51 protein-coding genes, 1 tRNA gene and 1 pseudogene (1 of these 53 running past the window's edge) are annotated in these 57,671 nt (G+C 60.3%); 14 read left to right on the top strand and 39 right to left on the bottom strand.

The features are described 5' to 3' along the window. Positions 1 to 143 carry the beginning of a disulfide bond formation protein B gene (locus C515_RS0108480; RefSeq protein ID WP_051304783.1) on the bottom strand. Its footprint begins 352 nt before the window's first position, so only the first 143 of its 495 coding nucleotides appear in the window; it begins with the start codon at positions 141 to 143; its stop codon lies beyond the left edge, outside the window. 165 nt (positions 144 to 308) lie between these two features. Here C515_RS0108480 and guaB point away from each other — a divergent pair, with 165 nt between their 5' ends. Next, positions 309 to 1,778, top strand: a complete 1,470-nt coding sequence (gene guaB / locus C515_RS0108475; RefSeq protein WP_028455166.1) for an IMP dehydrogenase — start codon at positions 309 to 311, stop codon at positions 1,776 to 1,778. An 83-nt stretch (positions 1,779 to 1,861) separates the two neighbouring features. Here guaB and C515_RS0108470 read toward each other — a convergent pair whose 3' ends face one another. After that, on the bottom strand, positions 1,862 to 2,059 hold the full coding sequence (locus C515_RS0108470; RefSeq protein WP_028455165.1) for a hypothetical protein: 198 nt from the start codon (positions 2,057 to 2,059) through the stop codon (positions 1,862 to 1,864). A 350-nt stretch (positions 2,060 to 2,409) separates the two neighbouring features. Between C515_RS0108470 and hemH the strand changes: the two genes are divergently transcribed. The 3 genes from hemH (at position 2,410) to C515_RS0108450 (ending at position 5,675) form a co-directional block, all read left to right on the top strand. Next, positions 2,410 to 3,516, top strand: coding sequence for a ferrochelatase (gene hemH, locus C515_RS0108460; protein WP_028455163.1), 1,107 nt, complete (start codon positions 2,410 to 2,412; stop codon positions 3,514 to 3,516). 67 nt (positions 3,517 to 3,583) lie between these two features. Then, entirely contained in the window at positions 3,584 to 4,282 is a 699-nt protein-coding gene (locus C515_RS0108455; protein WP_028455162.1) for a response regulator transcription factor, read from the top strand. After that, entirely contained in the window at positions 4,269 to 5,675 is a 1,407-nt protein-coding gene (locus C515_RS0108450) for a sensor histidine kinase (RefSeq protein ID WP_028455161.1), read from the top strand. Before C515_RS0108455 ends, C515_RS0108450 begins: the two co-directional genes overlap by 14 nt. A gap of 130 nt (positions 5,676 to 5,805) precedes the next feature. On the opposite strand, the gene purU is transcribed toward C515_RS0108450, so the two are convergent. Then, on the bottom strand, positions 5,806 to 6,657 hold the full coding sequence (gene purU / locus C515_RS0108445; protein WP_028455160.1) for a formyltetrahydrofolate deformylase: 852 nt from the start codon (positions 6,655 to 6,657) through the stop codon (positions 5,806 to 5,808). Between the two features lie 164 nt (positions 6,658 to 6,821). On the opposite strand from purU, the gene C515_RS0108435 reads away from it, so the two are divergent. Beyond that, positions 6,822 to 7,286 carry a tRNA (cytidine(34)-2'-O)-methyltransferase gene (locus tag C515_RS0108435; protein WP_028455159.1) on the top strand — a complete coding sequence of 155 codons (465 nt, stop codon included), beginning with the start codon at positions 6,822 to 6,824 and terminating at the stop codon, positions 7,284 to 7,286. A 72-nt stretch (positions 7,287 to 7,358) separates the two neighbouring features. On the opposite strand, the gene C515_RS0108430 is transcribed toward C515_RS0108435, so the two are convergent. Both C515_RS0108430 and purT read right to left on the bottom strand, forming a co-directional pair. Next, positions 7,359 to 7,754 (bottom strand): group II truncated hemoglobin, encoded by a 396-nt coding sequence (locus C515_RS0108430; protein WP_028455158.1) that lies wholly within the window; start codon positions 7,752 to 7,754, stop codon positions 7,359 to 7,361. Beyond that, complete coding sequence (gene purT / locus C515_RS0108425) at positions 7,747 to 8,958, bottom strand: formate-dependent phosphoribosylglycinamide formyltransferase (protein WP_028455157.1); 1,212 nt, start codon at positions 8,956 to 8,958, stop codon at positions 7,747 to 7,749. The genes C515_RS0108430 and purT overlap by 8 nt, the downstream gene beginning before the upstream one ends. Before the next feature lie 114 nt (positions 8,959 to 9,072). Between purT and C515_RS0108420 the strand changes: the two genes are divergently transcribed. Both C515_RS0108420 and trpS read left to right on the top strand, forming a co-directional pair. Next, entirely contained in the window at positions 9,073 to 10,704 is a 1,632-nt protein-coding gene (locus C515_RS0108420; protein ID WP_028455156.1) for a methyl-accepting chemotaxis protein, read from the top strand. Between the two features lie 296 nt (positions 10,705 to 11,000). Then, positions 11,001 to 12,008, top strand: a complete 1,008-nt coding sequence (trpS, locus tag C515_RS0108415; protein ID WP_028455155.1) for a tryptophan--tRNA ligase — start codon at positions 11,001 to 11,003, stop codon at positions 12,006 to 12,008. Positions 12,009 to 12,073: 65 nt separating this feature from the next. Here the strand turns inward: trpS and tcdA are convergent, their stop codons facing one another. After that, positions 12,074 to 12,862, bottom strand: coding sequence for a tRNA cyclic N6-threonylcarbamoyladenosine(37) synthase TcdA (tcdA, locus tag C515_RS0108410; RefSeq protein WP_028455154.1), 789 nt, complete (start codon positions 12,860 to 12,862; stop codon positions 12,074 to 12,076). 104 nt (positions 12,863 to 12,966) lie between these two features. After that, complete coding sequence (gene phaR / locus C515_RS0108405) at positions 12,967 to 13,605, bottom strand: polyhydroxyalkanoate synthesis repressor PhaR (RefSeq protein ID WP_028455153.1); 639 nt, start codon at positions 13,603 to 13,605, stop codon at positions 12,967 to 12,969. 224 nt (positions 13,606 to 13,829) lie between these two features. Here phaR and C515_RS0108400 point away from each other — a divergent pair, with 224 nt between their 5' ends. Beyond that, positions 13,830 to 14,402 carry a phasin family protein gene (locus C515_RS0108400; RefSeq protein WP_028455152.1) on the top strand — a complete coding sequence of 191 codons (573 nt, stop codon included), beginning with the start codon at positions 13,830 to 13,832 and terminating at the stop codon, positions 14,400 to 14,402. A 114-nt stretch (positions 14,403 to 14,516) separates the two neighbouring features. Here the strand turns inward: C515_RS0108400 and C515_RS0108395 are convergent, their stop codons facing one another. Both C515_RS0108395 and C515_RS0108390 read right to left on the bottom strand, forming a co-directional pair. After that, a complete protein-coding gene (locus tag C515_RS0108395) occupies positions 14,517 to 15,821 on the bottom strand; it encodes a hemolysin family protein (protein ID WP_028455151.1) in 1,305 nt (434 codons plus the stop codon). Between the two features lie 152 nt (positions 15,822 to 15,973). Continuing rightward, positions 15,974 to 18,223 carry a glycosyl hydrolase family 18 protein gene (locus C515_RS0108390; RefSeq protein ID WP_158380797.1) on the bottom strand — a complete coding sequence of 750 codons (2,250 nt, stop codon included), beginning with the start codon at positions 18,221 to 18,223 and terminating at the stop codon, positions 15,974 to 15,976. A 659-nt stretch (positions 18,224 to 18,882) separates the two neighbouring features. Between C515_RS0108390 and ettA the strand changes: the two genes are divergently transcribed. Then, positions 18,883 to 20,550, top strand: a complete 1,668-nt coding sequence (gene ettA, locus C515_RS0108385; RefSeq protein WP_028455149.1) for an energy-dependent translational throttle protein EttA — start codon at positions 18,883 to 18,885, stop codon at positions 20,548 to 20,550. Positions 20,551 to 20,649: 99 nt separating this feature from the next. Here ettA and C515_RS0108380 read toward each other — a convergent pair whose 3' ends face one another. The 19 genes from C515_RS0108380 to argS form a co-directional block, all read right to left on the bottom strand. After that, positions 20,650 to 21,504 (bottom strand): CheR family methyltransferase, encoded by an 855-nt coding sequence (locus C515_RS0108380; protein WP_043648764.1) that lies wholly within the window; start codon positions 21,502 to 21,504, stop codon positions 20,650 to 20,652. An 87-nt stretch (positions 21,505 to 21,591) separates the two neighbouring features. Beyond that, positions 21,592 to 23,154, bottom strand: coding sequence for a 4-hydroxy-3-polyprenylbenzoate decarboxylase (ubiD, locus tag C515_RS20300; protein ID WP_051304782.1), 1,563 nt, complete (start codon positions 23,152 to 23,154; stop codon positions 21,592 to 21,594). A gap of 102 nt (positions 23,155 to 23,256) precedes the next feature. Further along, complete coding sequence (locus tag C515_RS0108370) at positions 23,257 to 24,165, bottom strand: D-hexose-6-phosphate mutarotase (RefSeq protein ID WP_028455147.1); 909 nt, start codon at positions 24,163 to 24,165, stop codon at positions 23,257 to 23,259. Between the two features lie 116 nt (positions 24,166 to 24,281). Then, positions 24,282 to 24,356: transfer RNA gene (locus C515_RS0108365), tRNA-Arg, on the bottom strand. 81 nt (positions 24,357 to 24,437) lie between these two features. Then, the gene (gene fliJ, locus C515_RS0108360) at positions 24,438 to 24,866 is read right to left on the bottom strand and encodes a flagellar export protein FliJ (RefSeq protein ID WP_028455146.1); all 429 of its coding nucleotides are present in this window, start codon (positions 24,864 to 24,866) and stop codon (positions 24,438 to 24,440) included. 4 nt (positions 24,867 to 24,870) lie between these two features. Further along, positions 24,871 to 26,271 carry a flagellar protein export ATPase FliI gene (gene fliI / locus C515_RS0108355; protein WP_028455145.1) on the bottom strand — a complete coding sequence of 467 codons (1,401 nt, stop codon included), beginning with the start codon at positions 26,269 to 26,271 and terminating at the stop codon, positions 24,871 to 24,873. Further along, positions 26,264 to 27,073 carry a FliH/SctL family protein gene (locus C515_RS0108350; RefSeq protein ID WP_028455144.1) on the bottom strand — a complete coding sequence of 270 codons (810 nt, stop codon included), beginning with the start codon at positions 27,071 to 27,073 and terminating at the stop codon, positions 26,264 to 26,266. Before C515_RS0108350 ends, fliI begins: the two co-directional genes overlap by 8 nt. A gap of 3 nt (positions 27,074 to 27,076) precedes the next feature. Further along, entirely contained in the window at positions 27,077 to 28,084 is a 1,008-nt protein-coding gene (gene fliG, locus C515_RS0108345) for a flagellar motor switch protein FliG (RefSeq protein ID WP_245575007.1), read from the bottom strand. Positions 28,085 to 28,098: 14 nt separating this feature from the next. Next, entirely contained in the window at positions 28,099 to 29,772 is a 1,674-nt protein-coding gene (gene fliF / locus C515_RS0108340; protein WP_051304781.1) for a flagellar basal-body MS-ring/collar protein FliF, read from the bottom strand. Between the two features lie 81 nt (positions 29,773 to 29,853). Continuing rightward, positions 29,854 to 30,177 (bottom strand): flagellar hook-basal body complex protein FliE, encoded by a 324-nt coding sequence (fliE, locus tag C515_RS0108335; RefSeq protein WP_028455141.1) that lies wholly within the window; start codon positions 30,175 to 30,177, stop codon positions 29,854 to 29,856. A 73-nt stretch (positions 30,178 to 30,250) separates the two neighbouring features. Beyond that, positions 30,251 to 31,585 carry a sigma-54-dependent transcriptional regulator gene (locus tag C515_RS0108330; RefSeq protein WP_028455140.1) on the bottom strand — a complete coding sequence of 445 codons (1,335 nt, stop codon included), beginning with the start codon at positions 31,583 to 31,585 and terminating at the stop codon, positions 30,251 to 30,253. Positions 31,586 to 31,638: 53 nt separating this feature from the next. Next, the gene (locus C515_RS0108325) at positions 31,639 to 32,721 is read right to left on the bottom strand and encodes a protein-glutamate methylesterase/protein-glutamine glutaminase (protein ID WP_028455139.1); all 1,083 of its coding nucleotides are present in this window, start codon (positions 32,719 to 32,721) and stop codon (positions 31,639 to 31,641) included. Positions 32,722 to 32,739: 18 nt separating this feature from the next. Then, complete coding sequence (gene cheD / locus C515_RS0108320; RefSeq protein WP_028455138.1) at positions 32,740 to 33,351, bottom strand: chemoreceptor glutamine deamidase CheD; 612 nt, start codon at positions 33,349 to 33,351, stop codon at positions 32,740 to 32,742. After that, complete coding sequence (locus C515_RS20295) at positions 33,348 to 34,205, bottom strand: CheR family methyltransferase (protein WP_043648785.1); 858 nt, start codon at positions 34,203 to 34,205, stop codon at positions 33,348 to 33,350. Before C515_RS20295 ends, cheD begins: the two co-directional genes overlap by 4 nt. A gap of 23 nt (positions 34,206 to 34,228) precedes the next feature. Beyond that, entirely contained in the window at positions 34,229 to 36,985 is a 2,757-nt protein-coding gene (locus C515_RS24915; RefSeq protein WP_051304780.1) for a methyl-accepting chemotaxis protein, read from the bottom strand. 25 nt (positions 36,986 to 37,010) lie between these two features. Beyond that, complete coding sequence (locus C515_RS0108305) at positions 37,011 to 37,484, bottom strand: chemotaxis protein CheW (RefSeq protein WP_028455137.1); 474 nt, start codon at positions 37,482 to 37,484, stop codon at positions 37,011 to 37,013. Between the two features lie 25 nt (positions 37,485 to 37,509). After that, on the bottom strand, positions 37,510 to 39,663 hold the full coding sequence (locus C515_RS20285; RefSeq protein ID WP_051304779.1) for a chemotaxis protein CheW: 2,154 nt from the start codon (positions 39,661 to 39,663) through the stop codon (positions 37,510 to 37,512). A gap of 28 nt (positions 39,664 to 39,691) precedes the next feature. Beyond that, entirely contained in the window at positions 39,692 to 40,057 is a 366-nt protein-coding gene (locus tag C515_RS0108295; RefSeq protein WP_028455136.1) for a response regulator, read from the bottom strand. Between the two features lie 264 nt (positions 40,058 to 40,321). Then, positions 40,322 to 42,040 carry an arginine--tRNA ligase gene (gene argS, locus C515_RS0108290; protein WP_028455135.1) on the bottom strand — a complete coding sequence of 573 codons (1,719 nt, stop codon included), beginning with the start codon at positions 42,038 to 42,040 and terminating at the stop codon, positions 40,322 to 40,324. 561 nt (positions 42,041 to 42,601) lie between these two features. Here argS and C515_RS0108285 point away from each other — a divergent pair. Continuing rightward, positions 42,602 to 42,805, top strand: coding sequence for a cold-shock protein (locus C515_RS0108285; protein ID WP_028455134.1), 204 nt, complete (start codon positions 42,602 to 42,604; stop codon positions 42,803 to 42,805). A gap of 137 nt (positions 42,806 to 42,942) precedes the next feature. Then, positions 42,943 to 43,101, top strand: a complete 159-nt coding sequence (locus tag C515_RS24020; protein ID WP_158380796.1) for a hypothetical protein — start codon at positions 42,943 to 42,945, stop codon at positions 43,099 to 43,101. A gap of 36 nt (positions 43,102 to 43,137) precedes the next feature. Here C515_RS24020 and def read toward each other — a convergent pair whose 3' ends face one another. Continuing rightward, positions 43,138 to 43,659 carry a peptide deformylase gene (gene def, locus C515_RS0108275; protein ID WP_028455133.1) on the bottom strand — a complete coding sequence of 174 codons (522 nt, stop codon included), beginning with the start codon at positions 43,657 to 43,659 and terminating at the stop codon, positions 43,138 to 43,140. A 1-nt stretch (position 43,660) separates the two neighbouring features. After that, positions 43,661 to 45,019 (bottom strand): prephenate-dependent tRNA uridine(34) hydroxylase TrhP, encoded by a 1,359-nt coding sequence (trhP, locus tag C515_RS0108270; protein WP_028455132.1) that lies wholly within the window; start codon positions 45,017 to 45,019, stop codon positions 43,661 to 43,663. Between the two features lie 227 nt (positions 45,020 to 45,246). Between trhP and C515_RS20280 the strand changes: the two genes are divergently transcribed. Then, positions 45,247 to 46,023 (top strand): substrate-binding periplasmic protein, encoded by a 777-nt coding sequence (locus tag C515_RS20280; RefSeq protein ID WP_051304778.1) that lies wholly within the window; start codon positions 45,247 to 45,249, stop codon positions 46,021 to 46,023. A gap of 66 nt (positions 46,024 to 46,089) precedes the next feature. Here C515_RS20280 and C515_RS0108260 read toward each other — a convergent pair whose 3' ends face one another. Beyond that, complete coding sequence (locus C515_RS0108260; RefSeq protein WP_028455131.1) at positions 46,090 to 47,847, bottom strand: DUF6056 family protein; 1,758 nt, start codon at positions 47,845 to 47,847, stop codon at positions 46,090 to 46,092. 457 nt (positions 47,848 to 48,304) lie between these two features. Continuing rightward, a complete protein-coding gene (locus C515_RS22480) occupies positions 48,305 to 48,946 on the bottom strand; it encodes a YbaY family lipoprotein (protein ID WP_051304777.1) in 642 nt (213 codons plus the stop codon). Positions 48,947 to 49,396: 450 nt separating this feature from the next. Between C515_RS22480 and C515_RS23035 the strand changes: the two genes are divergently transcribed. Continuing rightward, entirely contained in the window at positions 49,397 to 50,605 is a 1,209-nt protein-coding gene (locus tag C515_RS23035) for a tyrosine-type recombinase/integrase (RefSeq protein ID WP_081686833.1), read from the top strand. Positions 50,606 to 50,974: 369 nt separating this feature from the next. On the opposite strand, the pseudogene C515_RS23030 reads toward C515_RS23035, so the two are convergent. Next, positions 50,975 to 51,298, bottom strand: a pseudogene (locus C515_RS23030) (transposase); the annotation flags it as partial. 266 nt (positions 51,299 to 51,564) lie between these two features. Next, positions 51,565 to 52,683, bottom strand: coding sequence for a nickel/cobalt efflux protein RcnA (locus tag C515_RS0108245; protein ID WP_028455129.1), 1,119 nt, complete (start codon positions 52,681 to 52,683; stop codon positions 51,565 to 51,567). 96 nt (positions 52,684 to 52,779) lie between these two features. On the opposite strand from C515_RS0108245, the gene C515_RS0108240 reads away from it, so the two are divergent. After that, a complete protein-coding gene (locus tag C515_RS0108240) occupies positions 52,780 to 53,049 on the top strand; it encodes a metal/formaldehyde-sensitive transcriptional repressor (RefSeq protein WP_028455128.1) in 270 nt (89 codons plus the stop codon). Between the two features lie 44 nt (positions 53,050 to 53,093). On the opposite strand, the gene C515_RS0108235 is transcribed toward C515_RS0108240, so the two are convergent. From C515_RS0108235 to C515_RS0108215, 5 genes are all read right to left on the bottom strand, one after another. Continuing rightward, entirely contained in the window at positions 53,094 to 55,505 is a 2,412-nt protein-coding gene (locus C515_RS0108235) for a heavy metal translocating P-type ATPase (RefSeq protein WP_211234016.1), read from the bottom strand. A 3-nt stretch (positions 55,506 to 55,508) separates the two neighbouring features. Beyond that, entirely contained in the window at positions 55,509 to 56,171 is a 663-nt protein-coding gene (locus C515_RS0108230; RefSeq protein WP_028455126.1) for a methyltransferase family protein, read from the bottom strand. Then, positions 56,168 to 56,440 carry a DUF2933 domain-containing protein gene (locus tag C515_RS0108225; RefSeq protein WP_028455125.1) on the bottom strand — a complete coding sequence of 91 codons (273 nt, stop codon included), beginning with the start codon at positions 56,438 to 56,440 and terminating at the stop codon, positions 56,168 to 56,170. Before C515_RS0108225 ends, C515_RS0108230 begins: the two co-directional genes overlap by 4 nt. A 24-nt stretch (positions 56,441 to 56,464) precedes the next feature. Further along, entirely contained in the window at positions 56,465 to 56,905 is a 441-nt protein-coding gene (locus C515_RS23510; protein ID WP_051304776.1) for a hypothetical protein, read from the bottom strand. 104 nt (positions 56,906 to 57,009) lie between these two features. Beyond that, entirely contained in the window at positions 57,010 to 57,543 is a 534-nt protein-coding gene (locus C515_RS0108215) for an efflux RND transporter permease subunit (protein WP_028455123.1), read from the bottom strand. Positions 57,544 to 57,671 lie beyond the last annotated feature (128 nt).

Below are 57,671 nucleotides of genomic sequence, written 5' to 3'. Positions count from 1 at the left end.
AGGCCACAGGCAATGATGGCGATGCGCTGGAAGATGCACAGCGGGCACGGATCCTTGAATTCGTAATACTGCTGATAAAGGGCGAAGCCGATTGCCGCCGCACAAAAAAGCACCACAGCCAGAAACCCCAGACGCCACCGCATTGCCATTGCTCCCCGAGACAAAAACCACGCGCCAATGCGGCGCAAACGGCGATTCTAGCAGCCTGCACGGCAAAGACCCACAACGGCCAGACGGCAAAAGATATGCTATATGCGCAAACGGAGCGTTTCTGTATAATGCGGCTTTGCGTCCAAGGATTCTGCTCCATGCGTGTTGTCCAGAAAGCCCTCACCTTCGACGACGTCCTGCTCGTCCCCGCTCATTCCAACATTCTCCCGCGCGACGTCAACCTTTCCACCCAGCTGACGCGCGACATCCGCATCAACCTCCCGCTGATTTCCGCCGCGATGGATACCGTCACCGAAGCGCGTCTGGCCATTGCCATCGCGCAGGAAGGCGGCATGGGCATCGTGCACAAGAACATGAATGCCAAGGCGCAGGCCTTCGAGGTTTCCAAGGTCAAGCGCTACGAATCCGGCATCGTCAAGGATCCGGTCACCATCGCGCCGAACATGCTGGTGCGCGATGTGCTGCAACTGACGCGTCAGCACAAGATTTCCGGCCTGCCGGTGATCGACGCCAGCGGCACCGTGGCCGGCATCGTCACCAACCGTGACCTGCGCTTCGAATCGCGCCTGGATGAATCGGTCGCCAACATCATGACCCCGCGCGAACGCCTGGTCACCGTGCGCGAAGGTGCCAGCATCGACGAGGCTCGCCGCCTGATGCACGAGAACCGCCTCGAGCGCGTGCTGGTCGTCGACGACGCCTTCCGCCTGAAGGGCCTGATTACCGTCAAGGACATCATCAAGACCAGCGAACACCCGAATGCCGCCAAGGACGACCAGGGCCGCCTGCGTTGCGGCGCAGCCGTCGGCGTGGGCGCAGGTACCGAAGAGCGCGTCGAGCTGCTGGCCGAAGCCGGCGTTGACGTGATCGTCGTTGACACCGCGCACGGCCACAGCCAGGGCGTGCTGGATCGCGTGAACTGGGTCAAGAAGAACTTCCCGCAGGTGCAGGTGATTGGCGGCAATATCGCCACCGCCGCCGCCGCGCTGGCGCTGGTTGATGCCGGCGCCGACGGCGTCAAGGTCGGCATCGGCCCCGGCTCCATCTGCACCACGCGCATCGTGGCCGGCGTCGGCGTTCCGCAAATCACCGCGGTCGCCAACGTCGCCAAGGCTCTGGCCGACACCGGCGTGCCGCTGATTGCCGATGGCGGCATCCGCTATTCCGGCGACATCGCCAAGGCACTCGCCGCCGGCGCACATTGCGTGATGCTGGGCGGCCTCTTTGCCGGCACCGAAGAAGCGCCGGGCGAGGTCGAGCTCTACCAGGGCCGCAGCTACAAGAGCTATCGCGGCATGGGTTCGCTGGGCGCCATGGCCGGCGCCAACGGCTCGTCCGACCGCTACTTCCAGGACAAGACCGCCGATGCGGACAAGCTGGTTCCGGAAGGCATCGAAGGCCGCGTTGCCTACAAGGGCCCGATGACCGCCATCGTGCACCAGCTGGTCGGCGGTATCCGCTCTTCCATGGGCTACCTCGGCTGCGCGACCATTGCCGACATGCACGCCAGGGCCGAATTTGTCGAAATTACCTCGGCCGGCATCCGCGAGTCGCATGTGCACGATGTGCAGATCACCAAGGAAGCGCCGAACTACCGGATGGAATGATCCACAGTCTCTGGACAAACCACCGCACAGCAAAAAGCCGAAGCAAATACTTCGGCTTTTTGCTGTGCGGTGCCGGTGGAAGGCTACTGCGCGGCGTAGTTGCGCAACTTGGCAACCTGCCGCCCGAACAGACCCCGGCGGATTTGCTCCAGCTGCAAGTACAGGCGCAAGCGATAAGCCGTCTGGTACAGCACCGAGTGCGGCTTAGCGGACTCCAGCATCACATCGGTCTGCATCTCGATCTGCACCAGCTCCTGATCACTCAACTGTTTGGGATTCATGGGAATACCTCCGTTTAATCGATACAGGCCAAGCGGAACTTATTGCATGAATTTATTGCATGAATGCTATCCAAGACCAGCAGGGAAAACCCATACATTCCGACACCCGGCAAACGCACATCGTAAGAATCTCAGCCAAAATGCAGCAATTTGTCAGCCCCAACACATACATGCATGGCCATCAAGCCAGAAAGCACATGCAGATTGAGCCACGTGACAATACCCTCCAGCCGATTCAACACTCCGGGCACTCCGTCAGCCAGACAAACGGCTGAGACAGCCGGAATGGCCTACTCCAGAACCGGCAGCCTTGTTATCATCGTGCCCCCGCCATCAGGACGACGATGACCATGCCGCGCTTTCTTGCCGAACCCGCCTTTCGCCACGATCAGGCAGCCGCCATTGGCGTATTGCTGGTCAATCTTGGCACGCCAACTGCGCCAACCGCCAAGGCAATCCGCCCCTGGCTGAAGGAGTTCCTTTCCGATCCGCGCGTGGTCGAGCTACCCCGTCTGCTCTGGCTGCCCATCCTTCATGGCTTCATCCTGCCCTTTCGCCCGGGGAAAACGGCGGCCAAATACGCCGCCATCTGGCAAAAGGATGGCTCGCCACTGGCGATCTGGACCGAAAAGCAGGCCAAGCTGGTCAAGGGCTGGCTGGGTGAGCGGCATGGCCAGCAACTGCGGGTGCGCCATGCGATGCGTTATGGCCAGCCGGGCATCAGGGAAGGCGTTGCCGCGCTGAAAGCCGAGGGGTGCGACCGCATCCTGATCGTACCGCTTTATCCGCAGTATTCCGCCAGCACCAGCGCAACCGTGATTGATGAGGCAGCCCGGACGTTTGCGCAGCTGCGCAATCAGCCCGGCTTGCGCACCGTGCGCAGCTTTCATGACCACCCCGGCTACATCGACGCACTGGCCAGCCGGGTACGCGGGCACTGGCAAAGCAACGGGCGCGGCGACTACCTGCTGATGAGCTTTCATGGTGTGCCACGCTACACGCTGGACAAGGGCGACCCCTATTTCTGCCATTGCCACAAGACGGCGAGGCTGCTCGCCGAGGCACTGGGGCTGAACAAGGAGCAATGGGGGCTGTCCTTTCAGTCACGCTTTGGCAAGGCTGAATGGCTAAAGCCCTACACGACGGATACGCTGCATGAACTGGGCAAGCGCGGCGCGGGCGTACTGGATGTCATCTGCCCGGGATTTGTCGCCGATTGCCTGGAAACGCTCGAAGAAATCGCCCTGGAAGGCAAGCAGGATTATCTGGCGGCAGGCGGGCGGGAATACCGTTACATTCCCTGCCTGAACGACCAGGCCGAGTGGATTGCCGCACTGAGCGGCCTTGTCGAATCGCAGCTTTCAGGCTGGCTGACAAACGGCAAAGATCACGAGATTACAAAAGAGCTTTCAGAACAGAGACTTTTGCGCGCGCGTGCCTTGGGTGCAAAAAATTGAGCTTGGGCTAAGCAGAAATTAACGCTACACTCAGCGGTAAGTTTAGACTTACAAATGGAGTTCCCGCATGGCTACCCGCCTCTTTCTTGCAGAAGACGACCTGATCCTCGCCGATGCGCTGAAAACCAGCCTGTCCCAAGCCGATTTCCAGGTAGATTGCGTCAACGATGGTGCGCTGGCAATGCAGATTTTGCTGCATAACGATTACGATGTCGTGGTACTGGACATCGGTCTGCCCAATATGGACGGCCTGTCCGTACTGCGCCACGTACGTCAGCACAAGCCTTCCATGCCCATACTGCTGCTCACCGCGCTGGATGGCCTGGAAGACCGCGTTGCCGGCCTGGATGCCGGTGCTGACGACTATCTGCCCAAGCCTTTTGAATTCGCCGAGCTGGAAGCCCGCTTGCGCGCCCTGCTGCGCCGCAGCCAGATCCTGCCGCAGTCGGTGCAGCAACTCGGCAATCTGCGCCTGGATCGCGCCGGCCAGCGTGCCTGGTGCAATGACAATCCGCTCGACCTTTCCGCTCGCGAACTGACGGTACTCGAAATTCTGATGTCCAACATCGACCGCGTGGTCACCAAGGAACAGATCGTCAGCGAACTCGGCAATGAAAACGCCGAGGTTGGCCTCAATGCCATCGAAGTGTATGTCCATCGCCTGCGCAAGAAGCTGGAACCGTGCGGCGTGGTGATCCGTACGATCCGCGGCTTGGGCTACCTGCTGGAAAAACAGCAACCCGGCGCGACGGATGCAGCACAATAACAGTACCTTGCGGCAGCAACTGCTTCGGTGGTTGCTGCTGCCCCAGCTGGTATTCTGGCTGGTGGGCGCCGCCCTGTCCTATCTGGTTGCCCTGCATTACACGCACACCATCATTGATGATCACCTGTTGCGCGCCAACCAGTCCTTGCTGAGGATTCTGGGCAACAGTCCGGTCACTGCCATCCCCGACCTGCCTGTTGCTGTCCGCACGCTGCTGGATGCTGACAGCGAAGGCTCGCTGTTTTACACGATACGCACGCCCGATGCACAGATTGTCAGTGGCAACAAGGCCTTGCCACTGCCGCAAAGGGAGCCCGCCAGCAATGCGCTGACGCCCCGACTTTACGACGCCCTGCTGGACGGACACACACTGCGCATTGCCGCGGTGCAGATTCCCATGCCTCCAGGCAGCAAATACCCGGTCTTGCTAGTGCAAACAGCGCAGAAGAACGAAGCGCGCGAAGCCTTGTCCCGGCAAATCATTCTCTCGATTGCCCTGCCGCTGGCGTTTCTGATCCTGGCCACGGCCTTCCTGGTCTGGTGGGGAATCGGGATCGGCCTGCGCCCGCTGGCGCAGCTGCAGGCTGTGGTAGCACAGCGCAAGCCGCAAGACCTGTCCCCCATCACGCTGAACCGCGCGCCTTCCGAAGTGGCCCTGCTGGTTGAAGCAGTCAACCAGCTGCTTTACACCACCGACGCCAGCATTGCCAGACAGCGCCGCTTTATTGCCGATGCAGCACACCAGCTGCGCACGCCGCTGGCCGGACTGAAATCCCAGACCGAACTGGCCATGCGCGAAACCTCACCGGAAACCCTGCGCGAACGGCTAAGCATGGTACACACCAGCGCCACCCGCAGCATTCACTTGGTCAACCAGCTGCTGACGCTCGCCCGTTCCGAGCCGGGCAGCCAGACCGGCATTCCCAAGGTGCATATGGACCTGGCGCGCATGCTGCGGGACATCACGGCCGAAGCCGTGCCGCGCGCCCTGGCCGCCGGCGTTGACCTCGGCTGTGAAATCCAGGTGCCCGATGCACACATCGAAGGCAACTCGGCGCTGTTGCGCGAGCTTTTCATCAACCTGGTCGACAACGCCATCAAATACATCCCGCGCAACGGCTGCATAACCGTGCGCCTCGCGGCCGACGCCACCCACTACCGCATTGCCGTCGAAGACGATGGTCCTGGCATTCCCGATGCCGACAAGGAGCGCGTGTTCGAACGCTTTTACCGGCGCGAGCAAACAGGCAACGGCTGTGGGCTGGGCATGGCCATCGTCAGGGAAATCGCCGAGCGCCATGGCGGCAGTGTCGAACTGCTGGATGCCAAGCCGCACGGTCTGATCGTGCTGGTGAGCCTGCCGCATGGCAAGGATCTGGATCACGAAGATTGAGAAGCGGCTTAGCGACCGGACCTTTGGCTAGCCCCCTTTCCCACGCACCACTCAGCGCCTGCCGCGCGCCGGGGCGTAAAAAAACCGCAGCCCAGGCTGCGGTTTTTTTTGCACTTGGATTGCCTCTGCTTCAGGCAAAAATCACCGTCTTGTTGGAATACACCAGGACGCGGTTTTCCAGATGCCAGCGCACGGCGCGCGACAGGACGATGCGCTCCAGATCACGCCCCTTGCGGATCAGCGATTCGACGTCTTCACGATGGCTGATGCGAATCACATCCTGTTCGATGATCGGGCCGTCATCGAGCACCTCGGTGACATAGTGGCTGGTTGCACCGATCAGCTTCACGCCGCGTGCAAAGGCGCGGTGGTAAGGCTTGGCGCCGTCAAAGGCCGGCAGGAAGCTGTGATGGATGTTGATCACACGCTGCGGATATTCCGCCGTGAAATCATGGCTGAGCACCTGCATATAGCGCGCGAGCACAATCAAATCGATCTGGTGTTCGGCCAGCAGCGCCTTTTGCTGTGCTTCAGCTTCGGCCTTGTTGTCCTTGCTGACCGGAATGACATGGAAGGGGATGCCGTAAAATTGCGCCAGCGCCGCGCAATCCGGGTGATTCGAGATGATCAGCGGAATTTCGCACGGCAGCTCGCCACTGTGATGGCGATGCAGCAGATCGACCAGGCAATGGTCGTATTTGGAGACGAAAATCGCCATGCGCTGACGGCGCGTCGACAGGGCCACCTTCCATTCCATCTGGAAACGGTCGGCAATCGGCGCAAACGCCGGCGTGAAGGCGTCCATGTCCAGCGTGAAATCGGTCAGATCCCATTCCACCCGCATCAGGAAGAGGTTTTCTGCCGTGTCCTGATGCTGGTCGACATGCACGATATTGGCATTGTAGGTGTAGAGGAAATTGGCGATCGCCGCCGACAGGCCTTTGCGGTCCGGGCAGCTGATCAGCAAGGTAGCGGTATTCATGAACAGGCCTGGCTGAAATGACAAACGCTGATTCTATCAGCTGGGCCGCCGAGTCGCGATGCAGATGATCCCCCACTGCGGCAGATCAAGCTCGCGGCAATTGCCGCTGCGCGCGCCCGGGGCGATAATCCGGCGCTTGTCCATGCCCATGCCCGGTTATTGCCATGTTCGATGTCGTCCTCTACCAGCCAGAAATTCCGCCCAATACCGGCAACATCATCCGGCTTTCCGCCAACGCCGGCGTACGCCTGCACCTCGTCAAGCCGCTGGGTTTCCCGCTGGATGACGCCAAAATGCGCCGCGCCGGGCTGGATTATCACGAATACGCCGACCTGCGCGTGCACGACCATTGGGACGCCTGCCGCGCAGCGCTGGCCGGCCGGCGCATCTTTGCAGCGACCACCAAGGGCGCCGTGCGTTATGACAGCGTGAGCTATCGCGAGGACGATGTCCTGCTGTTCGGGCCGGAAACGCGGGGCCTGCCGGATGAACTGCTGGCGGACTTCAGCGCCGAGCAGCGCATCCGTCTGCCCATGCGCCCGGACAATCGCAGCCTGAATCTGTCCAATGCGGTCGCCATCATCGTCTACGAGGCCTGGCGCCAGCAGGGTTTTACTGGCGGGCTGTAGGCGCGCAAACACACATACATATCACCCCATACGCTTGCGACCAAATACCAGCATAGGCTGCAGGCCTATACCCTATTGATCCCGATTCCGCATGAAATCGGCGGTGCGGAAAAACGCCTCCTCCAGATGGCTGCGCAAGCCTTCGTCCATGGGAATTTCGGCCAGTGCCTGATACATGCACAACAGCCACTGGTCGCGTTCGTCTTCGCCGATAGCAAAGGGCAAATGCCGGGCGCGCAGCCGCGGGTGACCGTATTTCTGCACAAAGAGCTCGGGGCCGCCCAGCCAGCCGGACAGGAACTCGAAGAACTTCTGCCGGATCAGCGTGGTGTCGTCACCATGCATGGCATGAATGCCCGCTGCACGCGGGTCGCTGGCCATGATGTCATAAAAGCGCTCGACCAGCCGACGCAGCACGGCCTCGCCGCCCAGCAATTCGTAAGGACTCAAGCCTTGTGCCTCAGTCATGGCCCGCCTCCACCCGCACCGGCTGCACCAGCGCCGCCGCGTCCCTGGCGCGCTGACGGGCCAGGTCGGTATCGGGGCCGGCAGCCAGCGCCACACCCATGCGCCGCCGCTCGAAGGACTCCGGTTTGCCAAAGAGGCGCAGATCGGAACGCGGTACCGCCAGCGCCTGTGCGACACCGTCAAAGGCAATCGCCCTGGCGGCCATCCCGCCATAGATCACCGCGCTGGCCGCCGGCTCACGCAAGGCCACATCGACGGGCAAACCGAGAATCGCGCGCGCATGCAGTTCGAACTCCGAATAGCGCTGGCTCATCAGCGTCACCAGACCGGTATCGTGCGGACGGGGGCTGACCTCGGAAAACCAGACCTGCTCGCCCTTCACGAACAACTCGACGCCAAACAGTCCGCGACCACCCAAAGCGGCAGTCACCTTGCCGGCAATGGCCTGCGCGCGCTCCAGCGCCACCGGGCTCATCAATTGCGGCTGCCAGCTTTCGACATAATCGCCCTGCTGCTGCACATGACCGACCGGTGCACAGAACTGCGTGGTGATCTGTCCATCCACGCCCAGCGCACGCACCGTCAGCAGCGTGATTTCATAATCAAAATCGACAAATCCTTCGACAATCACGCGGCCGTGATTGACACGGCTACCGGCCAGCGCATGCTCCCAGGCCGCCACCACATCAGCGGGGCTGCGCAAGAGCGATTGCCCCTTGCCCGAGGATGACATCACCGGCTTGACCAGACAGGGAAAACCGATCTCCGTTACCGCGGCCTGCAGTTCGGCCAGTGATTCGGCAAACCGATAGGCAGAAGTCGGCAGGCCGAGCTCTTCGGCGGCCAGCCGCCTGATGCCTTCGCGATTCATCGTCAGCTGGGTGGCGCGTGCGGTCGGGATCACCGTCGCCAGGCCGTCGGCCTCGATGCGCAACAGCTCATCGGTCGCGATGGCCTCGATTTCGGGCACGATCAGCTGCGGGCGCTCCAGTTCGACCAGCGCGCGCAGTGCCATGCCGTCGGTCATGTCCAGCACGTGGCTGCGGTGCGCCACCTGCATGCCCGGCGCATTGGCGTAGCGATCAACGCCGATCACTTCCACGCCCAGCCGCTGCAGGGCGATGATGACTTCCTTGCCCAGCTCGCCACAGCCCAGCAGCATCACCCGGACGGCTGAATGACTCAACGGTGTTCCTATACGCATGTTCCGCTCCGGAAAATCAGAAAACAGCCGGCAATTCTAGCAAGTTGGGGGTGGTGGCAGCTTGCGATTTATCTATAGTGCAAACACTTGCCCTTGCCGATCAAGGAGTTGCACATGCTCAAGCAATTCAGTATTGCCACCCGTATTGCACTGGGTTTTGTCTTTATGCTGCTCTTTCTCATCATCATCGCCGGCATCGGCCTGTTCTCGCAACAACGCCTGCATGCCGTAACCAGCGACTTGCTGCATCACACGCTCAGATACAGCCTGGCGCTGGAAGAGGTGCGTTATGAAGTGGGCAACCTGCGGCGCTTCGAAAAGGATATGCTGCTGAACATCGCCGCCCCCGACAAGGTGGCCGACTATCTGCAGAAATGGGAGGCCAGCCTCAAGAACGCGCAAGACAGCCTGGCCCGGGCCGATGCGGCAGCACGCCCCGAACAGCGTGCGGCCCTGGCGGAACTGGGCAATCATTTGGTCGAGTATGGCAAGGGCATCCGCACCGTGCACGCCGACATAATTGCCGGCAAGCTGCTGAGCCCGGCCGACGGCAATGCGGCGGTCGGCCAGTACAAGGAAGCCGTGCGCAAGGTGGGCGAAGACACTACCACGCTGACCAAGGCCGCGCTGGAAGCCACCTCCCAGATCGACACCACCATTGATGTCATTCAACAGCGCAATGCTATCAAGTTACTGATTGCCTCCACCCTGGCACTGCTGCTGGCCATTGCCGCCGCCACCTTCATCACGCTGAGCATCCGCAAGCCACTGCAGGCCATGCAGGAGACCATTCTGGACATCGACCAGACCGGCCATATCGGCCGCCGCATGCCCATTTCCGGCAAGGACGAGGTCGCCCAGACCTCGACGGCCATGAACCGTCTGCTGAGCGGCATGTGCACGCTGATCGGCGCAGCCAAGCAGAATTCCGGCCAGCTCAACACCGCCTCGCAGGAGCTGGCATCGGCCTCGTCCCAGGTCAGCGCAGCCTCCAACGCCCAGTCGGAAGCGGCATCGTCAACCGCCGCCGCCATCGAGCAACTGGCCGTGAGTGTGCAGCTGATCACCGACAACGCCCACCATCTGGAAGAAGACGCGCGCAGTGTGGCCGGCACGGCGGCAACCGGTTCCGACCGTGCCCGGCTGGCCGCCGACGAAATCCTGCAGATCGCGGAAGCGATTGGCCATTCCACCGTACTGATCGGCAAGCTCAACCAGCGCTCGGACGAGATCGGCAGCATCGCCATGGTGATCAAGGACATCGCCGACCAGACCAATCTGCTGGCGCTCAACGCGGCCATCGAAGCGGCCAGAGCCGGGGAACTGGGCCGCGGCTTCGCGGTTGTGGCAGACGAAGTGCGCAAGCTTGCCGAACGCACCACACAGGCCACGGTGGAAATCACGTCCAAAATCAAGGCAGTACAGCATGACACCGCCGAAGCTGCCCAAGGCATGAATCAGGCGAGCAGCCGCGTTGACCAGGGGGTGGAAAGCACGCAGGAGGTCGCCAGCGCCCTCGGGGATATCGAAAACAAGGCGCGCAGCACGGTTTCGCATGTCGAGAGCATCAGCACGGCACTCAAGGAACAAAGCATCGCCAGCCAGGACATTGCCCGCCATGTCGAGCGCATTGCCCAGGCCAGCGAAGAAAACAGCCAGGCCGCACGTTCGACCAATCAGCTGTCCCATCGCCTGACGACACTCGCCAGCGAGCTGGACAAGATCATCCAGCATTACAAGACCTGAGACCCGAGGAACACAAACCAGTCCGCGCTCACGCCGGCGCAGGCAGGTCCGGTGTCCATATCCGGGTTATCCCTGACACGATGCGGCTTGACGCTGACAGGCCGGCCGGGGCATGATCGGTTCATGACTACGCAAACCGCAATCCGTTCCTATTACTACTGGTGGCGCCCTTAGGCGGCCCCGGGACGGTTTGCGCACCCCGCATACACGAACCTGCCGCCGGATCTGGCGGCAGGTTTTTTTTGTATCCGAATCTCCTCCCCCCAGCATCCGGCGACATAGACCAGGAGAAGTCCATGTCCGACCAGGAAATCATCGTCGTCACCGGCGACCGCACTACCGGCCCGCTGCATCTGGGCCATCTTGCCGGCTCGCTGCAGGCACGCCTGCAGCTGCAGGGCCAGTACCGCCAGTTCCTGCTGCTCGCCGATACGCAGGCGCTGGCCGATCACCAGGGCGATTACAGCCGCGTGCGCCAGAGTGTCATCGATGTGGCGCTCGACTATCTCGCCGTCGGCCTGGATCCGCAGCAAAGCACCTTCCTCATCCAGTCCATGGTGCCCGAACTTGCCGAGTTATCGTTCTACTTCATGAATCTGGTCTCGGTAGCCCGACTGGAACGCAACCCGACGGTGAAGACCGAAATCCGCAACAAGGGCCGCGAGCGCGACATTCCCGCCGGTTTTCTCAGCTACCCGGTCAGCCAGGCCGCCGACATCACCGCACTCAAGGGCACGCTGGTACCGGTTGGTGCCGACCAGTTGCCGATGATCGAGCAAACCAACGAAATCGTCCGCCGCTTCAACCAGATGGTGGGCAGCGACATTCTGCGCGAGTGCAAGGCGCTGACCGGCAAGGTTACACGCCTGCCCGGTATTGACGGACAGCAGAAAATGAGCCGCGTACTGGGCAACCACATCGCCCTGTCGGCCAGCCCTGACGAGATCCGCACGGCCGTGCGCAAGATGTTCACCGACCCGCAGCACCTGCGCGTCGAGCAGCCTGGCCAGATAGCCGGCAATACGGTCTTTACTTTTCTGGACGCCTTCGCGCCGGACCAGGACAAGGTTGCCGAGTTCAAGGAGCACTACCAGCGCGGCGGCCTGGCCGATGCGGTCGTCAAAGCCTATCTGGAAGAGGTGCTGCTGGCGCTGCTCGAGCCGATTCGTGCCCGCCGCAACGAGCTGGCGCACGATCCTGAGCGCATTCTGTCCATTTTGATGGCCGGCTCCAGCCGCGCGCGCGAAATCGCCGCGCTGACGCTATACCAGGTGAAGAAGGCGATGGGGATGTTCTACTTCTAAGTCACAAAGACAGGGTATTTGCCTGTAGCCCTTACTCCATAAAGGCCATATGGCAATACCCATGATCAATTTGCTGCGAGGCGCTTCAGGACCTGCGCAGCGGCAACAAAGCCGAAGGTGCCGGTCACCGCCACACTGGCGCCAAAGCCGCCGGCGCAATCGAGCCTGACCGGGCCATCGCCGGCCTGCGGCTTTTGAGCACAAACGCTGCCATCGGCCTGCGGGTAGCGCAGCTGCTCGGTCGAATAAACGATATCAACCCCCATTTTCCGGTCGCCCCGGGCAAAGCCGTAGTCGCGGCGCAACATGTTGCGCACCTTGCTGGCCAGTGGGTCGTGGGTGGTGCGCGACAGGTCATCGACACGCACCTGCGTCGGATCGGTCTGCCCGCCGGCGCCGCCGGTGGTGACAATCTTCAGCCTGTGCTCGCGACACCAGGCGATCAGCGCAGCCTTGGTACGCACCGAATCAATCGCGTCCACCACATAATCAAGCTCGCCGGCAAGATGCTCGGCAAAATTGTCGGGCGCAATGAAATCCTCAATGCCATGCACCACGCATTCGGGGTTGATCGCGCTGATGCGCTCGGCAAGCGCCGCGACCTTCATGCGCCCGAAGTTGCCATCGTGCGCGGGCAACTGGCGGTTGGTGTTGGATAAGCAGATATCGTCAAGGTCGATCAGCGTCAGCGCGCCGATTCCGGAACGCGCCAGCGCCTCGGCCACCCAGGAGCCAACGCCCCCGACGCCGATAATCGCGACACGGGCGCGGCGAAATCTGACCAGCGCATCGGCGCCATACAGTCGGGCAATGCCGCCGAAACGGCGTTCATAGGATTGATCGGGAATCGTCATCAAACTTGCGTCCAGAAAGGAAGTGGAATTTGCACCAGGCGGGCGCCGCGACAAATAAAGAGGGCCACAAAGCGGCCCCAGGCGGAATCAACGTTCTGCAGGGCTCAGGCTGCAGGCTTGCGGCGCCGCGTCCTGGGTGCGGCCGGCTCGGCTGCAGCCGGCGCATCCCCGGCTGGCGCTGCCGGTGCGTCGGACGGCTCATGGGTGGGCGACTCGGGCGGCACAAAGCCCGAGAACATGGTTTTGGCACGCTCCTGCATCTGCTGCTGCATCTGCGCCAGCATCTGCGAGCTGTTTTCAAGATAAGCGCCCATCATGGTCTGCATGGCCGGCGCCTGCTTGATGAAATCACCCCAGAGGGCATTGGGGTTGAATACCGGCGCACCACCCTGCATGACCGTGCTGGCCTGTTCCTGCATGCGGCCCTGCATTTCGGAGAACAGCTGCAGGTTCTTCTCCAGATAGTTGCCCATCAAGCCCTGCATGGTGTTGCCATAGACACGGATGATTTGCGTCAGCACATCATAGGAAAACATCGGCATGCCGCCAGCTTCCTCTTCCATGATGATTTGCAGCAGCACTCCCCGGGTGATGTCCTCGCCGGTTTTGGCGTCGAGCACCTGGAGGTCGACACTGTCCAGAACCAGCTGCTTGACGTCGGCCAGCGTGATGTAGCTGCTGGTCGCCGTATCGTACAGACGGCGGTTCGGGTATTTCTTGATAACGCGCTTTTCCCCGCTCATATGGGCAACCCTGCCTTGTCAGTATTCATGGTTTGGTTAATGTTGAGCATAGTCATGCACTTAGCGCAGCGCAATAATTGCTGCAGCGCACAAAAACAGTTTGACATTCCGGGAAAGACTATCCAGAATGATCTGGCATTGTGCACTGCACCACAAACTAGTGCCCGGCGTCGCCAGGTCGCCCCGATCCGGCCCCACCTACTCGTGTATATGGAGAAACGATCATGACCACCACCAACGCTCAACAGCAATTCAATGATTTTGCCACCGATCAGGTTGAAACGACACTGCGTTTTGCCCGCATTGCCCTGGACACCACCGAGCGCCTGGCCAAGCTGAACATCGAAACCGCCAAGAACAGCCTCGAAGACAGCGCCAAGTCCGCCAAGGCCCTGGCTCAGGTCAAGGACATCCAGGAAGCGCTGGCGCTGCGTCAGAAGCTGAACGAAAGCGCTGTTGAACAAGTGATTGGCTTTTACCGCAATGTGTATGAAATCACTTCGCTGGCCCAGGCTGAATACGCCAAGCTGATCGAAGAGCGCACCACCTCGTTCAACAAGAACGCCGTTGCCGGTCTGGATCGCTTCGTGAAGTCCGCTCCGGCTGGCGCCGACGTGGCCGTTGCCGCCGTCAAGTCCACCGTGCAGGCTACTGCCGCCGCCGTGGATAGCCTGACCAAGGCCGCCAAGCAGGTTGCCGACTTCGCCGACGCTTCGGTGAAGGCCGCCACCACCGCTACCGCCGACGCAGTCAAGACTGCTGCCCGCAAGAGCAACAACTCGGCCGCTGCCAACTAACAGGCCGACAGCCTGCCAAGCCCGGATAACAGGGCCTCGTTGTCAAGCGCACAGCCCCGCCACCGGCGGGGCTTTTTGCATTTGTTACGCCCCGCTGCGAGCCAGCCGGCATGTTCAGGAAGACGAAGATTCCGCTTCGCCAACCGCATGCGCCCACACCTTGTCGATGCGTTTGCCATCCATGTCGACCACCTCCAGCTCCCAGCCTTGCCAGCGACAGGATTCGCCGGTTTGCGGAATGCGTCCAAGCAACTGCAGCAGCATGCCGCCCAGTGTGTGATAGCGGGCCCGCCCTTCTTCGGGCAGTATTTTCAGACCCAGGACATCCTGCAGTTCCGGCACCGGCATGGCGCCATCAAGCAGCCAGGAGCCGTCGCTGCGCTGCACAGCCCAGCCCTCGTCACCTGCCGCCGGCTGAAACTCGCCGGTCATCGCTTCGAGCAGATCCTGCAGGGTGATCAGCCCCTCCAGATCGCCATATTCATTGACCACCAGCGCCATGGGCAGCTCGCTGTTGCGGAACTGCTCCAGCATTTCCATGCCGCTGAGCGTTTCGGGCACATAAAGACAGGGGGCAAGCGCCTGCACCGGCAACTGCCCGGTCTGGCCTTTCAGCTGCGCTTCCAGCAACTGCCGCGTATCCACCACGCCCAGCAGATTATCCAGTCCACCCGCGCAGACCGGATAGCGCATGAAGGAGGTGGAACCGACGATCTGCAGATTGCGCTCAAGCGGCCAGTCCAGATCGAGGTAGACCATGTCGGCGCGCGGAATCATCAGCGAACCGAGCAGGCGGTCATCAAGCCTGAAGACATTGCGCACAATCGCATGCTCCTGCTCCTCGATCACGCCGGCCTGCGAGCCTTCGGCCAGCATGGCCTCGATTTCCTCCTCGGTGACTGCCTGCGCCGCGCTGCCCTTGGCATGCATGAGCCGCAAGATCATCTCGGTGGAGAGACTCAGCAAGCGCTCGAAAGGCCGGCTGAGCAGAGCCAGCCACTGCATGGGCCGCGCCGCCAGCCGGGCAATGGCTTCCGGATTGAGCTGACCCAGCCGCTTGGGCACCAGTTCACCAATCACGATGGACACATAGGTCACGCCGACCACCACCATGGTCGTGGCCAGAATCGGCGCCACCGGCTCGCTCAAACCCTGCAGCTGCAGCCAGGCACTCAAGGGACGCGCCAGTACCGCCTCGCCGACGATGCCGTTCAGAAGGCCGATCGAGGTGATGCCGATCTGGATGGTCGAGAGGAAACGGGTGGGGTCTTCGCCGAGCCGGATGGCCAGCTGCGCGGCGTGGTCACCGGCATCGGCCCGTTTCTGCAAGCGGGCGCGGCGGGCGGTTACCAGGGCGATTTCCGCCATGGCAAACAGGCCATTGGCAAAAATGAGCCCCAGCAATAACAGATATTCCATGGCGGAATGCAATCCCGGGTCATGACATCCTGCCGGGATGCCTCGGTGCGCCGATTCTAGCCTGAAGCAGGCAGATCGCCCAAGGGCGGATGCCAGGGCAAAAAAACCCCCGGACCTGCACCGCAAGCCCGGGGACAATGGCGCCCCGCCGATCAGGCGGGATTGGCCTCAAGCGCATCGAACCAGGCCGGGTATTTGCTGCGCACCCTTGCCAGCTGGGAACGGGATACCGGAATCAGGCGGCCGGCCACATTGAGGGCAATGCCGCTGCGGCTGCGCACCGCCGCCGTCACGGCGCGCGGCGCGACCAGATAGGAGCGATGGACCTGCAGCAGCGTCTGCTCGTCGAAATACTGGCGCAACGTGCGCAAGCGCAAGGTGATGAAACGCGGCTCCTTCAGGTCGCCGGCGTGAATGCCGCTGTAACCGCGCTCGGCCTGGACAAAGTGCAGGCGATCGCGCCGACAGGCGATTTCGAAGAGTTCGCTGAGCAATTGCTGCTGGCCCAGCAACTCCAGCACCTGCCGGCGCAGCAGCAGGATCTGTTCGGCCAGCTGACGGAAGTAGGGTTCGGCATCGTCACTGAGCGGCTCGCGAAACACCAGATGAATGCGGTAATCCCCCAGCAGGGGATGCATGAGGTGTGCCGCACCGCGCCCCTGGGCAAGCTGAAAACCGTCCGGCGGCGGCGTTGCCCCCTCTTCATCCTGCTCCAGTACCACGGTGTCGACACGCTCGTCGGCACGGGCAAAGCGCTGAAATACCGACAGCATTTCCTCAAGGCTGCGCTGCCCCTGCAAGGCCTGCGTGTAATCCGCAAGCCGCTGCACATCGGCCCGCTGCAGCGGCGCCGCTTCGGCCTGCGGCAACACCGTGCCAAGCAGTTCGTCCACCGGCCCCAGTGCCCGCGCCAGCAAGCGGGTATCGCTCTGCAACTGATGCATGGCCGCCACCATCCGTGGCGGCAGGGGACGACGCTCGCTGTGCGCCAGCAGCTGTCCCACCGTCTCGGCCGTATCATCCAGATGGCGTGGCAAGGCCTTCAGGGTGGCATCGAGCTGCCGGACTGCCTGCCACTCCTGCACTTCCAGGCGGCGCTGGCGGCGGCGCCAGAGCAGGAATAGCCAGAGCACCATGGCCAGAATGCCACACAAGGCGCCCAGCACCCAGGGTATGGCCGTGTAACCAAGCAAGCGCAGGCTTGCAGACCAATACGCCACCGGGTAATAAAAACGGTGCGCACTCGACAGCAGGGATGCCTCGTCGGCTGCATCGCTGCTGAGATCCCAGAACCCCACTCCACCCAGGCCCTGGCTGCGCGCGTACTGCAGCTTGCCCTGCAGAGAGCGGGTATCTTCAAAACTGATGAACTGCTGCAATACCGGCCGATAGAGGCTGGGGACGCCCGTGGCGGCATCACGCTGCAGCACGGCACCCGGCTCGTCCAGCCAATTCTGGATGTCGGCCAGCGCCAGCTGGCCCGTCGGTGGGTATTCCGGACGATCCCAGCTGCCGCGCGTGGGGGCGCTGGCAAGCTGTCCAAGCCCGCCTTGCGCCGGCGGGACCCCCTCCCAGCTCATGGCGCGCGTGGAGAGCTGCAAGACCAGTTTTTCCGCCGGCACGCCTTCGGCGAGCAGCGTCTGCACCACCGGAGCAATTGCCAGTGGGGTCTGCCCGGCGGCATGCAGCGGCGAGCGGTGGCCCGTCACCGCATCCCACCCGCCCTTGAAGTCGGCAGCGATGAGGCTGGCAAAATCGGCATCACGCAGTACCTCGGGCCAGGGCGCGCCGAGGCGCTGAAACGGTTGTGCGGCAATGATGGTGGCAATTTCACAAGGGCGCTGGCGCAAGGTGCAGGCGCGGCGCAGATCGCGCATGGCGCTGGCCAGCGATTGCCAGTCCTGCGGACTGACCGCCGTGGTCGGCGCACCGCCGCCCGCCGGAAAGCGCCAGTCGATTTCCACTCCGTCAAAGCCGAACTGGTCCTGCAGAAAAAGCACCGAGGCCACCCAGTTCTGTCGCAGGGCCGGATCGGCAAACACGCGGGAAAAGTGGGTGGAACGTTCCCATCCTCCCATGGACAGCAGGATTTTCAGCTGGGGGTTGCGCGCCTTGAGACTGGCCAGCACACGGTAATTGCCCTGGTAGGACTGGCCATCGGCACTTTGCTCGACCCGCTGGGTATCGGCAAAGACATCGCCGGGCGCAATGCTGCCATCGGCCTTGACCTCGGCATAGGCGTACACCAGATGCGTGAGCCGTTCGACCGGCGCGGCACTCAAGGGCACCCCGCGGTTGTAACTGGCCCAGAACGGGTAATACGCGACAAGACGCGGCGCCGCCTGCGCAGGCAGCAGCACGGCAAGCCAGCCCAGCAGGGCCAGCCAGCGCAGATTCAACACGGCGAACTCCATCCTCGTATGGGCCGGCTTGTGCCGGCCTCGCGGCCGCCATCTGATGGGCGACTCATGGCGGCTATTGTGAATTGCTTACAAGCCAGCGTCCAGCATTGCCCTGCCCGCGTCGTCATTGCGACACAAATGACCGGGATCTGCGCGCCAGATCATCAATACCCATACATGTATAATTACGCAACCTTTCACATAAAAAGGATACATAAGCATACCCTTATAATATTCATACGGCATATGCATTTCACATCACGCCAGCACCGCTGCATGCCGTCAGCCAGCACGCCCGGACAGCTCAACAGCACGAGGAGAGCAAGTGCCGTGGCTGGGTGTTTATGCAGCGTTTCCTGAGAAGAACATGCGGCGCCATGCCGCCCATGCCATGGCCGGCGGCACACCGAACGAACAAGCCGGGCAGACCTGGCGAACGCCCCGAACGCGTCGCAGCAAAACGGGAATCGCCCCCAGCCCGAACCAGCAAGGCAGGCTGACCGAATTGGCGCGCGGCGGAGCACGTCCGAGCCAGCCATTCCGACCGCCTCACCTTGCCCTTCCGGTGTCCAGACAGGAAGCCATCTGCGCACAGCGTCTTTTGCCGCAGCCTGTTAAAATCGCGTCAGCGTTTTCAACTACCAAGCAAGGCAAGTTTCATGGCCCAATATGTGATGTCCATGCTGCGCGTGAGCAAGATCGTTCCGCCCAAGCGCCAGATCATCAAGGATATTTCCCTCTCCTTCTTCCCCGGCGCCAAGATCGGCCTCCTGGGCCTCAATGGTGCGGGCAAGTCCACCGTACTGCGCATCATGGCCGGCGCGGACAAGGAATACGACGGCGAAGTCCAGCACCTGGCCGGCGTGAAGATCGGCTATCTGGAGCAGGAACCCAAGCTTGACCCGGCGAAAACCGTGCGCGAGGAAGTCGAAGCCGGCATGGGCGACGTGATGGCCGCGCAAAAGCGCCTCGAGGAAGTCTATGCGGCCTACGCCGAGGAAGGCGCCGACTTCGACGCGCTGGCCGAAGAACAGGCCAAGCTCGAAGCCATCATCAGCACTGGCGCCGGCGACAACACCGAGCTGCAGCTGGAGCTGGCTGCCGACGCCCTGCGCCTGCCGCCGTGGGACGCCGTCATCGGCAATCTCTCCGGGGGTGAAAAACGCCGCGTCGCGCTGTGCAAGCTGCTGCTGTCCAAGCCCGACATGCTGCTGCTCGACGAGCCGACCAACCACCTGGACGCCGAATCGGTCGAGTGGCTGGAACAGTTCCTCGTGCGTTTCCCCGGCACGGTCGTCGCCGTGACGCACGATCGCTACTTCCTCGACAACGCCGCCGAATGGATTCTGGAACTCGACCGCGGCCACGGCATTCCGTGGAAGGGCAACTACTCCAGCTGGCTGGACCAGAAGCAGGAACGCCTGAAACTGGAAGAATCGACCGAATCGGCCCGCCAGAAGGCGCTGAAGAAAGAACTGGAATGGGTGCGCCAGAATCCCAAGGGCCGGCAGGCCAAGTCGAAGGCGCGGCTGGCCAAGTTCGAAGAGTTGTCGAGCTTCGAGCACCAGAAACGCAACGAAACCCAGGAAATCTTCATTCCGGTTGCCGAGCGCCTGGGCGACAAGGTCATCGAGTTCAAGGGCGTCTCCAAAGCCTTTGGCGAGCGCCTCCTGATCGACAATCTGAGCTTCAACGTGCCGGCCGGCGCGATTGTCGGCATCATCGGCCCGAACGGTGCCGGCAAGTCGACGCTGTTCAAGATGATTGCCGGCAAGGAGCAGCCCGATTCCGGTGAAGTGGAAATCGGCTCGACCGTGCAGATGGCCTTTGTCGACCAGAACCGCGACAGCCTCGAAGACGAAAAGACCGTGTTCGATGACGTGTCGGGCGGGCTGGACATGATCAACGTCGGCAAGTTCGAAATGAGCAGCCGCGCCTATCTCGGGCGCTTCAACTTCAAGGGCGGCGATCAGCAGAAGAAGGTCGGCATGCTGTCTGGCGGCGAGCGCGGCCGTCTGCACCTGGCCAAGACGCTGCTGAAGGGCGGCAATGTGCTGCTGCTGGATGAACCGTCCAACGATCTGGACGTGGAAACCCTGCGCGCGCTGGAAGACGCACTGCTGGAATATGCGGGAACCGTATTCGTGATCTCGCACGACCGCTGGTTCCTCGACCGTATCGCCACGCACATCCTCGCGGCCGAAGGTGACAGCCAGTGGACCTTCTTCGACGGCAACTATCAGGAATACGAAGCCGACAAGAAGAAACGCCTGGGTGAAGAAGGCGCCAAGCCCAAGCGCATCCGTTACAAGCCGGTCATCCGCTAAGGCCGCCGCGCAATAAAAAAGGAAGGCGAACGCCTTCCTTTTTTATTGGGTATATCCTTGCAGCCCTTTACGCAAATGGGCTACAGGGCAATACCCCACCTAAAATCCACGCCCTGCCGGGCTGGCCGGCGCTTTGGCCAGCTCGTACACCGTCTTGCCCTGCAAGCGGAAATAATCGGCGGCATGGTAGAGGTTTTCCGAATGGCCGACAAACAGCAGGCCATCGGACTTCAGCAGCGGCGCAAAGCGCTGCAGGATTTTCAGCTGCGTGGGCTTGTCGAAATAGATCATCACATTGCGGCAGAAGATCGCATCGAAGGGTCCGCGCACCAGCCAGTTGGGCTCGATCAGATTGAGCTTGCGAAACACGATCATGTCGCGCAGCTCCTGCTTGACCCGATACGTCCTGCCATCGGCCTGCTTGTCGAAAAAGCGGCTGACCCGCGCCGGCCCCAGCTTGTTGACCTCGTCGGCGTTGTAAATGCCGTTGCGCCCCACTTCCAGCACATTGGTATCGAGATCGGTGGCGACAATCTTGACCGGCGGGCGCAGGGTGTCAAAGGCCTCGCAGGCGGTAATGGCAATCGTGTAGGGCTCTTCGCCGGTGCTCGATGCCGAACACCAGACATTCATGCCACCGGGGCTGTTGAGGCGCTGCCTTTTCAGCAATTCGGCCAGAATCGGAAAATGGTGGGCCTCGCGGAAAAAGGACGTGAGGTTGGTGGTCAGCGAATTGGTGAACAGCTCGAATTCCTTGCTGTCGCCCCGCTCGAGCACGCGCAGGTAATCGTTGAAGGTATGCAGGTTGAGCGCACGCAGGCGCTTGGCCAGCCGCCCGTACACCATGTCCTGCTTGGAGGTGGCCAGCGCGATGCCGGCATAGTCATAGATCATCTTGCGGATTTTCTCGAAATCCGCCTCGGTAAACTGGAATTCACGGCCGTTCGGCAACATTGTGGATCTCGCAAACAGGCGCGAAGCACGCTTCGCAATGTTTAGGATATAGCACGCGGGCCGGCCAGCCGCCCCGCGCGCGCCGCATCATTGCGCCTTGCCGTCGCGGGCCGCCAGGCCCAGCCGGCTGGCATCGATCTGCGCGAGCAGGCTGTCGATGCGCGCCACCGCCACCGCATCATGCGTAATGACTGTCCCCCACTCGCGCTGCGTTTCACCGGGCCATTTATTGGTCGCATCCAGCCCCATCTTGCCACCCAGCCCGCTGATCGGCGAGGCAAAATCCAGATAATCGATCGGCGTGTTTTCCACCAGCACCGTGTCGCGTACCGGGTCCATGCGTGTGGTGATCGCCCAGATTACTTCCTGCCAGCTGCGCGTGTCGACGTCGTCATCGACGACGACGATGTATTTCGTATACATGAACTGGCGCAGGAAGGACCACACGCCGAACAGCACGCGCTTGGCATGGCCGGGATACTGCTTTTTGATCGACACAATCGCCATCCGGTAGCTGCAGCCCTCCGGTGGCAGATAGAAATCGGTGATTTCCGGAAACTGCTTTTGCAGGATGGGCACGAACACCTCGTTCAGCGCCACGCCCAGCATGGCCGGCTCATCGGGCGGCTTGCCGGTGTAGGTGCTGTGATAGACCGGATTGTCGCGGTGGGTGATGCGGTCGATCTCGAATACCGGGAACCAGTCCTGCTCGTTGTAATAGCCGGTGTGATCGCCATACGGGCCTTCCAGCGCATGCAGGTAGCCGTTGACCTCCTTGAGCAGCACTCCGTGTTCCGAGATGCCGCTGAATCCGGGCTCACAGGGCTTGATCGCACCTTCGAGCACGATTTCCGCCGTTGCCGGCACCTGCAAATCGCTGCCGATGCAGCGGGTCAGCGCGGTCTTGCTGCCGCGCAGGAGGCCGGCGAACTGGTATTCGGACAGCGTGTCCGGCACCGGCGTGACAGCGCCAAGGATGGTGGCAGGATCACAGCCCAGCACCACGGCAATCGGGAATGGCTGACCCGGATTCTGTGCGGCATGTTCGCGAAAATCCAGCGCGCCGCCGCGATGCGCCAGCCAGCGCATGATGACCTGATTGCTGGCGATCACCTGCTGACGATAGATGCCGAGGTTCTGGCGCTTCTTGCCAGGGCCACGCGTCACGACCAGCCCCCAGGTGATCAGCGGGGCCACATCACCGGGCCAGCAATGCTGCACCGGGATCGTCCCCAGATCGACGTCGCTGCCTTCGCGGACATTCTGCTGGACCTCGCCCTTGCGGACCTCCCTTGGCGCCATGGAAAGCACCTGCTTGAGCAGCGGCAACTTGTCCCAGGCATCCTTCAAACCCTTGGGCGGTTCGGGCTCCTTCAGATAGGCCAGCGTCCTGCCGATCTCGCGCAGCGCCGAAGTATCCTGCGCCCCCATACCCAGCGCCACCCGGCGTGGCGTGCCGAACAGATTGCCCAGTACCGGCATGCTGAAGCCGGGGACATTTTCAAACAGCACCGCCGGACCTTGCGCACGCAGGATGCGATCACACAGCTCGGTCATTTCCAGCCGGGGCGAGACTGGCTCGCGCAAGCGCACCAGTTCGCCCTGCTGTTCGAGTCCGGCCACAAAATCGCGCAAATCGTGGTACTTCATCGGCAAATCTCCAGAAGAAAACGCCCGGACAAGGCGGGCGTTATCGGGCAATCTTTCAGGTTCTGCCTTGCTGGCGCAGTTGCACAACCAGGGTATGACGCATCAAACCGCAGAGAGTTGCATGCTGGCGCGATATACGCCACCCGGATTCAGGGTCACGGCATTGTCGAACACATCACCACGCTCGACGCAGACAAAGCCGGAATAAGCCGCACCAATGTCGCCCCCTTTCAATGCCGCCGTGCCCGGATTCCACACCACGGCGCTGCGGGTATTGCTGACGATGCGGGTGACGCCTGCGGCGCTGACGATACGCTGCTCGGCCGGCACATCCAGATACACCGAATCATGCATATTGCTGATGCGCACATCGCCGTCGTTGCGCAAGCGGCGGATGCCATCAAGCGTGTCGATCTGCTCGCATCCCGCCAGCCCCTCGATCACGCAATCGGCGACCTCGGGAACGGCGAAATAGGTATGCAGGGCGGCGGTAAACGTCACGGGCACATGGCCGTGATGCTCGGCCAGCAGCTCGACATCCAGCTCGCGCCCGACCGTGATGGCAAAACGGAAATGGAAGTGGTGTGGCCACATTTCGCGGGTCAGCAGCGTGTCTTTCAGGCCCAGCACCAGGCGGTGACGCCCATCGTCCAGCAGCTGCGCCTCTTCGAGCGACCAGTCGCTGGTACGGGCAAAGCCGTGCGCCGGCAGGCCGCGACTCTTGTCCGGATGGCCGCCAAACCATGGCAGGCACAGCGGAATGCCGCCGCGGATGGCTTTGCCGGGACTGAAGCGCGCCTGCGGAGCAAGCCAGAGCAGATCGCGGCCACCGGCGGGCACAAAGGAGATCAGGTGCGCCCCCTGCAGCGCCACGACGGCCTGACCATGCGCATTGGCAATCTGCAGCAAGGGCAAGCCGCTGCCGTGCTCCGGGTAAAGTTCCGCAGAATTGACCAGGCGCACACCGGGGACGGCAGCCAGAATCTGGGTCAGATCAGCCGGGCTGGACATGAGACGCTCCTTGAATCCAAACCGCGCATTCTAATGCATGGGGGAATCGCTCGGCAAAACATCGGGGCGGATGAACACGGGACGGCGCGAAAAACGCAAGGCGGGAAAAACCGGGCTGGCACCCCCAGCAGGAATCGAACCTGCAACTAGCCCTTAGGAGGGGCTTGTTATATCCATTTAACTATAGGGGCGCAGTGCCACAGGGCTGTGGCGCGGCGATTGTACCAAATGCCGCACCAGCAGGCGACAGCAACGTTGCATGCCCACTGCCTTCAGCGCTCGCGGCGGCTGTTGAACTCATCCAGCAGTTTTTGCTCGTACTTGGCCTCGCGCTGCAATTCCTTTTGCTCATGACGCAGCTGCAAGGTTTCAAAGGCATTCACCTTGCGCTCGCACTCCTGCCAGGCCGTGCGGCTTTGTTCATAGAGCTGCAGCAAGCGGCTGATTTCTTTTTGCTGCTGTTCGCAGGCGGCATCCAGCTTGGCCAGAAACAGCTGGTAGTCACGCCATTGCGCCACCGTCATCCCCCCCTGGCTCTGGCCAGCCAGCCGCGCGCGGTATTCGGTACGAAACTGGTCAAGCTGATCGAGCTTGCCCTGCGCAGTCAGCCAGCGCCCCTGCGCCTCCTGCATGGCGCGGGCGGCCGTTTCGCGCTCGTCGCGCGCAAGGTCGAGCAGAAAGGCAAAACGGAAGCGGGCCATGAGCTTATGCCGTGAACAACTGCGCAAGCTTCATTCTAGCGCCGGCATAATCTTCGCGTTCGTTGATTGATTGCTGCAGAAACTGTTCGAAGGCCGGATGGCGACGGATGGCATCATCCAGCACGGCATCCGAACCGGGAACATAGGCACCCACGCTGATCAGATCGCGGCTGCGCTGGTAGCGCGAATAGAGGTACTTGAAGCGGCGCACCAGCTCGAATTCTTCATGACTGATGATGTCATGCATTACCCGCGAAATCGACGCCTCGATATCAATGGCCGGATAGTGCCCCGCTTCGGCAAGCTGGCGACTAAGCACAAAGTGGCCATCCAGAATCGCTCGCGCATTGTCGGCAATCGGATCTTGCTGGTCGTCGCCCTCGGAGAGCACGGTATAAAAGGCCGTGATCGAACCGCTGCCTTCGCGGCCATTGCCGGCACGCTCGACGAGCTGCGGCAGACGGGCGAACACGGATGGCGGATATCCCTTGGTGGCCGGCGGCTCGCCCACGGCCAGCGCAATTTCGCGCTGCGCCATGGCATAGCGCGTCAGCGAATCCATGATCAGCAGCACATGCTGGCCCTGATTGCGGAAATATTCGGCAACTGAGGTGGCGTAAGCCGCACCATACAAGCGCAAGAGCGGCGGCGTGTCAGCGGGCGCAGCGACCACGACCGAGCGGCGCAAGCCCTCGTCGCCCAGAATGTTTTCGATGAAATCCTTGACCTCACGCCCCCGCTCGCCAATCAGCCCGACGACGACGACATCGGCGGTGGTAAAGCGCGCCATCATGCCGAGCAGTACCGACTTGCCAACGCCGGACCCGGCAAACAGGCCCAGACGCTGGCCGCGCCCCACCGTCAGCATGGCATTGATGGCGCGCACACCGACGTCCATGACATGGCGGACCGGCTCGCGGTCCATCGGGTTGTAGGCTCGCGCGAACAGTGGCTGCCAGGCATCGGCATCCAGCCTGCCCTTGCCATCCAGCGGGCGGCCCAGGCCATCAAGAATCCGCCCCAGCAAGCCCCAGCCCACCGGCATCTGCCGGCCGTGGTCTTCCTGGCGCCGCTGCATCGGCCGGCTGGCGCCGTATTCCGGTTGCCAGGCAGCAACATCTTCATGTGGAATGACCCGCGCACCGGGCTCGACTCCATACAACTCGGCAATCGGCATGAGGAACAGCCGGTCTTCATTGAAACCGACCACAACCGCTTCGACCGGGTGCCCGCCGGGGGTGATGACGTCACAGGATGTCCCGATCGGCAGGCGCAAACCCACTGCTTCGAGCACCAGACCGGAAACACGCGTCAACCGCCCTTGCGGCAACCACGGGCGCATCCAGCCCGAGGCTACCTTGCAGTCCTGCAGATACTGCCGGCACTGGGCGAGCGCTTCAGTCATCTTCGCGGTCGGAAGCAGATGATGGCGGGAGGGACATATCAGCAGCATCCAGCGCCAGGTCCTGACGATCTTCGCGTCGCAGCACCTGCAACTGCGCCTGCCAGCGCCGCGACAGACTGATATCGACCGAACTGGCCGGTGTTTCGATGCGGCAGCCACCCGGCGGCAGGCTGGGGTCGGGCACCAGCCGCCAGGTGTCTTCGGGCAGCTCCAGCAGCAAATCATCCCGCAGCAGCACCAGATCAGCGGGATTGAGCTGCATGCGCGCCGGCGCACGCACGGCCGGCAGGCTGGCCAGTACTTCACGCACGCCCGCCAGCAATACCACCGGATCGGCGCGCAGGGTATCGCGCACTACCTGGCGGGCAATGGTCAAGGCCAGATCCAGTGTTTCCTCGGCCAGCTCCGCCTCGGCGGCACTCAGCCACTCGGCATGGCGGCTGCAGAGCTGCTGCAGGCGCGCCAGCTCATCGGCGGCCTGGGCACGTCCGGCAGCCAGGCCCGCCTGATAGCCTTCGTCATGCGCCTGCTGCTGGATGGCTTCGATTTCCTCCGCAGTAGGGTAAGGAAGCGGCGGCGCAGCAGGAAGCTCTTCGACAATATTTGGGGTATGGTCTTCTTCAACCAATGTAGAAAAGGGCTCCGGAGCAATACCCTGAGGCGGCACTTCGACGGGCGGCTCATCGACCACTTGTGGCTCAGGCTCGCCCTGCGGCGCAGGATCCAGCAGCGAACCAAACTGCCAGCGCTGGAAACCGGACAACTCTTCGCGCGGAATGACGCGACGCGGATTGGACGCCATTGCTTATTCCACCAGACCTTCGTCGCCCTTGCCGCCCAGCACGATCTGGCCTTCGTCGGCCAGACGGCGGACGATCTTGAGGATTTCCTTCTGCTCGGCCTCGACCTCGGACAGCTTGACCGGCCCTTTGGCCTCCAGATCTTCGCGCAGCATTTCTGCGGCACGCGAGGACATGTTCTTGAAGATTTTCTCGCGCAAGGCCTGGCTGGTGCCCTTCATCGCAATGATCAGCGCATCGGACTGCACCTCGCGCAGCAGCAGCTGAATGCCGCGGTCGTCGATATCCATGATGTTGTCGAAGGTGAACATCTTGTCCTGGATCTTCTGTGCCAGCTCCGGATCGTACTCGCGGATATTGGCGATCGCCGAGGCCTCGACCACGCCCCCCATGAAATTGAGAATGTCGGCCGCCATGTGCACGCCGCCAAAAGCACTTTTCTTGATCTTGTCGGAACCCGAGAGCAACTGCGTCAGTACGTCGTTCAACTCGCGCAGGGCGGAGGGCTGCACCCCCTCCAGCGTGGCAATGCGCAACAGCACATCGTTGCGCAGACGCTCGACAAAGTTGGACAGCACTTCGGAGGACTGATCGGGCTCCAGATGCACCAGAATGGTGGCAATGATCTGCGGATGCTCGTTCTTGATCAGCTCGGCTACCGCCGCCGAGTCCATCCACTTCAGCGATTCGATGCCATTGTTGTCGTTGCCCTGCAGAATGCGGTCGAGCAGGTTGGCCGCCTTGTCGCTGCCCAGCGCCTTGGTCAATACAGAACGGATATATTCGTCCGCGGCGCCAAGATTGGCGCGGTTCTGCGTCGCAGAAACAAAGTCGCCCAGCACGACATCGACTTCCTCGCGCTTGACGTTATTCATGTTCGCCATCGCAAAGCCGAGCTTCTGCACTTCCTTGGGCCCCAGGAACTTGAAGACTTCCACGGCAGCCTCTTCACCCAGGGTCATCAGCAGCAGCGCGCCGCGGCGCACGCCTTCTTCATTCAGATTTGCAGCCATCGCTTTACCCTGCCTCAGGCAACCTTGTTCGGGTTGTCATTCTTGCCGTCTTCTTCGCTCATCCATTCACGCAGAATGGTCGCCACCATGCGCGGATCGTTCTTGGCCAGTTCCTTGGCCTGCTGCAGCAAGTCGGCGAAGGCGGCCATCTTGGCCTGATCTTCCTCGCCAGACTTGCCGGACTCGCCCGCCACAGCCTCTTCCACGGTCAGCCCGCCAAGACCATCACCCAGATCCAGTTGCAGCGGCTTGCCCTCGGCATCGCCACTGCGGGCAATATCCTTCATCAGCGGCCGGACGATGAAGAACAGCAGATACAGCACCGCGACCGCCAGCAGGAAGAGCTTGAGCACATCCGGCCAGTTGGTCTTGAGGTAATCGCTGGCCTTGTCGACCAGTGGACGCTCTTCCAGCGGCTGCGAGTCGGCAAAGGCTGCGTTGACCACATTGACCGAATCGCCACGGGTCTGGTTGTAGCCTATGGCTTCACGCACCAGATTGTTGATTTGCGTCATCTCCTGCGGCGTGAACGGCACATAGCCAGCCTTGCCATCCTTGTCCTTGCCGGGCTTGAAATTGATCACCACGGCCGCCGACAGGCGCTTGATGGAGCCAACCGGCTGCTTGACATGCTGAATGGTCTTGTCAATCTCGTAATTGGTTGTTGCTTCACGTCGAACATTGCTGGAGCTTTCAATACCGCCAGCCACCTCAGAAGCGATGGGCGCGGTAATGGGGGCCGCGGCAGCACCCGGCGGCTGATTCGACAAGGCCCCAGGCACACCCATCGCCCCCGGGTCGCTGCTGCGGCCTTGCTGGTCGAGTGTCTGCTGACTGCGAATGGCGGCAGCATTGGGCGGCGAATTGGGCTTGTAGGTTTCCGAGGTTTGCTCGACCTCGGAGAAATCCAACTGGGCCGTGACTTCGGCACGCACATTGTCCTTGCCGACCAGTGGCGCCAGTATCGCCTGCACCCGCTCCACATAGCCGCGTTCAATCTGGGCGACATACTGCAGCTGTTTTTGATCCAGATTGGCCTGATTGATGCGGTTATTGTTGGAAAGCAGGCTGCCGTCCTGGTCTACTACGGTCACATTCTTGACCATCAGGTCGGGAACGCTACTGGAAACCAGATGAACAATGCCGGCAACCTGGGCGTCATCGAGCAGACGGCCGGTATGCAGGGTCAGAATGACTGAAGCAGTGGGCTTTTGCTGGTCGCGAAGAAACACGCTTTGCTTAGGAATTGCCAGATGAACACGGGCTTTTTCCACGGAAGAAATCGTTTCAATCGAGCGCGCGAGCTCTCCTTCGATGGCCCGCTGGTAATTGACTTGCTCGGCAAACTGCGAAACACCGAATTTCTGATTGTCGATCAGTTCAAAGCCGACATTCCCCGACTTTGGCAAACCTTCTGCCGCCAGGCGCAAGCGGGCGTCATAAATCTTGTCTGCTGGGACCGAAATGCCGCCAGCATCAAGCTTGTAGGGAATATTCATTTGCTGCAGTGATTGCACCACTGCACCGGCTTCCTTGTCGGGAATATTGGTGAACAATATGCGGTAAGCCGGTTCACGCGACCAAAGTGCGGCTCCTATGAGGGCGGCGATGAGCGCAGCCAGAACCGCCATGATGATGAGCTTGCGGGTGCTGGACAGGGCGGCAAAGCGCTGCTGGAAGCCGCCCATCCCGAGTCCTGTCACTACTGTCTGTTGCGCTGCCGTACCCGCTTCTGCCATACCCTAGCCAAGTCAATGCCTGCAGGCGGATCAGACCTGCATGTTCATGATTTCCTGATAGGCACTGACAAGTTTGTTGCGCACTTGCACCATCGTCTGAAAGTTCAGACTGGCTTTCTGCAACGACACCATCACATCCTGGAGATTTGCTTCGGGGTCTCCAGATTGAAAGGCTTGCTGCTGAGCCTGGGCGCTTTGTTGCACCTGGTTGACCTGATCGATCGACTGTTTGAGCAAGGTCCCGAAATCGGGTTGATCCGCAGCATCAACAGCGGGCGACGCAGGCTGACCAGCGGCAACCGAGCTCATCGAGCGCAATTCGCCTAGCAACTGATCGATACCTTGCACACTCATTTGTTAGCCTATCCTTCTGGACAAAATTGTAGGGGCGCAGGCAATTGGCAGCAAGCAAATCCTGCGCCATGTCTCAAACGGGAAGCGAGCCATCTTCTTCACGATACTGCGCAAGTTTGTGACGCAAGGTCCGCTCGCTCATATTCAGCCGCTCGGCGGCAAGTTTTCGCACGCCACCTGCAGCCTTCAGGGTCTCCAGTATGTGCCGTTTTTCCATGCTGCGAATGTCACTCACTGCGCCATCCGACTCATCCGGCGGCAAGGAAGATACGGCAATTTTTGCCGCCTGCGGCAAAAATACATCCTCCTCCCTGACGACGTCACCGGGTGCCAGAATCAGCGCACGCTGAATCACATTGTCCAGCTCACGGATATTGCCTGGCCAGTCATAGGCCAGCAGCCTGGACGTCGCCTCCGGACTGAGCACGGGAGTACGACGTTGCTGCTTGCCCCCATGCTTAGAAAGCAAGGCCCGTGCCAACGGCACGATATCTTCGCGACGATTGCGCAGGGGCGGAATCAGCAAGGGAAACACATTCAAGCGATAGAACAGATCCTCACGAAAGCGCCCAGCCGCCACTTCCGCCTGAAGGTCACGATTCGACGTCGACAAAACACGAATGTCCAACCGGATGGACTTGCTGCCCCCCACACGCTCCAGCTCGCGTTCCTGCAAGACACGCAGCAACTTGGCCTGCAGCGCCAGTGGCATTTCCGTGATTTCGTCGAGCAGCAAGGTTCCGCCCTGGGCTTGCTCGAACTTGCCCTGATGCATGCCCGAAGCGCCGGTAAACGCCCCTTTTTCATGCCCGAACAATGTCGACTCCAGCAGTTGCTCGGGAATGGCGGCGCAATTGATCGCCACAAAAGGATGTTCAGCTCGCGGGCTGTGCCGATGAATGAATCGGGCAAGCATCTCCTTGCCCGTACCCGATTCGCCACTGATCAACACGGAAGCGTCGGTATGAGCGACACGCAAACCCATGTCGAGCAATTGCTGCATGGCTGGATCGGCCACAACCAGTTCATCATCGCCAGTATCCGGCAAGACATACTTGCCTACCTCCTGCAAGAGGCGAGCCGGATCGAAGGGCTTGGGCAGGTAATGGCTGGCGCCGGCATGCAGGGCCGCCACGGCCTTGTCGATGACGCCGTAGGCAGTCATCAGAATGAAAGGCAGCCACGGGTAGTGACGCTTGACTTCGGCAAGGAGCGCCTCGCCATCCATCGGCTGCATCTGCACATCCGAAAGCACCAGGCCCACGCGCTCGCAAGCCAGCAGGGCCAGAGCAGAGGAGCCGTCTTCGGCCACAAGCACTGCATGACCGCCGAGCTCCAGGGTATCTACCAGCGCCTCACGCAAAGCGTCATCATCTTCAACTACAAGTACGGGTAAGCTTTTTGCCATCAAAGTGCATTTTGTCCAGGTTGCATTTCAAGTCTTTGCTGTACGCCCAAGCCTCAGATACGGGTAGCGCGACTGCCCTGCTGCCGGACCCAGGCGAGCACACGCGGAGCTATTTCGCGCAAATCGAGCACTTCATCAACCCCACCGAGAGCAATGGCCTCCTTGGGCATGCCAAAGACCACACAGCTTTGCTCATTCTGGGCAAAGTTGTAAGCGCCGGCTTGCTTCATTTCCAGCATGCCTTGCGCGCCATCCTTGCCCATGCCGGTCAAAATGACGCCAATTGCATTCCGACCCGCCAGATTGGCCGCCGAACGAAACAGTACATCGACCGACGGACGATGCCGGTTCACCGGCGGCGCCTGCGACAACTCGCAGACGTAGTTGGCGCCAGAAACGCCGAGCAGCAAGTGAGAATGCCCCGGCGCGATGTAAGCATGCCCGGGCAGAATGCGCTCGCCCTGCTCGGCCTCCTTTACAGTGATGCGACAAAGGGAATCCAGCCGCGCAGCAAAGGATCGGGTGAACAGTTCGGGCATGTGCTGCGCAATCAGGATTGCCGGAGCATCGGCTGGCATCGGCTGCAAGAATTCCTTGAGCGCCTCAGTACCCCCTGTTGATGCCCCAACGATGATCAGCTTTTCGGATTTCAGCAAAGGGCGTGATGATTTGGGCAGCACAGCATCGGCAGTATGACTGGGAGGCACGGCGATCGGATCGAGCCTGCCGATGGAGGCTTGCGCTGCAGCGCGGATTTTCTCGCGGATTTCATCGGAATAACTGGTCATGCCCGCAACAAGATCCAGTTTTGGTTTGGCAACAATATCGATAGCCCCAAGTTCAAGCGCACGCAATGCAACTTCGGTTCCCTTTTCCGTCAGTGACGAGACCATGATGACCGGCTTGGGCTTGAGGCGCATGAGCCTGGACAGAAATTCCAGTCCGTCCATTTTCGGCATTTCCACATCCAGCGTAATGACATCCGGATCCAGCTCGCGTATGCGTTCCCGCGCCACCAGCGGATCCTGCGCAACGCCAACACATTCCATGTCCTTGCCGGCGTTGATGATCTCGCGCAGCAAACTGCGAATCAATGCAGAATCGTCAACCACCACTACGCGAATCTTGCGAGTCATCGTTCGTTTTCGCTCCGGTCAGCCAAACAGTTCCACATCGCCGGTGGGCGCTTCGTAGCGAAGGCGGGCACTGTAGTCTTTTTCCCGCTCGATGATCGTATTATTGTGCACGGAACGCAGTTTCTTCACCAGCACACGCCCGGTTTTCGCAAAGAAATACACCTTGCGGGGATAAATATCGAGCAAATCTTCCGCCAGTACGGGTATTTCTTCCAGCGCAAGAAAATGCTTGACGAACATGGCGTTCTTGCCGCCGACATCGGCTAGGGTAAACCCCTGCAAGACCTTGCCGCCGCCAAAAATCTTGGCTTCCAGCCGATGGCGCTGCGCTCCCATTTTCAGGAGCTGATTGATCAGCATTTCCATTGCATAGGTGCCATAACGCGTCGGCAAGCCGTTCATTTCCGCCAGGCTGTCCCCTGTATCCGGCAGCATGAAATGATTCATCCCGCCGATACCGCTGACCGGGTCACGCAGGCAGGCCGCTACACAGGAGCCCAGCACCGTGACAATGACCATGTCCCGTCCGGTGGTGTAATACTCGCCAGGCAGGATTTTCGCGGCTTCCACCCCGAAATTCCGGTCAAAATAGATCGCAGGACTCATGACCTGCTGGATGAAATCAGTCATCGCCCCATCCTGACATCCTCGGCTCCAGGATGCAGCACATACGCCGTACGACCGCACGGTTTGAACAGCCTGCCCATGAAATGCAGGCTTTCGGAATGGCCGACGCACAAAAGTCCATCGGGCTTCAGCAAGCCAGCAATTTTCTCGAGAATCTTGCGCTGAGTGGCCTGATCAAAATAAATCATGACATTACGGCAAAAGACTGCATCGAACAGACCGGCAAGCCCCCAATCATCGTGCAACAGATTGATCTGACGAAATTCGATCATTTGGCGCAACTCCTGCCGCACCAGCGCCTTGCCGGCATTGGGGCCTCTGCCCTTGAGAAAATAGGCTCGCCGTTCTGCCAGGCCAAATGACTCAAGCCGCTCCAGCGGGTAGACGCCTTGCCGTGCCGTGGCCAGCACCTGGGTATCCAGATCCGATGCAATAATTTCAACCTGCCGGGTATCGCCCTGCAGCCCTTTGTAAACAGTGGCTGCAAGGCTATACGGCTCCTCACCTGTCGATGCGGCGGCACACCAGATCCGGTATGCGTCTTGTGATGCGCGCGCGACCAGATGTTGGCGCAGCAATTCAAAGTGGTGTGGCTCGCGAAAAAAAGCCGTCAGATTGGTGGTCAGGGCATTGATGAAGGACTGCCATTCCGGGCTTGCTGGCTCGCTCTCGAGGCGATCCAGATACTCTCGAAACGAATTTGCCCCGCAGGCGCGCAACCGCCTGACCAGGCGGCTGTATACCATTTGCTCCTTGCTCGGGTTCAGCTGGATCCCGGCATGCGCGCGAATCAGAGCAACGACCCGGGAAAAATCCCGGGCGGTATAGCCAAATTCGCGCTCGTCAAGATTGCTCACGACAAAGCCGGGCTCCACGTCACTCAAAACTCTTCCCAATCATCACCCTCAGCCACCGGTTTGGGCATATTGCGCATGGACTGTCCAGCAGCCGCTCCCGACGGCCTGCTGCCCCTGGAGGAGCCCGCCGGTGCCGCCGGAATGGCATGGCGCGCCATGGCGTGCTCGCGAGCCAACTGGAAGGCACCTACGGCAACGGCGAGTGCGCCGGCCTGCTCTTCCAGGCTCTCGGCCGCAGCAGCGGCCTCTTCCACGAGTGCGGCATTCTGCTGGGTATTTTCATCCATGGCCGTGACGGCCTTGTTCACTTGCTCGATGCCGGCGCTCTGCTCAAGCGACGCCGCCGAAATTTCGCTCATCAGATCGGTTACCCGGCGCACGGCCAGCACCACCTCCTTGATGGTCTGTCCAGCCTGGTCGACAAGGCGGCTGCCACTGTCCACCTTGATCACCGAATCACCGATCAGGGCCTTGATTTCCTTGGCTGCGCCGGCAGAACGCTGGGCCAGACTGCGCACTTCGGATGCGACCACGGCAAAGCCACGCCCCTGCTCACCCGCCCGCGCGGCTTCGACAGCCGCATTCAGCGCAAGGATATTGGTCTGGAAGGCAATCCCGTCGATGACCGTGATGATGTCGACGATTTTCTTGGCGCTATCGTTGATTTCCGACATGGTGGACACAACCTGCCCGACCACCTCGCCACCACGCACTGCAATATCAGAGGCGCCGATCGCCAGTTGATTGGCCTGACGCGCATTTTCGGCATTCTGCCGCACCGTGCTTGTCAGTTCCTCCATGCTGGAGGCTGTTTCTTCCAGGCTGGCGGCCTGCTGCTCGGTACGCGCCGACAGATTGCCATTGCCCGCCGCAATTTCCTTGGCAGCCGTATTGATTGTTCCGGCCGCCTGCTTGATTTGCAGCACGATTTCGGCCAGGCGCTCGATGGTCTGGTTGCAGTCGTCCTTGAGGCGACCCAGCAAGCCCTTGTAATCGCCATCGACGCGTTTGGTCAGATTGCCCTTGGCCAATTCGGACAAGACGCCAGCCACCTCGCTGATACTGCGTTCATTGGTCTGCAGCAGCAGATTCATGTTTTCGCCCAGCATGCGGAAGAAGCCCTCCTTGTCCGCCAGCTCGATACGACGCGAAAAATCACCGTCCACTGCTGCCGAAACCATGTCAGCCACTTCCTTCTCCACTGCCACCTCGGCGGTACGGTCCAGCCACTCCACCACGGTCCCCAGACGTACGCCCTGATCATTGAAGATGGGGCTGGCAATCAGGCGGAAAGTACGCCCGCCCACCACGATCTGGGCACGGTACTGGCTGGTCAGGGAAGCCAGCAGATTGGCCTGATGCGCCGGGTTGCGGTGAAACACATCCATGCTGCCGCCGAGAATGCGGTTCACATCGAAATTCGGCAAGGCCTTGCGCAAATCGGCCTGGGCCTCGGTCAGCATCTCGCGCACGGCCTTGTTCATGTAAATGATGGTGCGCTCGGCATCGGCAATCATCACATTGGTCGACGTGGACTCCAGCGCGCCGAGAATCCTGGCCTTCTCATCGGCGGCCTTCTGCTCCCTGATCTGCTGCTTGAGAATTTCGGTCTGATCGACCCATTCGACGGCAAAACCGGCACGCACGCCATCACTGCCGACCACCGGGTTGATGGTCAGCGCAAAATTGCGGGCACCGACGGTGATAAGGGTCTTGAATTCCCGATCCAGCCTATCCAGCAAGCCACGCTGATGCGCGGGCGTCTTGTGGAAGCTGTCGATATTCACACCGATAATGCGGCGTGCATCAAACTGCGGCAACACAGCCCGCAAATCACTCTCCGCCTCAAGCAGAAGCCGCTGTTGCGCGGGATTTACATAGACGATGTTGCGATCCACATCGGCAATCATCACGCTGGTCGAGACCGAATCCAGCGCGGTGCGGATGCGGGCGTTCTCGCGGGCCAGCACATCGGCGGCCCGCAACTGATCCTGCAGATGCTTGAGCACCGCCATCAGACTGCCCTGATCATTGGCCGCCAGTGCGATGGGCTGCTGATAGTTCCCCTGCTGCAAACCACGCGCGACGTCCTGCAGGCCTTCATAACTGCCCCCCAGATCAACCCGGACACGCCGGAACAGGATGACCGTGAGCACTAGGCCGAGCAGGATGCCGCCAATCCCGACGACGGCAATCAGCCCCGCGCTGCTGGCAGACTGTTCGTTGATCGACGTTGCAGCCGTCACCGCTGCCTTGCGCTGTTCTTCAACGCCGGCAAGGATCGTGTCTCGATAATCATTGTATTGCTCGCGCAAGTCGCCGAGGATGAGCGCCCTGCCTCCTGCGAAGTCACCACGGTCCAGCATGCTCTTGTACTGGATCTGGGCATTTACAAAACCGTCGCGCTTCTGGCGGATTGCGGCAATGCGCGCCAGGGAAACCGTATCCTGGCTGATCTTGGCCTGGGTCTCCCAGGTGTCGAGGGTTTTCTTGATTTCTTCCCGTGAGGCCAGCACACGCCGCCATTCTTCGTCGAGGGCTTGCGTGCCGCCTTCCTGGCCCAGGATCTGCATATTGCGCAAGGCCCGGGCGATGGTGTTCACTTCGTCGAAAATATGCTGGGCTTCCAGCAAGTGGGGCAAATGCTCGCTGGTCAGTGTGAGGCTGGAGCGTTGCGCCTGACGTGCGGCGAGATGGGAAGCCACCACCACCACCAACAGGATAATCATCAGCAGCCCGAGGCCGAGCAGCAGTCGCGCATTGAATGTCATTTTTTTCATTGTTGTATCCTGTGGGAGGAGATGGTCATGCTGCCATTTCTTCAAACAGCGCCATTTCGCTGCTGGTCATCAGCTTTTCGATATCAAGAAGAATGATCATGCGTTCGTCCAGCGTACCCAGCCCGCGCATGAAGCTGGTATCAAGCACCGCGCCAAACTCGGGAGCGGGGCGGATTTGCTCCTGCTCCAGGGTTACCACATCAGAAACACCATCCACGACGACGCCAACGGTACGCCCCACCAGGCTGAGAATGATGACCACGGTGAACTGGTCATACGTGACATTGCCCAGCTGGAATTTGATCCGCAGATCAACAATGGGCACGATATTGCCGCGCAGGTTGATGACCCCCTTGATGAAAGATGGCGCATTGGCGATGGCAGTGACGGCATCGTATCCGCGTATTTCCTGCACCTTGAGGATATCTATACCGTATTCCTCTGCACCCAAGGTAAACACTAGTAATTCCTGATTTACCCCATCATGTATCTGTTCCACACCAGCTCCTCCTTTGAAGGTACCTTCAGGCGGGCTGCGCAAACGCCACTGCTTGCGATGGTTTTTGCGCCAGCCTGACCAAGGCCGAAACATCAAGAATGAATGCCACCCGCCCATCACCCATGATGGTGGCGCCGGCCACGCCGGCGACCTTGCGGTAGTTGGTTTCAAGGTTTTTCACCACGACCTGGTGCTGCCCCAGCAAGTCGTCGACAAACAGTGCAACCTGCTGACCATCCGCTTCCAGAATGATCATCAGGCCTTGCTGGTAAGTGCTGAGCCGGGAAGGAATATTGAAGACATCATGCAGGGCAATCACCGGCAAGTAATCGCCACGCACATTGATCACGCGCCCCTGTCCGGTAACGGTTTTCACCACGTCGGCCGAGGGCTGCAGGGATTCGACGATGAACGACAGCGGAACAATGTAGATTTCGTCGCCCACCTGCACCGACATGCCATCCAGAATGGCCAGCGTCAGCGGCAAACGGATGCTGATGGTCGAGCCGACATCCAGCATGGATTCGATGTCAATTCGCCCGCCCATGGACTGGATATTGCGGCGCACCACATCCATGCCCACGCCACGTCCTGACACATCGGTTACCGTCGCTGCCGTCGAAAAGCCGGCCTCGAAAATCAGCTGCCAGACTTCCGCATCCGGCATGCTTTCGCTGACTGCCATGCCGCGTTCGCGCGCCTTGGCAAGAATCCGCTCGCGATTCAGGCCCGCCCCATCGTCACGCACTTCGATGACAATGCTCCCGCCCTGATGGAAGGCCTTCAGGGTTAGCGTGCCCACTTCCGGCTTGCCCTTGGCGCGGCGAATCTCCGGGGCTTCGATGCCGTGATCAAGGCTGTTGCGCACCAGGTGCGTCAGTGGGTCGGCAAGTTTTTCAATAAAACCCTTGTCGAGCTCGGTCTGTTCGCCCAGCAAGCGCAGCTCGACCTGCTTGTCGAGTTTGCCGGCCAGATCATGAATCAGGCGTGGAAAGCGGCTGAATACAGCAGAAATCGGCATCATGCGGATCGACATCACCGCTTCCTGCAGCTCCCGGGTATTGCGCTCCAGTTGCTGCACCCCGCTGATCAGCAGATCGTGCTGGGCCGGATCCAGGTGGCTGGCGTTTTGCGCCAGCATCGACTGTGTGATGACCAACTCACCGACCAGATTGAGCAGTTGATCCACCTTCTCGACACCAACACGGATTGACGATTCCTGCGGCGTCTTCGCAGCACCTGCCTTGCCGGCAAGTGCGCGCACAGCCGGTTCAGGTGCAGGCGGCGGGCTCACTGCGGGCGCGAGCTCTGCGGCGGGAGCCGGTGACGCAATGGGCGTGAAAAAGCCGTAACCATCCCCTGCGGCCTGTTCCTGGTGGACGGATGGCGGCAAAGGCACAAAGAAACCAAACGCTTCACCATCGTCAGCCACGACCGGCTGCGTCTTGCTTACTTCTGTGAAAAAACCATAGCCGTCGTCTGGATCGGCCAAACCGTCCCGAGGCGCAATGGCAACGGCTTCGGGCAGCCATTGCAAACGTTCGGGTGCGATGACGAATTCCAGTTCATCAAACAAGTCCTGTACCGGCCGCTGCAAGCAGAGATGGAAACGATATTCACCAGACGTATTGCCAGGGCTGTCGGACAGTATGTCGCCATACACGCGAATGCTTTGCCGCAAGCGCTCAATCTCGCACTCGGGACCCTGAGCAATGTGGAGATGCCCAGTCACACCACTGGCAGTGGCCTGCGCGCCATGCGGCTTGCCGGAATCCGCAACCATCCCGGCCGGATGCGCCACCAGCTCGGACAAGCGCGCACTGACGCCGGCAATTGCAGCGGGGTCGGCACTGCCATAGCCGCGATGCGCATCCAGCATCCCGCGCAAAACATCCCCGGCCTGCAGGAAAACTTCGATCATCACCTGCTGCAGTGGCAATTCGTGCTTGCGCAAGCGGTCGAGCAGGTTTTCCAGCGTATGGGTCACCTCGGCGAGGTCATTGAATCCGAAGGTCGCCGCCCCGCCCTTGATGGAATGCGCGGCGCGAAAAATGGCATTCAGTGCTTCGTCATCCGGTGCGGTGGGGTCGAGCTGCAGCAGCAGCGCTTCCATGCTTGCCAGGTGTTCGGCGGTTTCATCAAAGAACACCCCGATGAACTGGCTCATGTCGATGGTCATGACAACTCCTAGACTGCCTGGGGGGCGTTCAGCCAATCACCTTGCGGGTCACTTCCAGCAACTTTTGCGGATCAAAGGGCTTGACCAGCCAGCCGGTGGCACCGACTGCACGTCCCTGCTGCTTCATGCTGTCGCTGGCTTCCGTGGTCAGCATCAGGATGGGGGTGGTAGCGTAATCCGGGAGCGTGCGCAGATTGCGAATCAGGGTCAGCCCATCCATACCGGGCATGTTCTGATCGGTGAGTACCAGATCAAAGCTCTGGGTTTTGGCCTGGTTGAGGCCCGCATTGCCGTCCACAGCCTCCGTTACGTCATAGCCGGCGCTTTTGAGGGTAAAGGCAACCATCTGGCGAATGGATGCGGAATCATCAACGGTCAAGACTCGTTTGGACATGGGGCTCTCCTCTAGCAATCCGGCGCGATAAAGACCTGCAAGCCAGTCAGCTGCCTGTCACCTGAATTTACTATGGTGCAAAGCTTGCAAAATCGCCAACTGCGCTGCCAGTCTGCTTGCGAGGGCGTTGGGTTGGCATGCCGCATGCCTACTGCCATTTCTGGCTGTATCTGGCTTGCCAGTCTGCGCGGATGCCACCAATGACAACGCCACCCGTAGGTGGCGTTGTCATGAAGAGTCCCAAGCGAGGATTAAGCGGCTGACTTACATCTCGTCGAGCACGGCAATGCCCAGTAACTCGAGCCCCGTCTTCAGGGTGCGCGCGGTCAGTGCGGCAAGCTGCAGACGGCTGTCGCGCACGGCGCCTTCGGCGGCCAGAATCGGGCAGGCTTCGTAGAAACGCGAGAATTGCTGCGCCAGATTGAACAGATAGCCACACAGCTGGTGCGGCTGGCAAGTCGAGGCCACCGACTCGATGACTTCATCGAACTGGGCCAGCAGCAGGGCCAGTTGCTTTTCCGCCGGCTCGGCAATAAACAGCGCTGCCGCGGCATTGAAATCGCCAGCCTTGCGGAAGACACTCTGTACGCGCGTATAGGCATATTGCAGGTAGGGGGCGGTATTGCCATCGAAGGCCAGCATGGTGTCCCAGTTGAAGATGTAATCGCTGGTGCGATTCTTCGAAAGGTCGGCATACTTCACCGCGCCCACGCCAACGGCCCGGGCAATACTGCGGCGCGTATCCTCTGCCAGCCCAGGATTTTTCTCGCTTACCAGCGCATACGCACGCTCAATCGCCTCATCGATCAGTTCGACAAGCTTGACGGTCCCACCCGAGCGTGTTTTGAAGGGCCGGCCGTCCTCGCCCATCATCGTGCCGAAAGCGACATGTTCGAGCACCATGTCCGCCGGGGCGAAGCCGGCCTTCTTCGACAGGGTGAACAATTGCTGGAAGTGGAGGCTCTGGCGCGCATCCACCACATAGATCACGCGCTTGAGATCCAGCGTGCGGTGGCGGTAGCGCACGGCAGCCAGGTCAGTCGTCGCATACAGGTAACCGCCATCCTTTTTCTGGATGATCATCGCCTGCGCTTCGCCCTCCGGGTTTTTGAACTCCGGCAGGAACACTACCTGTGCGCCCTGATCCTCGACCAGCAGGCCGGCCGCACGCAAATCGCTCACTACCACCGGCAAGTCGTCGTTATAGGCCGACTCGCCACGCACGGCATCCAGTGTCAGGCCAACACCCAGCTTGTCATAGACTTCCTGGCAATGCGCCATGGAGACGGCGACAAACTGTTGCCAGAGCGCCAGCACCTCGGCATCTCCGCCTTGCAGCTTCACGACAAAATTGCGTGCGGTATCGGCAAAGACGGCATCTTCATCAAAGCGGACCTTGGCCTTGCGGTAGAAATTCTCGAGATCGGCCAGCTCCAGCTCCGCATCGCCCGATTGCCGGGTTTCCAGCAGATAGGCGACCAGCATGCCAAACTGCGTCCCCCAGTCACCGACATGATTGCAGCGGGCCACATCATGGCCGACAAAACCCAGCACGCGGGCAATCGCGTCGCCAATGATGGTCGAACGCAGGTGGCCGACGTGCATTTCCTTGGCAAGATTGGGGGAGGAATATTCGACCATCACCTTCTGCGGCACGGGGCGGGCGATGCCCAGCGCATCATCAGTGAGCGCCGCTTGCAAGCGCCCGGCCAGGAATTCCGGCGCAAGGTGAATGTTGATAAAGCCCGGCCCCGCGATCTCGATTTTCTCGGCAATGCCGTCCAAGTCGAGCTGCTCGACCACCGCCTGCGCCAGGGCACGCGGATTGGTTTTAAGCGCCTTGGCGGCGCCCATGACGCCATTGGCCTGGAAATCACCGAATTCGGGCTTGCCGGAAGGTTGAACGATGGCCGGCGCGTCGGGAGCGCCGGCGGCGGCGAGTGCAGCTTGCACGCGCTGGGAAAGCAGTTGCTGGATTGTCATGCGGTTTCAAGCCCGGCGTGATGGCGCGGGCACAGGCGGATATAAAACGCCATTGTACCCGCGTGCGTGCACCTCGGCATCACCGGGCGGATCGGCAGGCAGGCATCAGCGGTCAAAAAGCAGGCAGGCCAGCAGCGCCACCGCCGGCTCAGGCACTTGCCCTGCTTGTGCACAGTTCATCCACAGCTTTATGCACTGCTGCTGTGGATTAGCACCGGGATTTCGCCAGTCCGGGCTTGGGCTGCCACATGCCTTGTCAATACGGGCAATCCCATCTGCATGCAGGACACACCGGTAAAAGGCCGACAGCGAATACCCTGCGCGACAACAGCATCACAGGGCCGCTTGCAGAAGAAAATTCTGATGTTTGTGCGAAATCGCTTGTGCGCACCGCCAGATTCGCGTACAAATGTTTCCGCCAGATGCTCAGGCGGTGATTTGCAGCATATCGTCGTAACCTTTGTAGTACCTCGTATTGCCATTTCCCTTGATTGTCTGCACCTGTGACGCTACGCGTCCTGGAAATTTTTTTATCTAATTTATTACCAAGGGATTTTCTCCATGGCTACCGGTACCGTAAAGTGGTTCAATGACTCCAAGGGCTTCGGCTTCATCACTCCGGACGAAGGCGGCGACGACCTGTTCGCTCACTTCTCCCAAATTCAGTCCAACGGTTTCAAGACCCTGGCTGAAGGCCAACGCGTGACTTTTGACATCACCCAAGGTCAAAAGGGCAAGCAAGCCTCCAACATCAAGCCGGCTTAATTGCCCGTTTGAGTTGTGAAAAAGCCCGGCATAGCCGGGCTTTTTGCTTGTCTACCGCCGGTTCACACAGCGCAATGGCTTGACTTTCCAGGCCTCTCTTTCAATAGTTGATTTTTACCAACGCTGAAAGAAAGTCCATGGACCTCTTGCTGCTGTTTCTGGAAATCGCCGGCACTACCCTGTTGTTCTGCTCAGCCAGCTACTTGGCCAGCAAGCATGCCGAGGATGCGGACAAGGAAAGCGGCTTGCCAGGGGCGCCGCATGACACGCCATGCTTTCTGCATCCGCTGGAATAAGACAGCACCCCACACGACCCCCACCAGATCGACCGTTCAGCGCAACTCTGGAAAAAGCACCTCGGTAAAACCAAATTTTGTCATGTCGCGGATGCGCTGCGGGTAAAGCACACCCCACAGATGATCGCATTCATGCTGAACGACCCGGGCATGAAAACCCGAGGCCACGCGATCAATTGCCTGGCCATACGGATCAAAGCCGTGATACCTGATCCGGGTATGTCGCGGCACCACCCCGCGCAAGCCAGGTACAGACAGACACCCCTCCCAGCCTTCTTCAGCTTCGTCGCCCAGCAACTCGACCACCGGATTGACCAGCACCGTCTGCGGTACCGGCTCGGCATCCGGGTAACGCTCGCTTTTCTCGAAGCCGAAAATCACCACCTGCAATGAAACACCAATCTGCGGCGCGGCAATGCCAACGCCGCCGGTGGCGGCCATGGTGTCGAACAGATCGGCCACCAGCGCATGCAACTCTGGCGTATCGAACTCGGCGACCGGCTCGGCGCGGCGCAACAGCAGCGGCTCACCCATTTTCAGCACCGGCCGCACTGCCATCTCAGACTTCCGGCAGGATGCGCGCGATCAGCGCGTTGGCGTACTTCGCATCGAGCGGAATCGCCGCTTCCACGCCATTGCCGGCCGCCGCGTCGACCATCGCCCCGCCCTTGCCGCGAATGGCTTCGAGCTTGATGATCTGATTGCCGCTCGGGTGGATGATCTCCAGTTCGTCACCGACTTCGAAGCGGTTCTTCACATTCACCTGCGCCCAGCCGTCGCGCACCTCGCCGATCTCGCCGACATACTGGCTGCGCTTGGACTTGGAATGCCCGTCGAGGTAGTTCTGGTATTCGTGCGTGTGATGGCGCTCGTAGAAACCATCGGTATAGCCACGGTTGGCCAGGCCGTCCAAATCAGCCAGCAGCGCCGGGTTGAACGGGCGACCAGCGACCGCGTCGTCAATCGCCTGGCGGTAAGTCTGCGCGGTGCGCGCGACGTAATACAGGCTCTTGGTGCGGCCCTCGATCTTCAGCGAATCGACGCCGATCTTGACCAGACGCTCGATGTGCTCGATCGCGCGCAGGTCCTTGGAATTCATGATGTAGGTACCGTGCTCGTCTTCCATGATCGGCATCAGCTCGCCGGGGCGGTTGGCTTCTTCGATCAGGTAGGTCTTGTCGGCCAGCGGATGACGCTCGGCACCGCCACAAGCGGCAAAGCTCTGGTTGGCCTCGCTCATCGCCTTGTTGAAGTCGAACTGGATCACCTGCGGCTTCACGTCGCCGGCATCGTCTTCCTGCGTGTCGATGGTCTTGTAGTCCCAGCGGCAGGCGTTGGTACAGGTGCCCTGGTTCGGATCGCGGTGGTTGAAGTAGCCCGACAGCAGGCAGCGGCCGGAATAGGCAATGCACAGCGCGCCATGCACGAAGACTTCCAGCTCGGTATCCGGGCATTGCTGGCGGATTTCCTCGACTTCATCGAGGCTCAGCTCGCGCGACAGGATCACGCGCTCGACGCCCATCGCTTTCCAGAACTTCACACCGGCATAGTTCACGGTATTGGCCTGCACGGACAGATGAATCACCTGCTCGGGCCACTTTTCGCGCACCATCATGATCAGCCCGGGGTCGGCCATGATCAGCGCGTCCGGTTTCATCGCGATCACCGGCTCCATGTCGGCCAGATACGTCTTGATTTTCGCGTTGTGCGGCAGGATGTTGCTGGCGACAAACAGCTTCTTGCCGCGTGCGTGGGCTTCCTCGATGCCGGTTTTCAGGTTTTCCAGCTTGAAATCGTTGTTGCGCGCGCGCAGCGAATAGCGCGGCTGGCCGGCGTACACGGCATCGGCGCCGTAATCATAGGCGGCGCGCATGCGCTCCAGGTCGCCAGCGGGCAACAGCAATTCGGGGACTTTCACGGTCATCGGGACATACTCACGGCAGAATGCTCAAGGGGCGGGATTGTAGCGCGTTTGCGACCGAATTGAAAACGCACAAACCTGAAAAATCCCTATGAAAAACAGGGATTTGATGGCGCTCATCGCGGCATTTTGCCGCTGGTACGACAAAAAACCGGCAAGGCGATGGCAGGAAAGCGGCAGCGGCGGTTACGATGAACTGATCGCACACACAGCGGAGAGCCATCATGCGAATTCTGCTCTGGGCGGGCCTGCTGCTCGCCGGGCTCGCCAGCCAGGGCCAGGCGGCTGGCACGGGCTGCAGCAAGCCCTTCAATATGGCCATGGAAAAATGGTCACCCTATGTGTACTACGACGAGGCCGGCAAGCCGGCAGGGCTTGATATCGAGCTGGTGCAGGCGATTTTCCGCGAGGCTGGCTGCACCTTGCGCATCGATCCGGAAGCGCCGCGCCTGCGCCGCCAGCACATGCATGTGCAGGGCGAGCTGGCGCTGCTGGTCGCCGCCTCGAAAACCCCCGAACGTGAGAGCCATAGCTGGTTCACCCTGCCCTACCGCCAGGAAACCACCTGCCTGTGCACACTGAGCAGCAATCAGGCGCTGTACGGCAAATTGCAGGGCTTTGCGGACGTCCTGCAGCAAGGCATTACCGTGGTCAGCCCCAACAGCGGCTTTTACGGCGCCGACTATGCGAAAAACCTCGCCGCCATGAAGGCGGCCGGCATCATCTGGCACTTCGAGGATTTCCGCCAGGGCTTGCGGATGCTGAAGGCGCGCCGCGCCGAGCTGATCGTCGGCGATCTGGCCGCGGTGATGGCCGAGGCAAAAAAGCAGAACATGACGGTCAGTTCGCTGCCCTTTGTACCGGTCAATGATCCGGTACACCTGATGCTCAGCCGCAAGAGCGCCACGGCCGAGGACATCGCCACACTGAATGCCGCCATAAGCCGGCTGGAGAAGAACGGCACGCTCGCCGGCATCCGCGCCCGCTACGGCATCAAATGATGGGTATCACCCTGCGGCCCTTTACCTAAAAGGGCCGCAGGGCAATACCCTAAAACACAGCCACAATCACTGCGGCAGGCTGATTTCCAGCACGGCGGCAGGATCAGGCGAGCGGGCGATACTGATCTGCGTGGCGTAATCCGGCACCGGCAGACGCCAGGCACAGAATTGGCCGGTGGGCATGCCGCCGGCATCCACGACCGCCACCTCGTCACGATACGCCAGATTCTCCTCGACAAAGCCCTGCTGGCGCTGCATGCGCGGCAGGACCTCCGGACTCGCGGCGCGCCAGCGCACACTGAGCTGCGGCTGACAGGCCTCGCGCGTCATCAACAGATACAGGCTGGGCGCCGTGCGCCAGCCGTGCGCCTCCTGGCGCAGCAGCAGCAGATGGTCGGGGCCGGATGCCAGAATCCGTTCGCGCGCCAGCTCAGGCAGATACACCAGCCAGGGCTGGGGCAGGCGGATGGCGAATTCGAAACCGTGATCTTCGGCATAAGTGCCATTGCGCCAGCCATTGCCCGGCGTGTCGCCATGGATGTCGCGCAGGAAGTAGCGTCCCTGCGTGTAGTCGTCGACAATCTGCGGCAGATAGGGAATCTGCAGCGAGGGCAGCACGATGCGGCGCAAGCCCTGCTGACGGTATTGCGCCATCAGCGCCTCGCGGCGCGCGGTCTGCTGCTGCGTCGCCTTGCCCTGCTCCAGCACGGTCAGCGCATCGGCGGCGAACACGCCGCCCAGAATGGCGAACAGCGGCAGATGCCACACCAGCTGCCAGCCACGCGCCCACAGCGGATGCGCCAGCGCCAGCAGCGCGGCGATCCAGAACACCTCCGCCGGAAAGGCCGTGCGCGTGCCGAAATTGATGCCGGTCGAACCGACCATCGCCAGCGCGAGCAAGGTACCCAGCACCAGCAGCACCCAGCTGCGCCTGAGCATCGGCCCGGCCTCCTCCCCGTCGCGACGGATCGCTGCAGCCAGCAGCAGCGCAATCAGCACGGCCAGCAACGGCGTGACGCTGCTGACATGCTGCCAGATCACCAGCAGCAATTCGCCCAGCCGGTGGGCAATGGGCTGCCTGTCGTCCTGCATGGCAAAGCGCACGGCATTGCCCGGCGCCAGAAACAGCGCCAGCGCGCCGGCCAGGAGGCCGCCAGCCTGGCCCAGATACCAGCGCGGCAGTTGCAGCGGTTTGTTGAGCATGAGCACGAGCGCCACCAGCAGAACCAGCACCACGCTGACATTCTCCAGCGCCATGCCCAGCCAGAACGCACCCAGCGGCCACAGCCAGTTGCGCCAGCGATTGCCCGGGCGGGTTTGCCCAGCCAGCAGCAGATCCAGCCAGGGCATCACGAACAGCAGCGCAGCCACCATCACCCACAGATAGGCAATGGCGCCGGTCTTCCACAGCACGGCCTCGCCAAACGATTGCGTGCCAAACCAGCAGGCAATCAGCGCCACGAACAGGGTAAGCAGATCGGTACGCGCCGCGCCCGGCCAGTGGCCTGCGGCAATGCGGAACAGGGCTGCGAGCAAGAGGCAGAAGACGGCGCTGTTGAGCAGATCGAACAGCAGCAGGCTGCCGGGCCAGATGGCCAGCATGACAAAGGTGGTTGCCAGCACCGAGCTGCGCCCGGTCCAGGTGAGATATTCATCCCTGATGCGGCCGAACATCTGGCCCAGATCGGCCAGTGGCACCGTGCGATACCAGTCGTCGCCCCAGGTCGGTGTCCAGCGGTTAAGCAAGAACAGCAGCACAAATACCGCCGTGAAAAACACGGCAAACGGCCAGGCTTGTCGCCGGGCCACAATCGCTTCCCACATGATTTCATTTCCTCCGGATAACCGGCGACGCGCAGACTCTTCAGGAATCCGGTCATTGGCTGACGCCGGCAAGCGGCCATTGTGGGGGCGGCAGCACACGGGGGCAAGAACCGCATACGCCAGCGCGATGCTGCCTGCTAACGGCAGCCTGCCTCAACGGGTATCTGCATCGAGCGCTTGATAACAATAGCCTGCAGAGGAATACGTGAAACCCACTCCGTCAAGGCGTGGGCTTTCTTACAACACAGGCACGAGGCTGCCATGCATTTCGCGGCGCGTATTTTGCAAGCAAGACTTTGGCTTGCGGATTACCCCGGCAGCCCGCAGCGCATGCAAGCCGGGATCCTGCATGCCCGAATGCTTCGGACCACGCCCAAGGGGCGGAAATCAGGAAGAGCCGGCAAAATGATGCGCGCCGCTGAACGCGGCTCGCCTTCGGCAGTGGGTCAATTCACGCTCAGGGCTTGTCGGGCGCGACCAGCAAGACCTCGGCCACCTTGCCCGCCCCGCGCGTCAGCACGGTATTGCGGGTGGTATTGAGCATCAGCAGCTTGCCGTCCTGCGTCAGGCGCACCGATACCGCATACGTCATGCGCCGATCAATTTCAGCGGGCTTGAAAGGCAGAGCCACCGCAAGCGGAATACCCACCTCCAGCACCGAGGTTTTTGCGCTGATCACTTTCGCCGGCGCATCGGCGAGCGAGACATCCAGCAACTGGACCTCCAGGGTGGCGCCCGGGAAGGCACGACGTTCGCGCCAGCCGATCTGTACCATGATGCGGTCTTCGGTCACCGCTTGCGCCACAAGCTCACATTGCACCTGATTTTGCCCCAGACGGTTGAGCAGGGCGCTATCGCCCTTCTCCCACCATTCGCTGCGCAGCGAAGCATAGCGCACGCCAGACGCGCTCACGGCCTGCGACAACAACTCGCGCCGCTCTTCCCCGCCCGCTTCGCTGTCGATCAGCCAGACGGTCTGGCTATCGACCTGCTTGATGCGGCGCTGCTGGCCGTCATTGCACTGATAGGTTCGCTCACTGGCCAGTGCGGGCACGGCGACAGAGAGGGCCAGCACGGCGGTCGGAAGAATACGGGTCATCGGCAAGCTCCGAGGCGTTGTTGCAAAAGTGCTCCCATTGTCGGCCAATCAGCCTTCCCGCGCCATGCACAAAGCCACAACCGGCAAGCCCGGTCATTCAGACGGGGTTCAGAAACATCACGGCCGCACCCTCGCAGGCCGGCACCGCCACGAGCCAGGATGACGTTCCCGGCAAGCGAAAGACCGGCCAGCGCAGGATAATTACGGCGCCCAAAGCCGGACAAGAAAAAAGCCCCGAATCAATCGGGGCTTTTCAATGCAATTCTGGCGGAGAGAGGGACCGCCGTTGATCAATTCAGCATCGTCTCATTCGTTGCCATGCACTCATGTAAACTCATGTATTTCATTGGATTTCCATCACATTGTGCATCAGAAGATTGCATTCCGACCCAGCAAAGCTCATGCTTGATGGCATACTAAATGGCATACCGATCCCGCTAGGAGTGCGTCATGGGCATCTTGTCAGACTTGAAAGCCAGAACGATCAAGCCCGGAGACCCGGCCCTGGCGCATGGCGGTATCACCGGCTTGACTTTGATCCCCAACAAAACGAAAGGCAGCGGGAAATGGGTACTGCGCTATGTGAGCCCCGTTACAGGCAAGCGCCGCAACATGGGATTGGGTAGCTATCCCGATGTTGGCATCGCTGCAGCAGGCAAACTGGCTCAAGGCTATCGTGAGCAACTGGCTGCAGGCATTGACCCCCTGGAAACGCGCACAACTGCCGATCAGCACAGCCCCAGGCCCCCTACTTTTCGTGAAGCAGCAACGACTTTACATGGCGATTTACTGCTCAGCTGGAAAAACGAGAAACATGGACAACAGTGGATCAATACCCTTACCCAGTATGTTTTTCCCGCACTTGGCTCGCTGCCGATCGACACAATCACCGCACAACATGTTGCGGATAGTTTGAAGCCGATCTGGCTTGCAAAGGCAGAGACCGCAAGTCGGGTCAAACAAAGGATGCATGCTGTTTTTGCCTGGGGCTGGGCGCACGGCTTCATTGCGGCCAATCCGGTCGATGTAGTGAAATTTCTACTTCCTCAACAACCCGGAAAAGCGCTTCGAACTCAACATCAGCCCGCCATGCCATGGCGGCAGGTACCCCGATTTGTTGCCGAACACCTCCATCAAGAAGGCCGTGAAACAGTGACCCGTCGGCTGTTGGAATTCTTGATTCTTACCGCATGTCGTTCAGGAGAGGTACGTGAGGCAAGGTGGGAGGAAATCAATTTTGATGCTTGCATCTGGACTATTCCTGCGAGCCGGATGAAAGCGAAGTTGGAACATGTGGTTCCACTGTCCTCGCAAGTCGTTGAACTATTGAGAAAGCAGCTTGGAATGGATGATGTTCTGATTTTTCCCAGTCCACGAAAAAATAAACCGTGTTCAGACATGGTGCTGACCAGTTATCTACGCCGCATTCAGGCCGAGAGCGATATCCCGGGTAGAACCGCCACGGCACATGGTTTTCGAAGCAGTTTTAGAGACTGGTGCTCCGCAAATCGATACGACCGTGATCTCGCTGAACTGGCTCTGGCTCACACCATCAGCAATAAGGTCGAGGGAGCATATAACCGAGAGCGATTACTCGAATTACGTCGACCAATGATGCAGGCTTGGGCAGATTTTGTAGACGCCCCATCCATGCGATGACTTTGAACAGCGTGAAGAGATTCGCACCCAGCACCTGTCCCAGATTCAGTAGCGTATCCAGCTTTGGGGACTGGGTATTTATGTTCAGCATCTTGTAATGCGTCGGACGCAATCTACGCGCTTTTTCTACCATTGCGGTACGCGTCAACCCCTGCTGGTAACAATCCCGTCAACTTAAGCCCTTGCTCTCTGCAGCCGGCACGGGAAAACTAAGTAAATAAATCTAACTAACTGATTTTATTACAGTTCATGAAGCCCAATAACTGACAAAATTGGCAAGATTTTTGATTTTCTGCACTCCGACGAGCTGCTCAATGCGGTGCGTGTTCGTCCGCAAGACTTCACCCGCTCTCGCAAACTGCCACCTGATTAGGTAGCCACCTCAGCTTTCTTACGTAGCCAATTTTCTGTTTTCGGCCTGCAAGTTACCACGGCGATGAGTAAGCGCTGCGGTAGCGTGTCGAGCCGGTAGCGTCGGTTAAACCGATAGGCCATTGCAGCCAGATAGCGATCCGCATATTTGCCAAATGCAAACGCGTGATGCGTTCCAGACAGGCTGGTCTTCACGTTGCCCAGCACCGTGTTGACCCAGCGGAATAGTGGCAGGTCTTGCGGTTTCTTCCCGCCTGTTACATGCACTTCATGGGTACAACCTGCCGTGGTCACCGCACCAAAACACTGCAAGCCGTCCGTTGTCAGGGCGTCTCTGTATGGATAGATCTCAGAGAAAGTTGTGAAAACATGGCACATCAGAATTTCATAAATATAACGCAAGACGTCAGAAAGTGGGCGGTGCGGCTGTGACTTTAGGATGGGGCTGGTTTCGGCCTTAGCGGTCGGTAGATCGAACTTGGGCTAACGACTGCTAAGGCCACACTTCGGACGATTGAGGCTGTTCTTTTCCCAAAGCCGGTTGGTGGAGGTGATGGCAGGTGAATAACTGGCCGCCAACGGCCTCATTACCGCATCAGCCCTTGTAAGCCGTGATAACCCACATACAAGCCGACCAGCACAATCAAGACGCCCGAGAAATAGGGCGCTTTGCGTGCAAATTCGCCAAAGCCACTCCAGCGTTTGGAGGCATGCCGGACCCCGAGTGCCGCCAATGCCCCCGAGGCGACCATCGTTAAGGCCAGGCCCACGCTGAAACTCAACACCAGCGTGGCTCCCAGCGCGATTTTCTTGAGCTGCAGACACAACAACAGGACGGTGATCGATGCGGGACACGGAATCAGGCCACCGGTCAGCCCGAACAGCACGATCTGGCCCGTCGTCACTTCCCGATTGGCGAAACGCCGGCGAATGTCATTGGCGTGCGCCAGTTCGTGGGGGTCTTGATAGCCCGGTGCCGCTAGGTCAAGTCCGTCGTAATCCTTGATGGCGTGGTGGTGATGATCGTGCTCGACGAATTCCACGTCGTAGTCGTGGCTGTGGTGATCGTGACCTAGTTTGAGCCGGACGACAAATTCGTGCGGCTCCGGGATTTCCTGCTCCGATTCGACAAAGCTATCGCACTGCACAAAGGTAAAAGCTTGTCGGCTGCCGTCCGCGCGCTCGGTTTCAATACGAACTTGCTCCGCTGGCCAGACATGGCCATGCCGACTTTCCGTATACAAACGGAATCGCGGCGGAACACCATCCTCGAACACCTCCAGCCGAACCACACCATGCCCGGTGTCGATGTGCTTGGCTTCATCGTGATGATGTGCGTGGTCATGATCGTGCGCATGAGCAAGCTGCTGATTGCGCCAGGTCCGCCAGATCATCCACAGCGCAACACCGATGATCAGCACCGCGGATGCGACTTGCAGATACGGTTCAGTTGCTTCCGCGCTCCAGTTGCTCCCGAAATAGAGCCCTGCCATCGCAATCGCCCAGACCACCGCCGTATGGGATAGCGTAGCCGCCAGTCCCAGCAGAATAGCCTGCCATAATGTGCCACGCACCGCGACGATGAAGGCCGCCATCATGGTTTTCGAGTGGCCAGGCTCCAGGCCATGCAAAGCGCCCAGCAAAATGGCGCTGGGAATGAACAGCCAGGCATTGCCTTGCTGCAGGAGGGTTGAGAATTCGGGCATGGTGATCGATCACACTTGGTTTATCATGCAAGGATGATACTCCCCTCCAGTATAAATATACTACCCCCCAGTACATAGGGTGACATTCGAGGTCTTATGCATACGATTCATGACAAAGCAAAACTACTGGCCCGTGTTCGACGCATCCAGGGTCAAGCGGCAGCACTGGAAACGCAACTTGAGCAAGAAGGCGACTGCAAAGCAGTCCTGCAGCAGATTGCCGCCATCCGGGGCGCTGTGAGTGGACTGATGGCTGCCGTCATCGAAGGGCATTTGAGCGAGCATGTCGTCAAAGAGCCCGCACTGGAACAGCGTCAGCAGGATCTGGAGACAGTGCTCCAGGTCATCAAAACGTATTTGAAATAATCCAAAGTACTAAACGCAAGGCGGGCTGACTCTGGTGATTCACCTTAAAGTTTGGCCCTCTTAAGCAGGGCCGAGTTGACGATCACCGATAGCGACGACAAGGCCATCGCAGCAGCCGCAATTATCGGATTCAGCAAGCCGAAGGCGGCGATTGGCACGCCAAGAGCGTTGTAGCCAAAGGCCCAAAACAGATTGCGCTTGATGGTTCGCATGGTGGCGCGGGACAGGCGAATACCGGTGACAACGTCACGCACATCGCTTTTGACCAGGATGATCCCGCCGGTCTCCTTGGCTACATCGGAGCCGGAGCCGATAGCGATGCCGATGTCGGCCGTGGCCAGCGCCGGGGCGTCGTTGACACCGTCGCCCACCATGGCGACCACCTTGCCCTGCTGCTGCATCAGCTTGATCTGCTGAGCCTTGTTCTTGGGCAGTACCTCGGCGATGACCAAGTCGATACCCAGCTGCCGGGCAATCGCCTGAGCCGTGCGTTGATTGTCGCCAGTGAGCATCACCACCTGCACGTTCTCGGACTTGAGTTGGACAATGGCCTCCTTCGCCTCCTCCTTGAGCGTGTCAGCGACAGCGATGATGCCCGCCAGTGCGCCATCGACCACCACCAGCATGGCGGTTTTTCCGTCATGCTCGAGGGCTTGCATGGCCTCTTCGGCCTCGGTGGAGACAATTCCCGAGCGCATGAGGAAGAGGCGATTGCCCAAGAGCACCTTGCGCCCCTCGGTCTCACCCTGCACGCCATGGCCGGGGACGGCTTCGAAGCCGGTGACGGTACCAATGTCGATATCGCGATTCCTGGTTCCGCGCACAATGGCTTCGCCCAGAGGGTGTTCCGACCCCATTTCAAGGGCTGCGGCAAGGTGCAGTACGTCGGCCTCGGCAAAGCCGTTAAAGGCGCGGACATCCGTGACGTTGGGCTCGCCCTGGGTCAGGGTGCCGGTCTTGTCGAATACCACGGCCGTGAGCTTCTCGGCTTTTTCCAGAATCTCGCCGCCGCGTATCAGTATGCCCGCCTGCGCGCCGCGCCCCACCCCTACCATCAGGGCTGCCGGCGTAGCGATGCCCAGCGCGCATGGGCAGGCGATGATTAGCACCGCGATGAAAGCCAGCAAGCCCTGCGGGAAATCGCCAGCGAGCCACCAACCCGCAAAAGCCAGAACTGCTACGGAAATGATGCTGGGTACGAAGTACCCGGTCGCTTGATCTGCAATGCGCTGGATCGGCGCGGTGCTGGACTGGGCGTCTTCAACCATCTTGATGATCTGGGCCAGCGCAGTCTCGGCCCCCACCCTTGTCGCCTTGAAACGGAACATGCCGGTACGATTGAGCGTGCCCCCGATAACGCGGGCACCAGCGCGCTTTTCCACCGGCATGGACTCGCCCGTGAGCATGGATTCGTCCACCGCCGAGGCTCCTTCAATGACATCGCCATCGGTCGGGATCTTCTCGCCGGGACGCACGATCAGCACCTCCCCGACCATCACGCTCTCGGCGGGCACCTCCATCTCCTGCCCTTCGCGCACCACATGGGCCGTTGCTGGCTTGAGGTCCAGTAGCTTGCGCACCGCAGCGGAGGAATGCTTCTTGATGATTTCCTCCATGTATTTTCCCAGCAGCACGAAGGCGATGATCACCGCCGAGACTTCGAAATACACGTCCCGCTGCTCGACCCTGACAGGCAGGACATCGGGGAAAAACAAAACTGCGACGCTGTAGAAGTAGGCGACGGTCGTACCCAGCGCGATCAGCAGGTCCATATTTACCGCGCGATTGCGCATGGCATTCCAGGCGCCCACGTAAAAGCCCCAGCCGCCGATGAACTGGACCGGAGTCGTCAGCAGGAACAGCCACATGCCCCATGTGAACCATGGAAGGGCCGGTATCGGAACCCAAGTCACGATCGTGGCTCCAGCGGCCAAGGCCAGGAAGGCGCCCGCACGCATGATGGCCAGCATCAAGACGCCACTGAGCGCAATGGCTACCCGCACGCGCATCGACTTGAGCTCCTGCTCGGGCGACTCGAAGGTGCGCTGGCAACCGGAGCTGCAAAAATAATAGTGACGTCCAGCACGCTCGGTGTGCAGGGCGGTTGCCTTGTCGACCAGCATGCCACAAATAGGGTCCTTGGCCTTTTCTTGCCCGGCCACCGCAGGTCCGTCATGGCCTACATGGGCGTGATGCATGTGAAGGTCATGCCCGGCCTGACGGGAAACAGGCGTGGTCCCGGACGCAGCTTCGGTGGCCACTACTGTAGCGGACTTCGCATACTGCTCGGGGTGTTCCTTGAATTCTTGCTGGCAATGCACCGAACAGAAATAGAACGTGCGCCCTGCATATTCGGCTTGAGCTTGAGCGTTGGCGGGGTCAACAGTCATCCCGCAAACCGGATCAAGTAAAGACTTCTCCGTTTCGGGCCGATGATCGTGCGAATGATGAGGCATGATTCAATCTCCTGACTCCAAGTTAGAGCGGGGGCGCTTTACATCAGGAATGAAGCGCGGAGTCCTGTTCATGTAAAGCTGATAGTCCTCGCTAAACTCCCGTTGCATTTCTCGCTCCTCGGCAATCGCCAACCGGCCATACATCAACAGCAGCAGTGGAAACATCAACAGGGTCAGCAAGGTCGGCCACTGGAAAAGAAAGCCCAGCAGGATCAGCACAAACGCGACGTACTGCGGGTGACGAATTCGGGCATAGGGGCCGCTTTGGGCCAGCGTGTGCCTGCGTTGCGCGTGATAGAGCACATGCCAGGATTTGGAGAGCAGGTAAAAGCCAGCGATCAGCAAGGCATAGCTTGCAATGTGCAGCGCGCTGAAATGGGGATCGCCTTCGCTGCCCAGCAAGGTAGACCACAGATGCCCGACATTGTGGCTAAGCAGGTCAAGGCCGGGGTAGCGTGATTGCAACCACCCTGAAAGCAGGTAAATCGTCAGCGGGAAGCCGTACATTTCGGTGAACAGGGCGACGATGAACGCCGTGTATGCGCCGAATGTACGCCAGTCGCGGGCGTTTTGAGGCTTGAAGAAACTGAATGCGAACACGATGAACACCGCGGAGTTCAGGATGACCAGCATCCACAAGCCGTAGGCAGATTCGGTATGGCTCATGACGGCTCTCCCGGTTTGCGATCAGACGCGTCGCTAGCGCGATCATGATCGGAATGCGTGCCATGATGGTGATGCCCGCCGTGCATGAAGATATGCATCAGCGGGCAGGCCAGCAAAAGCAGATAAGGCAGCGCGCCAAGAAAATGGGCCCAGTGCTCGGTAATCAAGAAGTATCCCGCCACACCACCGATGACAAGCAGCCCCATGGCGTAACGCGATTTCCAGAAGGAAGGAGGCAAGTCGTGCCCCTCAGGGTGTTGGTGATTCATGGCGATACTCCCAGTAAAGGCTGGTTAGCGGGCGGTGGAGGGCTCCATGCGATCCATCATCATTTGCATCATCATTTCCATCATGTCCATGCGCTTTTGCATCATCATCATTGATTGATCGCCTTGCGGCATGGCCATCATGCCTTTCATCTCGGTCATCATGGCCATGCTGCTGCGCATGAGCTTGGCATGTTCGTCCTGTAGCGCTTGACGCTGTTCGGGCGTTTTTGCTTTGAGCATCTTCTCGTGCATGCCCTGCATGGCTTTCAGTTGCGCGTTACACCGGTCCATCATTTGCTTTGACGTCATTTTTCCATTGACTGGTGCCTTGCTCTTTACGGCAGAGGCCGACGATGCGTCAGGGTGGTGTTTGTCATGATCAGCATCACTGGCTTGTGCGGCCATACTGGCACTGGTGATCAACGACAAGACAATTGCAGCGAGAGTTTTATTCCAGGTTTTCATGGCGATTCTCCTTGGGGGACTGGCGCAAAATAGCGCCAAGTCCTTGTTCAAAATGGCATTCACACTGAAGTAGCGAGAGCTGGTCGTCTCGGCCGCCCACGCGTTTAGCTATGTTTTATGTTTCTCCCTTTGACCCAGGCATAGATGGCCGGTATCACCAGCAGTGTCAGGATGGTCGATGACACCATTCCGCCAACCATTGGTGCCGCAATCCGGCGCATCACTTCCGAACCGGTGCCAGTGCTCCACATGATCGGCAACAAGCCCGCCATGATGGCCACCACGGTCATCATTTTCGGACGTACGCGTTCTACGGCGCCTTCGATAATGGCCGCGTACAGCTCCGTCACGCCTGGCTCGCGCCCTTCTTCGGCCAGCTTGCGACGTGTTTCCTGCCAGGCTTGGTCCAGATAGATCAGCATCACCACGCCGGTTTCGGCCGCCACGCCGGCCAGTGCGATAAAGCCGACACCCACGGCAACCGACAGGTTGTAGCCCAAAAGCCAGAGCAGCCAGATGCCGCCCACGAGCGAAAATGGAACAGAGAGCATTACGATCAGGCTTTCAGTCAGACGCCGGAAATTCAGGTAGAGCAACAGGAAAATGATCAAGAGCGTTGCGGGCACCACGATCTTCATTTTTCCTGATTAGCAAGACTCCTCAGCTTACAGATTTTTGCTGAACTATGCTGAAAGCAGAACCCAAGCAGGAGAGCAATCATGTCCATGAATCTCGTGCAATTTCAGCGCGGCCTCTCGCTACCGGA

Source organism: Chitinilyticum litopenaei DSM 21440 (genome assembly GCF_000428145.1).
Taxonomy (GTDB): domain Bacteria; phylum Pseudomonadota; class Gammaproteobacteria; order Burkholderiales; family Chitinibacteraceae; genus Chitinilyticum; species Chitinilyticum litopenaei.
This window is presented reverse-complemented; position numbering and strand designations above follow the sequence as displayed.

Bases quoted from the DNA above. Each gene is read 5' to 3' on its own strand.
- C515_RS23510 (WP_051304776.1), bottom strand. From the start codon at position 56,905: ATGAAAACCTGGAATAAAACTCTCGCTGCAATTGTCTTGTCGTTGATC.
- C515_RS0108325 (WP_028455139.1), bottom strand. From the start codon at position 32,721: ATGACTCGCAAGATTCGCGTAGTGGTGGTTGACGATTCTGCATTGATT.
- C515_RS0108435 (WP_028455159.1), top strand. From the start codon at position 6,822: ATGTTCGATGTCGTCCTCTACCAGCCAGAAATTCCGCCCAATACCGGC.
- C515_RS0108350 (WP_028455144.1), bottom strand. From the start codon at position 27,073: ATGGCGTCCAATCCGCGTCGCGTCATTCCGCGCGAAGAGTTGTCCGGT.
- fliF (WP_051304781.1), bottom strand. From the start codon at position 29,772: ATGGGCGGCTTCCAGCAGCGCTTTGCCGCCCTGTCCAGCACCCGCAAG.
- C515_RS0108370 (WP_028455147.1), bottom strand. From the start codon at position 24,165: ATGTCCAGCCCGGCTGATCTGACCCAGATTCTGGCTGCCGTCCCCGGT.
- C515_RS0108230 (WP_028455126.1), bottom strand. From the start codon at position 56,171: ATGAGCCATACCGAATCTGCCTACGGCTTGTGGATGCTGGTCATCCTG.
- C515_RS20280 (WP_051304778.1), top strand. From the start codon at position 45,247: ATGCGAATTCTGCTCTGGGCGGGCCTGCTGCTCGCCGGGCTCGCCAGC.
- C515_RS0108395 (WP_028455151.1), bottom strand. From the start codon at position 15,821: ATGGAATATCTGTTATTGCTGGGGCTCATTTTTGCCAATGGCCTGTTT.
- C515_RS23035 (WP_081686833.1), top strand. From the start codon at position 49,397: ATGGGCATCTTGTCAGACTTGAAAGCCAGAACGATCAAGCCCGGAGAC.
- C515_RS0108470 (WP_028455165.1), bottom strand. From the start codon at position 2,059: ATGAATCCCAAACAGTTGAGTGATCAGGAGCTGGTGCAGATCGAGATG.
- C515_RS0108330 (WP_028455140.1), bottom strand. From the start codon at position 31,585: ATGGCAAAAAGCTTACCCGTACTTGTAGTTGAAGATGATGACGCTTTG.
- C515_RS24915 (WP_051304780.1), bottom strand. From the start codon at position 36,985: ATGAAAAAAATGACATTCAATGCGCGACTGCTGCTCGGCCTCGGGCTG.
- fliI (WP_028455145.1), bottom strand. From the start codon at position 26,271: ATGACTGAAGCGCTCGCCCAGTGCCGGCAGTATCTGCAGGACTGCAAG.
- purU (WP_028455160.1), bottom strand. From the start codon at position 6,657: ATGAATACCGCTACCTTGCTGATCAGCTGCCCGGACCGCAAAGGCCTG.
- C515_RS20285 (WP_051304779.1), bottom strand. From the start codon at position 39,663: ATGACCATCGACATGAGCCAGTTCATCGGGGTGTTCTTTGATGAAACC.
- C515_RS0108420 (WP_028455156.1), top strand. From the start codon at position 9,073: ATGCTCAAGCAATTCAGTATTGCCACCCGTATTGCACTGGGTTTTGTC.
- def (WP_028455133.1), bottom strand. From the start codon at position 43,659: ATGGCAGTGCGGCCGGTGCTGAAAATGGGTGAGCCGCTGCTGTTGCGC.
- argS (WP_028455135.1), bottom strand. From the start codon at position 42,040: ATGACAATCCAGCAACTGCTTTCCCAGCGCGTGCAAGCTGCACTCGCC.
- cheD (WP_028455138.1), bottom strand. From the start codon at position 33,351: ATGACTGATTTCATCCAGCAGGTCATGAGTCCTGCGATCTATTTTGAC.
- fliJ (WP_028455146.1), bottom strand. From the start codon at position 24,866: ATGGCCCGCTTCCGTTTTGCCTTTCTGCTCGACCTTGCGCGCGACGAG.
- ubiD (WP_051304782.1), bottom strand. From the start codon at position 23,154: ATGAAGTACCACGATTTGCGCGATTTTGTGGCCGGACTCGAACAGCAG.
- C515_RS0108380 (WP_043648764.1), bottom strand. From the start codon at position 21,504: ATGTTGCCGAACGGCCGTGAATTCCAGTTTACCGAGGCGGATTTCGAG.
- ettA (WP_028455149.1), top strand. From the start codon at position 18,883: ATGGCCCAATATGTGATGTCCATGCTGCGCGTGAGCAAGATCGTTCCG.
- C515_RS0108225 (WP_028455125.1), bottom strand. From the start codon at position 56,440: ATGAATCACCAACACCCTGAGGGGCACGACTTGCCTCCTTCCTTCTGG.
- fliG (WP_245575007.1), bottom strand. From the start codon at position 28,084: ATGGCTGCAAATCTGAATGAAGAAGGCGTGCGCCGCGGCGCGCTGCTG.
- C515_RS0108240 (WP_028455128.1), top strand. From the start codon at position 52,780: ATGCATACGATTCATGACAAAGCAAAACTACTGGCCCGTGTTCGACGC.
- guaB (WP_028455166.1), top strand. From the start codon at position 309: ATGCGTGTTGTCCAGAAAGCCCTCACCTTCGACGACGTCCTGCTCGTC.
- C515_RS0108400 (WP_028455152.1), top strand. From the start codon at position 13,830: ATGACCACCACCAACGCTCAACAGCAATTCAATGATTTTGCCACCGAT.
- C515_RS22480 (WP_051304777.1), bottom strand. From the start codon at position 48,946: ATGACCCGTATTCTTCCGACCGCCGTGCTGGCCCTCTCTGTCGCCGTG.
- C515_RS0108450 (WP_028455161.1), top strand. From the start codon at position 4,269: ATGCAGCACAATAACAGTACCTTGCGGCAGCAACTGCTTCGGTGGTTG.
- C515_RS0108235 (WP_211234016.1), bottom strand. From the start codon at position 55,505: ATGCCTCATCATTCGCACGATCATCGGCCCGAAACGGAGAAGTCTTTA.
- fliE (WP_028455141.1), bottom strand. From the start codon at position 30,177: ATGAGTGTGCAAGGTATCGATCAGTTGCTAGGCGAATTGCGCTCGATG.
- C515_RS0108295 (WP_028455136.1), bottom strand. From the start codon at position 40,057: ATGTCCAAACGAGTCTTGACCGTTGATGATTCCGCATCCATTCGCCAG.
- C515_RS0108430 (WP_028455158.1), bottom strand. From the start codon at position 7,754: ATGACTGAGGCACAAGGCTTGAGTCCTTACGAATTGCTGGGCGGCGAG.
- C515_RS0108455 (WP_028455162.1), top strand. From the start codon at position 3,584: ATGGCTACCCGCCTCTTTCTTGCAGAAGACGACCTGATCCTCGCCGAT.
- C515_RS0108260 (WP_028455131.1), bottom strand. From the start codon at position 47,847: ATGTGGGAAGCGATTGTGGCCCGGCGACAAGCCTGGCCGTTTGCCGTG.
- C515_RS0108215 (WP_028455123.1), bottom strand. From the start codon at position 57,543: ATGAAGATCGTGGTGCCCGCAACGCTCTTGATCATTTTCCTGTTGCTC.
- C515_RS24020 (WP_158380796.1), top strand. From the start codon at position 42,943: ATGGACCTCTTGCTGCTGTTTCTGGAAATCGCCGGCACTACCCTGTTG.
- trpS (WP_028455155.1), top strand. From the start codon at position 11,001: ATGTCCGACCAGGAAATCATCGTCGTCACCGGCGACCGCACTACCGGC.
- C515_RS0108245 (WP_028455129.1), bottom strand. From the start codon at position 52,683: ATGCCCGAATTCTCAACCCTCCTGCAGCAAGGCAATGCCTGGCTGTTC.
- tcdA (WP_028455154.1), bottom strand. From the start codon at position 12,862: ATGACGATTCCCGATCAATCCTATGAACGCCGTTTCGGCGGCATTGCC.
- C515_RS0108285 (WP_028455134.1), top strand. From the start codon at position 42,602: ATGGCTACCGGTACCGTAAAGTGGTTCAATGACTCCAAGGGCTTCGGC.
- hemH (WP_028455163.1), top strand. From the start codon at position 2,410: ATGCCGCGCTTTCTTGCCGAACCCGCCTTTCGCCACGATCAGGCAGCC.
- purT (WP_028455157.1), bottom strand. From the start codon at position 8,958: ATGCGTATAGGAACACCGTTGAGTCATTCAGCCGTCCGGGTGATGCTG.
- phaR (WP_028455153.1), bottom strand. From the start codon at position 13,605: ATGAGCGGGGAAAAGCGCGTTATCAAGAAATACCCGAACCGCCGTCTG.